Genomic DNA, 57039 nt, shown 5'->3' with positions numbered 1-57039 from the left:
CGAACCGTAACTTTGTGCTGACCACCGTGGATGGCCAGTCCATCAGCGCGCCTCAGGGCATGAAGCCGGGGATCAACTTCAGTGATGAAATGCGCGTCACCGGCGTAATGTGTAATCGCTTCTTTGGTCAGGGCACGCTGAAAGACAACGTGCTGAGCGTGCCGCAAATGGCGTCTACCCGCATGATGTGTAGCGATCCGAAGCTGAACCAGTGGGAAATGGCCATTGGTAAAATGCTGACCGCAGGCGCCACCGTTAAGCTTGAGCAGAACACGCTGACGCTGACCGGCGCGGGCCACTCGCTGGTCTATCGCGCGCAGTAACTCTTCTTCAGTCAGTCAGTCAAATAAAAACGGGGCGAATAATTTCGCCCCGTTTTTTTATGCTTTGCGTTTAGCGTTACAGCATGATGGTCATCAGATAGCCGACAAACAACGCCAGATGCGCCGCGCCGTTCAGCACGTTGGTTCTGCCGGTGGAGAAGGAGATTTGGCATAACAGCAGCGCCGCAATCATCATCACCATCTGTGGCGGCTCCAGGCCGAAGATCAGCTGCTGGCCGGTGAGGGTAGCAATAATCGTCACCGCAGGCACCGTCAGCGAGATGGTCGCCAGTACCGAACCGAAGAACAGGTTCATGGCACGCTGCACCTGATTCGCCAGCACCGCTTTAATCGCGCCCAGACCTTCCGGGGAGAGGATCAGCAAGGCCACCAGGAAGCCGGTGAACTGCTCTGGCGCATTCAGCGTGGTCAGCAAGGACTCCAGCGGCGTGGCGTTCATCTTGGTGACCGCAATCACCGCAATCAGATGCACAATCAGCCAGCCCGAGTGCCAGATGTTGGAGTGCGCGGAGGGCTTGCCGTGGTGCGGGTCATCGCCCTCATCTTCATGTTCGTAAACAAACAGGCTCTGGTGCGTTTTGGTCTGGATCAGCAGGAACACGCCATACATCGCGGCAGAAATTGCCGAAATCAGCAGCGCCTGGCCGACGGAAAAGTTGCCGCCGGGCAGGGCATTGGGAAACACCAGCACCAGAATACCCAGCGGGAAAATGGCGATCAGGTACTGCTTAACCCCGGCGAGGTTAACGTACTGGGTGGCAAACTTGCGTCCGCCCAACAGCAACGCCGCGCCGACCAGACCGCAGGTCACAATCATGATGATTGAATAGAGGGTGTCGCGCATCAATGCCGGTGCGGCATCGCCGGTCGCCATCAGCGCCGAGATCAGGCTGACTTCCAGGATCACCACCGACAGGCTGAGGATCAGCGAGCCGTAGGGTTCTCCCAGACGGTGTGCCAGCACATCCGCATGGCGAACCACGCTAAAGGCGCTGCTAAGGATAGCGAACAGGGCAATAAGGTTGATGGTGATAACGATGGGAAACGAGCTTGAGGCACCCCAAAACCACAAAATACCCAGCGCGGCGAGGGGAAGAATTAAGGATGTTTCTTTATGGCGTGTTTTGACGCCTTCATGGGCACTCATAGGCTGATTTATCCTTGTTTATCTGTCCTGTTAGCCTGAATTCAGGGAACACCTGCAGGCATAAATAATAGCATCGAACGGCAGTGGTTATATTACAAGCAACGGAATTGTAACGGGTTATCAACTTTAAACCTGTACTATTTACCATAATTTACAGGTTTTTAATGTTTTTGGCTCAAATGACCAATAACTATGACTTTAGTAACCTATCATACTGTATTGGCATGGCTTATTTTGCCTTTATTCATCATTAACCCCACCTTTATTTGGCTTTATGCGGATTTTTGCTGAGTAAACAGGGCGTAAAGCAGATTTTTTGCTTAAGAGCGGTGAAAGGCGTGACTTTAGCGGCGGCCAGCAATGCGCTGTTCCAGGCAGCAGCAAAAGAGGCGGATAAAGCCCTCTGTTCGCCACATTGCTGCTGAAGTTTATTCTTATAATGCCGATGATGAAGTTAAGTGAAATTTTTTCTTTTGTGACGCGGTTCAAACTTGATTGCGCGTGATGAATGACATAGGGTCATTGATAGCGTTGAAACCATGAGTTTCATAATAATTCAATTTCAGGGACGGTAAAACGCAGTGGCAGGGAGTGAGCAGTGGCGGGCGGAGGGGTTATGTTAACAAGAGATTTCCTGTTAAAAGCGGATTGTAAGACAGCTTTTGGTGCTATTGAGGAATCGTTGTTATGGACCTGTGAGCAACGGGCAGCCTCATTAGCCGCTACGCTGGCCTGTCGTCCCAATCATAGCCCGGTGTGGATTTTTGGATACGGCTCGCTGATGTGGAACCCGATCTTCGAATCGGATGAAATTGCCGAAGGCACGCTGGAAGGCTGGCATCGGGCATTCTGCCTGCGCTTAACCGCCGGGCGCGGCACGGCGACCCAGCCGGGACGCATGCTGGCGTTGAAAGAGGGCGGTGAAACCACCGGGCTGGCCTATCGTTTGCCCGAAGAGAAGCTGCATGAAGAGCTGGAGCTGCTGTGGAAGCGCGAAATGGTCACCGGCTGCTATCTGCCGACCTGGTGCGATTTGAAGCTGGCAGACGGCCGCACGGTGACCGCAATGGCGTTCGTGATGGACCCACGCCATGCGCTGTATGAAGCCGATTCCTGCCCGAAAACCATTGCGCCGCTGATTGCACAAGCCAGCGGTCCATTGGGCACCAACGCGCAGTATCTTTACTCCCTTGAACAGGAGTTAAAGAAGCGGGGCTTGTATGACGACTGTCTGACTGACCTGGTTCAGCGCGTGCGCGAGCTGCAGGAGTGCCACAACAATATGGTGGGGTGATCCCCACCGTTTACACGCCCGGGTTAATTAGCCAGGTACCCGCTTTATTGATATCCAACTGCTGGCTGTGTACCGCCGTGCCGGAATGGACTTCGATTTTATAGCTTCCCGCCGCCAGATTTAGCGAGGCATAGCCGTTGTTATTGGGCTTAACGTCCATCGGCGTGCCGTTCAGCAACACGGTTTCGCCGGCGGTCAGCTTCAGATAGACCGTTGCCAGCATCGGGCCGGTGTTCTGCGCTGCTACCGGTGGCGCAGCACTGGCGACCGGTGCCGTGGCATCTGCCGTCGCCGCCGCGGCCGGATGCTCGACGGTTTTATCGCCTCCCCGGTTCAGCATCACCACCAGACCCACCACCGCAACCAGTGCTACCGCGCTTAACACCGCCAGCGGTTTGGACAGCTTACGGCTGCTGCGCGGGCTGACAATCTCTGCGGAGCCCGCCGTCGGGTTAACGGCAATCATCACCGGCTCAGGAAGCGGCTCCGGCTCGACTGACGGCTCGGGAGCCGGTTCGGAGATTTGCGTCACAGCCGTCACCAGCTGCTCAACCGTGCTGACCGGCAGCTCGATCAGCGCCGCCAGCGCGTCGATAGACTGAGGACGATCCTGCGGTTTCATCGCCAGCGACTGGTCGATGGCATTCAACAGGGATAACGAGAAGCCTTCCGGTCGCAGCTGCGTCAACGGCTGATAGCGATCTTCAATACAGCGCACCACGCTGACCGGCGGAGGATTGCCGGTCACCAGCGTATGCAGCACCGCACCCAGCGCGTAAATATCGGTCCACGGGCCCTGTTCGCTGTCGCTCTCTTCGCTGTACTGCTCGATCGGCGCATAGCCAGGCTTGAGCATGATCTCGGTTTCATCGGAGAGATTGCCGATTTCTTTACGCGCCGAGCCGAAGTCGAGCAGCACCGGCAGCTGGTTATCCTGAATCTGGATATTGTCGAGGGAGATATCCCGGTGCAGATAGCCACCGCGATGAATGGTATCAATGGCGCCGAATAATGGCGGCAGCAGCTGGCGGATCCAGCCATCGGTCACGCTTTCCGGGCTGCCTTGCTGCCACTCTTTCAGCGTCATTCCGCTGTAGTAGAGCGTGCCCATATAGGCGGTGCCGTTCTCTTCCCAGAAGCGCAGCACGTGCAGCAAGCCAGGATGATTAAAGCGGGCGAGCAGGCGGGCTTCCTGAATAAAGCTGTTCAGGCCGGCGTTAAATAACTTCTGATAGCGTTCACCGCGCAGCACGATGGTCAGATCGTCCCCGCGCGAGGCCAGCGAAATCGGCAGATACTCTTTGATCGCAATGGTGCGTTCAAGCAGATGATCCCAGGCACGATAAACGATCCCGAAGCCGCCACCGCCAATCACTTCCTTGATCTCAAACTCATTAAAACGGTGCCCGGCCGGAAGCGCATTGGGGACTGTTTTGGTTTTCTCGTTCGCCGACATAGTATCCATCCGGAGTTAGTTAACGGTGCGCCAGGCGCCAATAGCCGGATCGGCCAGGTCTGCATGCAGGTCATCAACCAGCAGCACGGTAATCTTCGCTTGCGGATCCATCACTTTCGCCCAGGCCTTGCGCAGTGCATCAACCTGGGTTTTCAGCTGTTCGGGATCGGTCGCCTGGGTTTTGTCCATTTTAACCAGCATCACGCCATCAAACGACCATACGTGCTGCGTGGCGTTAAACGGCAGCAGCAACCAACTGTCAGGCGCGTCGGCTTTGGCGGCCACCAGGCGCTGATTGTTGGCTGCGACAATATCCAGCGCCCCGGAGGCAGGGTGAATATTTTTCAGCGGGTAGCCTTCGTAGAACTGCACCGGCACCGGCTCGGATTTCCCGTTGCTGGAAAGGGTCAGTTCGCTTGGGCCTTCCAGCCAGCCTTCGGTTGAACAGGTCAGCCGCTTGCTGTCGGGGATAAACAGCGACTGGCCTTTGTCGTCCCACCAGGTGCGGAAATGACAGCCGGCAGGCAGATCGAAATGCTGCAACGGTGCGCTGTTGGCCGGCTGTGACAGATCCAGCGGTGAGGCATTGCTGGCGGTTGCGGCGGCGGTGGCATCGGCGATGACGATCGGGCGCCAGCTCTGCTCTTTCGAGGCGGTTCCGGTGGCCAGAACCGATCCGGCATCGTTGGTCATCTGCCACGGCAGCTCGACCAGCTTGCCACACTGATTTTGCAACAGGTTGCCCACGCGCGGCAGGAAGGTGGTCAGCACGCTGGACTCTTTGCTTTTGCCGGAGACGATACGCAAATGAATGTTATCCTGGCACCAGTCCTGCGGCGCGTTACTTTCCACGTTATCAATAAACACCTCCAGCGCCAGGCTGGGAGAGTAAACCACGCGGTAATCATCAGCCTGTGCGGCAGTTGCTATCAACAGTGTGGCAGTAGCTGGCAACCAGAATTTCATAGCGATCCTTGGTGTTAATCACGCGGCGGTAAAAAACGAGCCGAATCCGCCATCGATTGTAATAGGGTGGTTTCCTGTGGCGAGCCTACCCAAACGGCCACAGCACTCAAATTGTCTTTTTTTTCACTGCGATTAATGGCTTTTTGCATCAGTGCCAGCCACTCTTCCGGCGAGTTGACCATCCGCAGCGCCTGCTCCATTTCCTGCGGCGACAGGCTGCACCAGAAGCCGTCGGTACAGACCAGAAAGGCATCGCCATCTTCCAGCTGGATCACATCGCTGTAGCTGACCGGAAGCGTGCCATCCGCGCCGAGCGCATTATAAAGTAAATTACTGTTAATACCGGAATTATCAACACCGGCCTCTTTCATTTGCTGGGCCAGACTGTGGTCACGGGTCACCGTATTGATGAAGCCACGACGGAAGTGATAAACACGGCTGTCACCAGCGTGGGCCCACCATGCGCGTTGTTGCACGCGGTCAATAAACAGCGCGGCAAGGGTGGTGCTCATGCGCTTAAAATTCAGATTATTCCTCTGCGCCTGGCGGATCGCCTGGTCGGCTTTGGTGACCCATTTTTCGGTATCAGCCGGATTTATCGGCCGGTCATCGGCAAATTCGGTCAGTAACGAATCACGGGCCAGCCGGGCGGCGATCTCACCACCCTCGGTGCCCGCCACACCATCGCAGACTAAAAAACAGGCAGAATGCGCGCCGGTGTACTCACCCGTTTCATCCTGATTGCTCTCTCTTGCGCCAATTTCTGAGGTCGAGGCAGTGTTAATCTTCATTCATCTTCCGGTCTGATTTGTGAGTCTTTGTACTGATTCACTTCCATGTCATAGGCCTGCAGGAATGCATCGCCAAACAGGGTATGGAAATCGTCCTCAATTTCGCCTGAGGTGTTCTGATAATGACGTTGATAGGCTTGCCACATCGCGGCTTTTTTGCTGCCCGGCAGACCAAATTTTGGCAAGACGCCATCACGTTTCGCATTATCCTCCAGCCGCTGAGGATTAAACGACTGCAGCATGGCGGCGATAATCGCGCGGATACCGGCAATCATCCCCAGCTGATGCGCCTGCAAATCGACCAGCGCATCGCGCACCGCCTGCTCTGGCGGCATAAAGCCCGGCATCTGGCTCTGATAAATCTGCATCAGCACGGTTTTACCCGACGGCAGGATCTTGAACGGATTATTGGCTTCATTGAGGATCATGGTCATTTCGGCCTTCACGCCGCGCTTGAGGATCGAGCGCGAAGAGAGTAGGGCAACCGTTCCCTGCGAAAACAGGCTCAGCATTCTGCCGGTCATCCGCAGCTGATCTTCGGTCAGCGCCGGTTTACCCGCCCCGTGCTCCAGACCCATGCCTTCCATCAGCGCCGCCAGCAGCCGTTCGGCGTTGCTGTCGCTGGCCGGGCGTTCGCTGTAAGGCGCGTCATGACCAATCGGTTCGATTCCCAGCCTGGCATCATTCTGGCGGGCGGTGCGCGCCGCGAGCTGTTCCGGCGTCTGCGCATCGCTGGAGTGGATAATAATCGGCTCTTCTTCATGCAGGATCCCCAACGGATCGGCCGGCAGCGAGTGATCCTCGCCAAACAGCGCCAGCGGGTCGACATCGCTGAACGGCGTTTCACTGGCCCGTGCCGGATCGCTGACCTGAATCTGATAGTCGCCAATGCTCAGCAAATCGCCATGTTGCAGCGCAATCTGGCTGCCGCGTGCCAGCGGCGCCTGGTTATGCAACACCGCAATCACACTGCCGTGACTGGTCAGCCGGCAGTCGCCGCTGCTGGCCACGTGCACCACCGCCTGCAGGCGAGAAATAGCACGTTCGTCATCGGGAAGGACCAGATCGTTATCCACGCTGCGGCCAATGGTGCCGCCGGGGGCGACAAAGTCACAGGCGGTGACGGGCGCCTCGGTTCTGCTCTCAACAATGGTAAATCGCATGCGCTTTTCCTGAAGCCAGGGCCAGAGGCCTAATAACTCTATTCAAACATCGGAGGATAGAGTCCATGTCGACCCGGTTGCGCCACGGCGGCCGGATCGAATAATTGTGAAAAAAGCTGTGCGGTGAGGTTGCCGCTGTGTTTATGGCTGACCAGAGGATAGCCGTCGCTCTGATTGGTCCACCAGTAGCTGGTGTACTGGCCGGGATTGAAGCGTTGTGACACTTCATGCCAGGCCAGCGTGCAGGGAAGATCCTGGTAGCCAATCACGTCCATAATGTCCGATCTGCCGGTGTCAGGAAGCGACAGGGGCGGCAGGGAAAGTAACGCCTGGCTCAGTGCGTCAGGGGTGACGTTGGTCGACACCGCACGGTGCAAAGTCTGGCCGAGGTGGCTAAACCAGTCGCCCGACACCGCCAGCTGCGCCGGATGCCAGAGGCTGACCGGCACGCTTTGTACCGCCAGCAGCGGCCACGCGCGACCCACTCTGTCGCGTGAGGCCAGCAGGCAGCCAATTTGCACTCGCTGCACGCCCAGCGTGGCGGGCAGGGCGAAATTCCATACCGGCGCCCGGCTGAACAGCTCGGCGTTGCGCTCACTGTGGTGATGCCAGTGCGATAAACCCAACTGGAACCAGTTTGACCAGCTGTTGACCATCGCCTCAGGCAACCTGCGCTGAAGAAAATCACCGGTGGAAGGCAGCTTGCCGTACCATCCCAACTCTGTATTTTCTGCCATAGTGCTGACCTTATTCAGTGAACGTTCGCTGCCACACGTTCAGCCGCAGGAATAATTACCGTGCCTGTTTCGGGCTGTCGTCCTGCATTTTCCAAATCCAGCGCTAACTTTCTCATCATCAGCGTATTGTCCCGGATAAAGGGAGAACTCTGGATCTGCCGGTCCAGCAGCTGGCTCAGGTGCCAGTCCAGCTGCTGAAGCTGGCGGGTCGTGACGTTCGCCGGCAGGGTGCGCTGAAGATTCTGCATCACCCAGCCGCGTAAGAATTCGCCGTCATAGCTGCGTGGCTGATACAGCATCTGATACGCACGCAACGCATTCCGGCTGAATTCACTGTCATCGCCCTTGTCCTGTCGCAGGGTCTGGGTGATGTTTTGCGCCACGCGCGGCAGCAGTAGGGATTTCAACGCGTTCTGATAGAAGCCCCAGGCCGCATCGCTCACCTGGCCACCGCGATATAATCCACCGCGCATGCTGAGCGGTGGCGCTTCAACCGAGAAACTCTCACTTTGCGGCAACGCCACCAGGCTATTTAAGAAGGGTAGCAGATCCAGGATATCCCCGGAGTTATTGGCGGCCAGCCGCTTCGCCTGCTGGTCGACCGCGGTCATCCGGCTTTCCACCTGGTGCAGATACTGCTGATTTTTATAATAGCTGGTGGTCCAGAGCATGGTGGCAATCATCAGCGCCAGTGCCAGCGAGGCATAACCGGCCCAGTGCAGCAGCCGGTTGCGGTGCTCCCAGGAGCGATCGCTGCCTGCCAGCCCGCTTTCGGCAAAAATCATGTCATCCATCAGCGAGCGGATAAAATAGCTCTGGCCTTTGTTCGCGGGGATTGGCGCATGGCGGTTAACCGAATCCCAGCTGGCAATGGAGTGGCCTGACGCCTGCGGCAGCTGCAGCTTTCTGTTCAACTCACCCATAATGCGGTCAAACGGCAGCCCTTCCTGGGTGCCGCTGGTAAAGAACACCCCGCGCACGGACCACGGCATCTCGCCATTTTCCGGTGAGAAGACAATATCGAGGTATTCCGCCAGCAGTGGCCGTAAAGAAGCAAACTCCTGCGGGAACAGGAAGCACTCGGCCCGCAGCGTCAGGTCACTTTCCCGCGCCATATTGCCGGCCAAATCGTCCTGCAGCTGTTGGGTCAGCAGGCGGAACTGGCGGTCGAACAGCTGGTTGATAGCCGATTCGCTCTGGCGGTTATTTTCCCACGGGAAGCTGAAGCCCCAGATGCGATCGCGCTGCGCTTTATCCAGCGACGCGAAATAGCTCATAAAGCCTTTCAGCAGGTCCGTTTTAGTCACCATCACATACACCGGGAAGTGGATACCGGTTTGCTGGTGCAGTTCAGACATACGCTGACGCAGCGCCGTCGCCTGATTAAAGCGCGCTTCCGCCGAGTCGCTAAGCAGATCGGCGACGCTGACGGTCATGATCACCCCGTTGATCGGCTGGCGCGTGCGGTAGCGCTTCAGCAGGGTGATAAAGGTCTGCCACTCGCTGGCATCCTTCGCGCGCTGGCTTTCCTGCAGGGTATAACGCCCGGCGGTATCCAGCAGCACCGCGTCTTCGGTAAACCACCAGTCGCAATGACGGGTGCCACCAACGCCGCGCAGCGCGGTTTTGCCAAAGCTGTCGCTGAGCGGGAATTCAAGACCCGAATTCACCAGCGCCGTGGTTTTACCCGCACCAGGCGCGCCGACAATCATGTACCAGGGCAGCTGGTACAAATACTGGGAATTAACGCGTTGCAGCCAGCCGCGCGGCTTTTTCTTGCGATCCCGCCCGCTAAACTGGGTTTTCTTCAGCCGCATGGCCGCTTCACTGAAGCGGGTGCTGAGCAACTCTTCGGTCATCGCCCGGTCGGCATAATCGACGTTGTCATTGTGCTGCAGGTTATTCAGCAAGCGCGAGTTAAACCAGGCGCGATACAGCTGGGGGATCAGCTGGAAGATAATCCACAGGAAGAAGCACAGGCAAATGGCCAGCTGGCGGTTAATGACCGGCTCCAGCCAGTGGCTGCCGCCGATTAACAGCTGAGGGCCAAGCATCCAGATCACCGCCGACAGCGCGCTGATGCCGAAAAAGCCCCACAGCAGGCGGCTAAAAATCAGGGAATAAAGGCGAGAAGACATCAGGATTTCCCCGCGGGTTTGCTGCTGCTCTGAACTTCAGGCGCCGGGAAAAGCAGGATTTCCACCCGGCGGTTTTGCGCCCGGTTTTCCTGGCTGTCGTTCGGCAGCAGTGGGTTGCTGTCACCGCGGCCTTCACCGCGGATCATATGGCCAGGTTGGATCATCAGCTGCTGCAATAGCGAGGTCAGCGTATGGGCCTGGGCCAGCGAATATTCATAATTAGACGGGAAGCGGGCGGTACGCTGCGGTTGGTTATCGGTATAGACGCTGACCTGCAGCGTGCCTTTGATGTTGTCCATGGCGGCGGCGACGCGCACCATGATCGCCCGGCCCGCAGGGGTTAAATCACTGCCGCCGCGGTTAAACAGCTTGTCGGCCGCAATAATCACCTTGCTGCCATTGGCGCCGTCGGCAACATCCAGCGTGCGGTCAACAATCAGATCGTCCAGCCGCGTGCGCAAATCCAGCATCGCCTGCGTCGAGTTTGAGCGTCTGACCGGTTCGGCCTTGGGCAGCGGCGTTTGCCAGATGGCACGCAGCAGCGGCTCCGCCGAATTCCCAAGACGCCAGTTAAGGCCGGAATAAATCAGGCAGGCCACAAAGGCTGTCAGCATCACGCATGCCCACAACGGCACCGGCGGTCGCCAAAAGGTGTTCTGGCTGGCGGGCGATAACGGCTGGGGTTCGACCAGCGGTTGCTGCTGCACGCGGGTATCGCTTATCAACTGGGCCAGGCGGGTGCGCAACGCATCACGCTGCAGCTTACCCTGATCGATGCCACGGTAACGGCCTTCATAGCCCAACAGCAGACAGTAGTGGATCACCTCAAGCAGCGGCAGATGCAATTTGGGATTTTGCGAGACGCGGGAAAGCAGCTGGAAGACTTTTTCGCCACCCCAACTTTCATTATGGAAGGTGACCAGCAGACCGTTGCCCGACCAGACGCCGCGCGTGCCCCACGGGGTTTGCGCCGCAGCTTCGTCCAGCACGCTGCACAGGCAGTAGCGGGCACCAATGATCATGTCAAAAGGCAGGCCGGCTTGTTTACATCGGGTTTCAAACAGGCGGATCTCATCGACCAGTTGCTGACGCAGGCCGGCAGGGTCGTCATGCGTGGCTGCCAGGCGGATCTGCACAATTGCATTCAGCAACGGTGCCGCTGCGGCCAGCAACGGGTTTTCTGGGCTGACGTAAGGAAGCGCGTCAGCGGGGTATTCCGGGGTCATCAGGCTTTTACTGTCTCGGCTGTGTGGCGCCAGCAAGGCGGGCGCTTTGGGTCGTCGGATCGAAGAGTGATTTCTGGCCGTCCGTGGCGCAGAACGCGATTATTCCAGGATCCAGGTGGCCGTCGCGTTGTTGCGGCAGGCTTTACTTTGGCCACCCACATCGACGCACACTTTTTTGGCGTTTTTACGTGGGCGGGGACGATCGCTTTTGATCGTGGCGTCATACAGGTCGGTTTTCACGCCGGCTTTGAACGGCACGTAACCAATCAGCTGTTCCTGATCGGGATCGGCGATAGCCAGCCAGTGATTTTCCACTTCACCCAGTACGGTGAAGGGTTTGCCATTCTCAAGATAGCGGACGTTCTTACCGCTGAAATCCGGGCTGGTCATCACCGACGCATTATACAACGCGCGGTAGGTCTCATTGACGGGGGTAAACGACGTCGGTGCCTGCACCGCGTGACGATGGGTGAACTTCACGCCATCCACTTCGCTGGTTACGATGGTGTCATCCGTTATCGGCGGAGGAGGAGCCTTGCATCCGGACAGGGACAGCACTGCCAACAGGGTAAACGCGATGCTTATTTTCACATTGGTCCTCATGCATTTCATCAGTGAGTCTTATAGTCCACAGGCAAAACCCCACAATCATTGTCATCGTCCGCTCAGGTAAACTGTCGGTAACAAGAAAAAAAGAGTCAGGTTTACAGAAAGATAAATTCGTTGTCAGTTTACCTGACGCTTTTGAGAATGGGAACAATTGCAGGCCGCCACTTTACATGTTATCAGCGGTCTGAGAGGTGACAATCTTTGCCTGAAAGGTGACAAGAAGTCAATTTGATTAGGATCGATAAACTGTCGCCAGACCGCATGAATAGCGGCGCTCCGAGCGGGCATCATCTGTTAACGGCTTCAGGGCTTAACGTATCAATGTGGCTAATGTTTTGCCCAGGCTGATTTTTTTATGCCAACGCGCTTTTTTCAGTTAAAAGCCAGTGAGTTTCAGCAGGCGGCTCTGGAGGTGCTTAATCCAATCAGAAGCCGGTTGGCGGCAAGCGGACGGCGGTAAAAAAGCCGCGCAATCGGGCTGGTCAGGAAATGCACACCGGGAGTGCGATTTGTGCATCATGGCAGGGCAAAATTGCCGCCGGGAATCGGCAACTGGCGCCAGTTGACCTGACGCTTTCTGGCCTTTATCAAAGGAATCAGAGGGTTGACGATCTGGCACAGGCTTTGCAAAAACAGGTATACACAACAATGCATTTGTTTGGCCGTTGACGGTTGCGCGAGTGCTTTGGATAAAGGCGTCCAACTTCGTGCTCACGGCACAGGCAGGACGCCTTTTTTTATCCTGCCGGTTTTACGCCAGCGAGGCTATCCCCTGGCAATCAATACCCTGACGCCCAGCGCTTCAAACGCCTCTGTCGACTCGGCGCTGATGCCGCTGTCGGTGATCAGGTACTGAATATTGCTCCAGTCACAGGGCAGGGCAAACATCGACACCTTGTCGATCTTGCTGGAGTCGGCCACCACATACACCGTGCTGGCCGAGCGGATCATCGCGCTTTTGACTTTGATATCGGTTTCGCTCGGGAAGCTCAGCCCCAGCTTGGGTGAAATGCAGGCGGTCGCCAGAAACAGCTTCTCGGCCAGTACGTTCTCAAAGAAGCTGGCCGCTTTCTCGCCGGAGGTGGAAAGAGTCGGGAACTTAAAGGTGCCGCCGGTCAGCAGAATATTGACGCCCGGCTCACCGCCCAGCATTAGCGCGATATTGACTGCGGTGGTGACCACCGACAGCTTGTTGATGTGCCCCAGATGATGGGCGATAGCGGTGGTGGTGGTACCGGAGTCGAAAATCACCGTATCGCCATTTTCGATATACTCCGCCGCCAGCCGGCCGATAGCATCCTTCTCATCAAGATGGGTTTGCCTCTCCAGCATCAGCGCGCCGGTATTCTGCTTACCGGTCATCAGCGTGGCACCGCCATGATAACGCTGGACATGTCCCTCTTTCTGCAACACGCGGAGATCGGTACGGATGGTGGCTTCCGTCAGGCCAAAGGCCTCCGTCAGCATCTTCACCGTCACCGTGCCGTCTTCCCGGATCATCTCAAGGATTTTTTCCCGCCGTTGCTGCATGTCGGCTAATTGTTCGCTTTTGCTTTTCAACCGAAACTCTCCCTTCACCTGCTGAACGGGCGAAAACCCGCGCCAAACGGCCATTAGCGCAAATATTACCTCTGCATTCGATTGAATGCGAGTCTGGTATTTTTTCCTTTTCGTTTTCGTTCGAAAGTCTATGCACGGCAACAGCCTTGATTTTAAACATATTTTTAGCATTTTTGTCCTTACTCTTATTCTGAATAATGGGGATTAAACTGGTAGATCAAGGGCTTAATCTTTCGAGCGGCTTTTGTTTGAAATTTGATCCACCCCACAATATGCTTAGAAACGATAGCGTATATTTTTATTCGAAAACGAATGAGCCGCAGGACTGCCACTTCGCTATCCGGTCAGCGGCGTTACAGACGAAGAGGTAATGATGGACTTTCAGGCAATCAAACAGACAGCGCGTCAGGCCCGACGTTATGTCCTGCAAATGAATCATCGGGCGGGAAAAGGGCATACCGGCGCCGACCTCTCAGAGGTAGACATCATCTGTACGCTGTTTATGGGGGTGATGGATCGCGGTGCTGAGCGTCCCGATCAGGATCGTTTTATTTTATCGAAAGGCCACGGCGCAGGCGGGCTGTATTGCAGCGCGGCGGCGATGGGGCTGATCGACCCGGCGATCCTCGACCAGTTTATGGGCGACGACACGCTGCTGGCAGGCCATCCGGTCAGGCAAAAGCTGCCGGATCTGGTTGAGATTAACTCCGGCGGCCTCGGGCACGGCTTGCCGATCGGCGTCGGCCTGGCGCTGGGCAACAAGCTGTCCGGCATGGGCCATCGTCGGGCGTTTGTGCTGCTTGGCGACGGTGAACTGGCGGAAGGCTCGAACTGGGAAGCGGCGATGTCCGCCAGCAAATTCAAGCTCGATAACCTGGTGGCCATTGTGGACCGTAACCGCCTGCAGCTGGCGGGCAAAACCGAAGACATCATGCCGCTGGAACCGCTGGCAGATAAATGGCTGGCGTTCGGTTTCGAGGTGCTGGAGTGCGACGGTCACGATCCTGAAGCCATTGCCAATGCGGTGAATCAGCCGTCGACCGGCAAACCCCGGGTGATCCTCGCCAATACCGAGAAAGGCCACGGCATCTCCTTTATGGCGAACGTCCCGGCCTGGCACCACTCGGTCCCTAATGATGAGCAGCTGGCCCTTGGGCTGGCAGAGCTGGAGGAAGACTAATGCAAGACTTACGCGACGCGATCATCGCCACGCTGGTCGATGAACAACAGAACGGGGCGAACCTCAGCGTGATGGTTGCTGACTCCACCTCAACCTCCAAAATTGCGCCATTTGAAAAGGCCTTTCCCGATCGGGTGATTAACGTCGGCATCGCCGAGCAGAACATGGTCGGCATGGCGGCGGGAATGGCACTGAGCGGCCGCACGGTGTTTACCGCCAACGCCGCACCGTTCCTGTTTGCCCGCTCTAATGAGCAGGTCAAAAACGATATTTGCTACACCGAAACCAACGTCAAAATGCTTGGCCTGAACGCCGGCTTCGCCTACGGGCCGCTGGGTGCCACTCACCACTGTACCAATGACATCGCCATTGCCCGCACCTTCGGCAACCTGCAGGTGTTTGCCCCGGCCGATGCCGTGCAGGCCAGCGCCATTGCACGTTACGCCATTCAGCATACCGGTCCGGTCTATATCCGTATGGACAGTGACAAAGTGCCGGTGCTGCATGGCGACGATTACCAGTTCGTTCCCGGCAAGCCGGAAGTGCTGCAGGAAGGCAAAGAGACGGTGGTGTTCTGTATGGGCACGCTGGCCCATGAAGCGCTGGCGGCAAAACACGACAGCATCACCATCGTTTCCCTGCCTTCGCTGTGGCCGCTGGATGAAGCCGCGGTAGTGAAACTGATCAGCGCGCACCAGCAGGTGATCACCATGGAAGAGCATTCGCTGAGCGGCGGTCTGGGCAGCATTATCGGTGAAATTCTGCATAAGCACGGGCTGCGCCAGCGGTTTACCCCGTTGGGGATCCCGGCTTACGAATTTACCCACAGCAGCAGTCGCGCTGCACTGCGCAGCCAGTTCCGCATTGATGCGGAAGGTCTGCGCACCACCTTACAACACGTTGTCGCCGCCTGAGGACCCACTGATGAGCAATGAATATGATGTCAATCTGCGCTATGGCGTGGATACCAACATGGATCTGACCGGCAAGGTCGCGGTGGTCACCGGCGGGCTGGGCGGCATCGCCATGGCCAGCAATAAAATGCTGCTGGAAAAAGGCGCAAGCCTGGCGCTGCTTTACCCGGCATTTGAACAGAGCAAAGTGAGCGACGTGGCCAGCCAGTTTGACGCCAGCCGCGTGCAGTTTGTGCAGTGCGATGTGACTGATCCGGCCTCAGTGGAACAGGCCATTTCAGACGTGGATGCGCATTACGGCCATATCGACATTCTGGTCAACTGTGCCGGTTATGTGATGTTGCAGCCGGTGCTGGAAACCGCGTTTGACGAGTGGCAAAAGCAGGTCGCCGTTAACCTGACCGGGCCGTTCCTCTGCTCGCAGGCGGTGGCAAAACGCATGGTGAAAGCCGGCAGGGGCGGAAAAATTATTAATATCGCCTCGCAGGCCGCCTCCATCGCCATCGATAACCATGTGGCTTACACCTCGGCCAAGGCCGGATTACTGGGCATGACCAAGGTGATGGCCAAGGAGTTTGCGCCACACAAAATTAACGTGAATACCCTCTCTCCGACCGTGGTGCTGACACCGATGGGCGAAAAAGCCTGGCGGGGAGAAAAAGGTGAGGCAATGAAGCAATTAATCCCAATGGGACGCTTCGCCTACACCGACGAGATTGCCGCCGCCGTGCTGTTCTTTGCCAGCAACGGTAGCGACATGATTACCGGCGCCGATCTGATGATCGATGGCGGCTTTACCATTTGGTAGTACTTCGCCCAGACCAGAGAAGCGAGTCCGAACGCAATACCCTACACGCTGACCCTACAATAATGAGAGAACATCACTATGAACATGCGTTTAACTGTATTAGCCGTTGCCACCGCCTGCACTTTTTCCCATGCGGCGCTGGCAGCCGATAAAGGCACCATTATGATAATGGTGAACTCGCTGGATAACCCTTATTACGCCTCAGAAGCGAAAGGGGCCAATATGAAGGCGCAGGAATTAGGCTATAAAACGTCGGTCCTGTCTCACGGCGAAGATGTGAAGAAACAAAGCGAGCTGATCGATGCCGCGATCGGTAAAAAAGTGCAGGGCATTATCCTCGATAACGCCGACTCCACCGCCAGCGTCGCCGCCATTCAGAAAGCCAAGGATGCCGGCATTCCGGTGGTGCTGATTAACCGCGAAATCCCGGTCGATAACGTCGCGCTGGAGCAGATTACCCACAACAACTTCCAGGCCGGCTCTGACGTCGCCAACGTTTTCGTCGAGAAGATGGGTGAAAAGGGCAGCTATGCCGAACTGACCTGTAACCTCGCCGACAATAACTGCGTGACCCGCTCCAAATCCTTCCACCAGGTACTCGACCAGTACACCGACATGAAAAGCGTCGCCCGCCAGGATGCGAAAGGCACCCTGATCGACGGCAAGCGCATCATGGACAGTATTCTGCAGGCGCATCCGGACGTGAAAGGGGTGATCTGTGGTAATGGCCCGGTGGCGTTGGGGGCGATTGCCGCGCTGAAAGCCGCAGGCCGTAACGATGTGATCGTGGTCGGTATTGATGGCAGCAATGATGAACGTGACGCGGTGAAAGCCGGCACGCTGAAAGCCACCGTGATGCTGCAGGCTCAGGCCATCGCCGCGCAGGGTGTGACCGATCTCGATAACTTTATCCAGAAAGGCACCAAGCCTGAGAAACAGCGTGTGATGTTCCGCGGCATTCTGATCAACCCGGACAATGCCTCGAAGGTTCAGGACTTCAATTACAAATCCTGAGTCGTGGTTGTGGTGATACTGCTGCGCCCCTTACGGGGCGCAAAGGAGAGAATTTATGTCCAGGCGAGTCTGGCTGGCAGTCGCGGCGTTAACCCTTGGCGGTTGCCGCATTGTGTCGCAACAGGAATTAGCCGACCTGAAAAACCCACCCAATCCGGCCATGGCGAACGTCACCAATACCTATCAGCAGAAGATCGTGCCGCAGGTGCTAAACGATGCCAAACCGCTGGGCGAGGTAATGAAAGATCTGGCCGCGGCGAAGGACATCGACAGCGCCTGTAAGCAGTTTGGCTACCGTAGCCAGGAAGAGAATCCGTGCGTCTTCACCGTGAAGATTAACGGCACGGTGTCGGCGGTGAATACCACCTCACGCAGCGGCAAGATGACGGTAAAAGACGTCAGCGGCCAGGACGTGGTGGTGCAGATTGGCCCGATAATTCGGGGCACCGCCCTGCGCGATGTCTACAAAGGTTCCAGCTATCAGGACTTCAACGATCAGGTGCTGTTTGGGGATTACGGCCGGGCGATCAACACCCTGGCCTCGAATGAAGTGAAAAAACTTCAGCCGAAAGTGGGCGATCGGGTGGAAGTCGATGGCGTGTTCAGCAGCTGGGACGTGCCGCAATCCGCACCGGATATCACTCCGGCCCGCGTTGTCCGTCAACAGGAGTAAATCATGGCGCACACTGAAGCGGATGTCCTGACGCCGGCCAGCCAGCAGTCGGACGTGATTATCGAAACCCGCAATGTTTCCCGCATTTATCCGGGCGTCACCGCGCTGGATTCGGTGGACTATCGCGTGTATCGCAACAAGGTCAACGTGCTGATTGGCGAAAACGGCGCGGGCAAATCCACCATGATGAAAATGCTGGCGGGCGTGGAAGTGCCGTCCTCCGGGCAGATCCTGCTGGATGGCGAGCCGGTGACCTTACACACCACGCAGCAGGCCGAGAAACACGGTATCAGCATCATTTTTCAGGAGCTGAACCTGTTCCCGAATATGAACGTGATGGACAACATTTTTATCGGCAACGAATTCTTCCAGCGTGGGGTGATCAACGAGAAATACCAGTACCAGCTGGCGAAGGCGCTGCTGGAAAGGCTGGAGCTGGATGTCGATCCCTATGCGCCGTTGAACGAACTGGGCATTGGTCATCAGCAGCTGGTCGAGATCGCCCGGGCGCTGTCGAAAGACACCCGCGTGCTGATCATGGACGAGCCGACCTCCGCCCTCAGCCAGTCGGAAGTGAAGGTGCTGTTTAACGTCATTGAGGCGCTGAAGCGCCGTGGCGTCACCATCATCTATATCTCGCACCGGCTGGAAGAGCTGATGGAAATTGGCGATCACATCACCATTTTCCGCGACGGCCGTTTTATCAGCGAGCGTGAAGTCCGCGATGCCAGCGTGCCGTGGATCATCGAACAGATGGTCGGCGACAAGAAAAAGCACTTTGATTATCAGGCCGCCGAGCAGGGCGATGCGGTACTCAACGTCAATGGCTTAACCGCGCTGGCGCAGAACGGCGGCTACAAGCTTAACGACGTCAGCTTCTCGCTGCGCAAAGGCGAAGTGGTCGGCATTTATGGCCTGTTGGGTGCCGGGCGTACCGAGCTGTTTAAAGGTCTGATTGGCCTGATGTCCTGCCAGAGCGGCAGCGTCACGCTGAACGGCGAATGCCTCGACAAGCGCAATTTCCAGTACCGCCTGAAGAAGGGCATTGCGCTGGTGCCGGAAGATCGTAAAGGCGAAGGGGTGATCGAGCTGATGTCGATCAAAACCAATATGACGCTGAGCGATCTGAGCCTGAAAGGCTTTCGTCGCGCGCTGAACCTGCTGCATCCGCAGAAAGAAGCGCTGCGGGTCAACGAGATGATCGAACGGCTGGCGATCAAGGTCAGCGATGTTGAACTGCCGATCACCTCGCTTAGCGGCGGCAATCAGCAAAAGGTGGTGCTCGGCAAAGCGTTGATGACCGGCCCGGAAGTGGTGCTGCTGGATGAGCCGACGCGTGGCATTGATGTCGGCGCCAAAACTGACGTTTATCACCTGATTGGGTCAATGGCCCGGCAGGGACTGGCAGTGATGTTTTCCTCCTCAGAGCTGGATGAGGTCATGGCGTTGGCCGACCGGATCCTGGTGATGGCCGATGGAAAAATCACCGCCGATTTACCCCGGGCTGAAGCCACCCGCGAGCGGCTTATCACGGCGTCCACTCCACATGATTAGCGTGCCCCCCGGGCGTTGAGGAACAAGACCATGAACCAGAAATATTTGCTCTATATGTATCTGCTGAAGGCCCGTACGTTTATCGCGTTGCTGATCGTCATTGGCTTTTTCAGCGTGATGGTGCCGAACTTTTTGACCCCGTCTAACCTGCTGATCATGACCCAGCACGTGGCGATCACCGGCCTGCTGGCGATCGGCATGACGCTGGTGATCCTCACCGGCGGTATCGACCTGTCCGTCGGCGCGGTGGCCGGGATTTGCGGCATGGTGGCCGGTGCGCTGCTGACCAACGGCCTGCCGCTGTGGGGCGGACAAACGCTGTTCCTCAACGTGCCGGAAGTGATCCTGGTAGTCACCCTGTTCGGCATCGTGGTTGGGCTGATCAATGGCGCGGTGATCACCCGGCTCGGTGTGGCACCGTTTATCTGTACGCTGGGCATGATGTATGTCGCGCGCGGTGCCGCGCTGTTATGGAACGATGGCAGCACCTACGCCAACCTGGTGGGCTTGCCGCAGCTGGGCAATACCGGCTTCGCCATTCTCGGCTCGGGCAGCATTTTGGGCGTCTATATCCCGATCTGGATGATGGTTGGCCTGCTGCTGGTCGGCCTGTATATCACCCGTAAAACGCCGTTGGGTCGCTATATCTACGCCAGCGGCGGTAACGAGTCGGCGGCCCGGCTGGCCGGTGTGCCGATCATCAAAGTGAAAGTGTTTGTTTACGCCTTCTCGGGGATGTGTGCGGCGCTGGTGGGGCTGATTGTCGCCTCGCAGCTGCAAACGGCGCACCCGATGACCGGTAACATGTTTGAGATGGACGCTATCGGGGCCACGGTACTGGGTGGAACCGCACTGGCGGGCGGTCGCGGTCGCGTGTCGGGCTCAATTATCGGCGCGTTCGTGATCGTCTTCCTCGCCGATGGCATGGTGATGATGGGCGTCAGCGACTTCTGGCAGATGGTGATCAAAGGCCTGGTGATTGTCACCGCGGTGGTTATCGACCAGTTCCAGCAACGCCTGCAAAGCAAAGTGGTGCTGATGCGTCGTCACGAAAAAAAGCAGGCGGCCGCGCCGCTCTCTGAGGTCAGTCATGGCTAGAGAGCTGATCATTGCGCTGGATGAAGGCACCAGCAATGTTAAAGCGGTCGCCATTGATGCCCGTGGACAGGTAGTGACCAAAGCCTCGCGCCCGCTGACGGTGGACACGCCACGGTCAGGCTGGGTGGAGCAGGACGGCATGATGTTGCTGAACGCCTCGCTGACCGTGGTCAGCGAGGTTATCCACAGCGTTGGCGAAAACCGCGTCGCGGCGCTGGCAATCAGTAACCAACGTGAAACGGCGATGGGCTGGGAGCGGGCGACCGGGAAACCGATCGCGCCGGCAATAACCTGGCAGTGTTCCCGCTCTTCGCCATTTTGCGAGCAGCTCAGAGGCGATCATCAGGACGCGTTGATCCGCTCGGTGACCGGCCTGCCGATTGCGCCGCTGTTTTCCGCCTCAAAAATGCGCTGGCTGCTGGATAACACCGCAGATGGCGCGGAAAGGGCGGCTAACGGTGAGCTCTGCCTCGGCACTATCGATGCCTGGCTGCTGTGGCATTTTACCGGTGGCAAGCAGTTCCGCTGCGATACCTCCAACGCGGCACGCACCCAGCTACTGAATCTGCAAACCGGCGAGTGGGATGAGGCGATGCTGGCGCTGTTTGGCCTGCCGCGCGTGGCCTTACCCGAAATTCATCCGTCCAGCGGACTGTTTGGCACCACCCGTGGCCTGCGCGGAATTCCCGATGGTCTGCCGATTATGGCGATGGTCGGCGATTCCCATGCCGCGCTCTATGGGCACGGGCTGGGGCAGGCGGGCGGCGTAAAAGCGACCTACGGCACCGGTTCTTCGGTGATGGCGCCGTTGCTGACGCCGGACACCAGTATTACTCAGCTGGCGACCACCGTCGCCTGGCACGATGGCGAACGTCTGGTGTACGGGCTGGAAGGCAATATTCCGCACACCGGCGACGGCGTGGCCTGGATGGCACAGGCCACCGGGCTGACCGACGGCAAAGGACAGGTCCTCAGCCGGGCGCTGCATGAACTGCCTGCCAGCATCGACTCAACGCTGGGCGTTTATTTCGTGCCGGCGCTGACCGGCACCGGCGCGCCCTGGTGGGACGATCAGGCGCGCGGGGTGATTTGCGGCCTCAGTCGTGGCGTGACGCCTGCCCATCTGATCCGCGCTTCGCTGGAAGCCATTGCGTACCAGATTGCCGACGTGATCACCGCTATGCGTCAGCATCCCGGCTTCCATCTTGAGACGCTGATGGTTGACGGCGGCCCGACGCAAAACCCGTGGCTGATGCAGTTTCAGGCCGATCTGCTGGGTTGCCCGGTGGCGCGCAGCAGTACGCCAGAACTGTCGGCGCTGGGCGCGGGACTGCTGGCAAGGCGCGCGCTGGAACAGCTTAACGACAGCCAGCTGATCGCGCTGTTACCTGAACACGATTGCTGGCTGCCTGACGCCGCCCGCCATCAGCAACTTAACACCAGTTGGCAAGGCTGGCGTGAGGCGGTACAGCGCACGCTCTGGCAGCCTGCTGGCCAAACCCATCAAGGAGAACAGCATGAAGCGTAATTTTGCGGGCAAAACCGTGGTGATCACCGGCGCCTGTCGGGGTATTGGGGCGGGCATCGCCGAGCGTTTCGCCAGCGACGGCGCCCGTCTGGTGATGGTTTCAAACGCGGAGCGGGTGTTCGAAACCGCCGAAAAGATTAAGGCGGCGCACGGCAGTGAGATCCTCGCGTTGCAGGTGGACGTCACCGATGAACAGCAGGTGCAGCATCTGTATCAGGAAGCGGCATCCCGCTTTGGCTCCATCGACGTCTCGATTCAGAACGCGGGGGTGATCACCATCGATACCTTCGACAAAATGCCGAAGTCTGACTTTGATAAGATTCTGGCGGTGAACACCACCGGCGTCTGGCTGTGCTGCCGTGAAGCGGCAAAATATATGGTCAAACAGCAGTCGGGCAGCCTGATCAACACCTCGTCAGGCCAGGGACGTCAGGGGTTTATCTACACGCCGCATTATGCCGCCAGTAAAATGGGCGTGATTGGCATTACCCAGAGCCTGTCGCAGGAGCTGGCACCGTGGAACATCACCGTTAACGCCTTCTGTCCGGGCATTATCGAAAGCGAGATGTGGGATTATAACGATCGGGTGTGGGGCGAAATTCTCAGCACCGAACAGAAAACCTACGGCAAGGGCGAACTGATGGCGGAGTGGGTGCAAAATATTCCGTTGAAGCGGGCAGGGCAGCCGCAGGATGTCGCCGGGCTGGTGGCCTTTTTAGCGTCCGATGATGCGCGATACATCACCGGACAAACCATCAACGTCGACGGCGGATTAATCATGTCCTGAGGACATCGGTTACTCGTTGCCAAACCGCCCAATCAATCCGGCCGCACCTAAGGTGTGGCCTTTTAGTTTGCTGAGTAATTCCTCGCGGGTTAAGCCCTGTCCCAGCGCGTTGGCCGGTAAATCCGTGGCGATCAGCGTGAAGTTATAGTGGTGCTGTCCGCTGCCTGCCGGCGGGCAGGGGCCGTAATAGCGCAGGGTGCCTGGGCTGTTTTTGCCGCCGGTATAGCCTTTGCCGTCAGTCAACTCTCCTCTGGCAAAGCTGGTGCGCTGGAAGGGAATGTTGTAGGCCACCATATGATTGACGCCCAGTCCTTTTGCGCCGACCGGATCCACCAGCGTCAGGGCAAAGCTTTTGGTGCCCGGCGGCGGATTGTTCCAGCTCAGGGCCGGCGAGATGCCTTCGCCGGTGCAGCTGGCATTCCCTTTGGCATTGCCGGCAAAGGTTTTGGCCATCACATCATTGTCATTAAAGTCGGGCGAATGGAGGGTGAAAACGGGCGCGGCGCTGGCCGCAGTCGCACAAGCCAGCAAAGAGAAACAGAGCAAAATTCTTTTCATCAGTCACATCCTGTTGGTAAATGCCTGGTCAAAGCCTGGACGATCCTCCTTATGTTCGCCAGTTAACTGGATGATTTGGATAGAATCCGATCAACCAGGAGCCATCTGACTCGCGCTCCTCCGCGTATTACGTTACCCTTTGATTAGATTTGTGATCTGTCTTACGTTTTTCACGTTTAAAAACTGCATTGCCGCAGGCAATCATTGAGGTTATGACAAAATTTCACCCGATCCGCTCACTTTGCGCTGTGCTGGTGCTGGTTCTGGCCGGCGGTGCTGACCATGATGCGCAGGCGCTGACCACGGATACCCGTATCGCCGATGCGCCGTTTGACGATCCCGCCCGTTTTAGCCAGTCGCTGCCGGACTTAGGCAGCACCGCATCTGATGACAGCGCGTTAGAGAAACGCGTCGCCCAGGCGATGAAAACCATTGGCGAAGCCAGTATGAGCAGTGATGACGATCAGTCACTGGGCAGCGAGGCGGGCCAGTGGGCATTCAATCACTTCCGGGACGAGGCCGCCAAACGGGCCGAGACCGAAGGGCAGCAGCTGCTCTCACCTTACGGTCGCGCCAGTATGTCGCTGATGGTGGATATGAAGGGCGACTTTTCCGGCACTTCTGCGCAATTAGTGACGCCCTGGGCGGACAACTATCGCTATCTCACCTTCAGCCAGCTCGGCGTCGAACAGACCGATTACGGTCTGGTGGGCAATGCCGGCGTGGGGCAGCGTTGGGTGGCCGGTCACTGGCGGGTCGGATACAACGCCTTTGTCGATCAGATGTTTGAATCCAATCAGCAGCGCGGATCGCTGGGCGCGGAAGCCTGGGGCGACTATCTGCGCTTCTCCGCCAACTATTATCAGCCGCTGTCCGGCTGGCGCGATCAAAACAGCCTGACCGAGATGCGTATGGCGCGCGGTTATGACATCACGTCGCAGGGCTATCTGCCGTTTTACCGCCAGCTGGGCGTATCGTTAAGCTATGAGCAATATCTTGGTGACAACGTGGATTTGTTTAACAGCGGCACCCAGGGCAGCAATCCGTCGGCGATTGAGCTGGGCGTCAGCTATACGCCGGTGCCGCTGTTTACCGTCACCGCCAGCCATAAAACCGCGGATACCGGCGAAACCCAGGATCAGTTCGGTCTGAAGATGAATTATCAGATTGGCGTCGCGCTCAGCAAGCAGCTGTCGGCGGATAACGTGGCGGCAGCCCGTTCGCTGAGCGGCAGCCGCTATGACACGGTGAACCGGAATAACTCACCGGTGATGGAGTTCCGTCAGAGCAAAACGCTGTCGGTGTTCCTCGCCACGCCGCCGTGGCAGGTTCAGCCAGGCGAAACGCTGCCGCTGAAGCTGCAAATTCGTCATGCCAATGCGATAAAGGCCATCAGCTGGCAGGGTGATACCCAGGCGCTGAGCCTGACGCCGCCCGCCAGCAATACCGATCCGCAGGGCTGGAGCATCATTATTCCGGCATGGGACAGTTCAGAAGGGGCGAGCAATGAGTATCGTCTTTCGGTCACGCTGGAGGACAGCAAGCAGCAGCGCGTCACCTCTAACTGGATCACCCTGAAGCTGGTGGCACCGGTCACTCTGCAGGGGGATCAGCAAAACCCGTATGATTTGATGGCACCCTGAGCCGCAGGCGTAAAAAAGGGCCTTTCCTTGTCAGACACAGGTTAAAGGCCCGGGGGTAATACAGCGAGGGTTAGAACTGGTAAATCAGGCCGATGCCGGTGATATCATCCGTTGGCAGACCCAGCGGGTTGTCCTCTTTCAACAGGTTGATGCGGTGCTCGATGTACGCCACCATATTCACATTCATAAAGTACTTCGCGCCGATATTGGCGTACTTATAAATATCCGCATCGCCCACCCCTTCAATATCCTTCGCGCGCGAGGCGACATACGCCAGCGACGGCTGTAAGCCATTGAGGAACAGATACTGAGCGACGGCTTCAAAGTTTTGCGCCTTGTTGGCAAAGCCGCCGTCGATAGGCGTCGCATTGCGCGTCTGGCCATACATGGCCGCCAGATAGAACTGGTTCATGTCATATTTAATGGCGGTTGACCAGAGTTCGGCACGCTTGCCTTCGCCGCGTAGTGCCAGGTTCTGCGCATCGGTTCGATCGATGCTGGCCCAGGCGGCAACCATGCTGATACCGGCATCACTGTTATAGCCCACCGACGTGGCGTAACCGTCACCGTTAGAGCGGACAACGCTGCGGCTGCCCTCACGTTCATTTTTGCCCTGATACTGGGCAGCCCACTGCAGACCCTCAACCATACCGAACAGGTTTGACGTGCGCCAGGTTGCGACACCGCCCGAGCGGCTGGTAAGGAACACGTCACTGTAGGCGGCGTCACCGCCAAACTTAGGCAGCACATCGGTGTATGACAGCGCGTCATAAATCAGGCCGTAGTTGCGGCCATAGTCGAGGCTACCGTAGTCACCGAACTTCAGACCCGCAAAGCCCAGGCGGGCGCGGTTGCCGTTTTGCACGCCTTCGCCTTCGGGGTTATCAAGCCGGAACTGGTATTCAAACATGCCGTAGCCGGTCAGGCTGTCGCTGATTTGCGTTTCGCCCTTGAAGCCTAAGCGGGCGTAGCTGTCATCACCGTGTTTGCTGTCGTTAGAGGAAAAAATGCGCGAGACATCGACCTTTCCGTTGAGGTCAATTTTATTGCCGTCTTTGTTGAAGATCTCAGCTGCATGAATACAGCCGATTCCCATGAAGGTAGAAATAACCAATGCTAATAATTTGACTTTCATTATGCGAACACCCTGTTCATTTTAAGACGCCCACTTGCGTCGCGTTAGAAAATGCCATGAAGGGGCTGAATAAATGAACATAATATACGTAACAAAATGTAAATATTTAATTTAGATCACTTAATTCGCGGGTGGGTAATTGAGGTGTTATGCGCTTTTTATTTAACGATAACGTTATTATTATGTTTACTAATTTATCAATTAGTTGATTTTATTGAGTTTTATTTGACTCCGCTCGCGAGCGATCTTTAATGGCATCCACAGGGAATAAGTTCAATTTGTTGATGGGATGTTTACCGCTTAATATTTTTATTATTAATGTTAACCGTTACGTGAATCGCTTATCGGTTCCATTTAATTAGCGCTGTAATGCAGGGTGTTTATTTAATCAGGTCTGATAAGCGTGTGTTTTTGTCGAAAGTATCCTGAAAAATATTCCGACCGTGGGTCGGGGCAATTCCGCCCGCCAATCGACTACAACGCCCTCTATTACGTCAATTTATGGTGTCAGCGGGTAAGTTTTGCTGTGGTAAGCAGGGAAGGGAAGGTGCTCAGGGGGTCGTCAGTACGCGCTCCTGTCACGATTAAATGAGATCAATATCACAAAAAACCGCTGTGCAGCGCCGTCGGAATTTGCCAGAATCCAGAAAAATCCTGCAGATCCTCAATTATGATAATTCGTCCACATCGCCACTGGTTTGTTCGTTTATTCTCCTGGCACGGTTCTGTGCTGTCCGGCATCATGTTTCGGCTTGGGTTGAATTTGCTGATGTCTATCGTGGCGATTTATTGCCTCGACTGGTACGAGACGCTGGGCGTCAAGCTGACGCTTGCGCCGTTCAGTTTGCTCGGCGTGTCGATCGCCATCTTCCTCGGCTTTCGTAACAGCGTTTGCTATGCACGCTTCACCGAAGCCCGCCAGCTGTGGGGCAATCTGCTGATCGCCAGTCGAACCATTATGCGTCAGGTACTGGCGATTTCGCCGACCGATGCGCCGCGCATCAGTGCCCTGTTGATGGCCTTCTGTTACAGCCTGAAGCATCAGTTACGTCAGACCGATCCCAAAGAGGATCTTCATCGTTATTTAGGTGACGAAGCCGAGGAAATTTTGCGCCGCCGGGCGCAGACCAATGCCATCGAAATGAAGATCTCTCAGTGGCTGGCGGAGCAGCGCCGTAATGGCGAGGTATCCGATATCGTGTATGCGCAGCTGGACAGCAGCATTCATCAGCTGTCGCAGGTATTGGGAGGATGTGAGCGTTTAGCCAGCATGCCGCTGCCTTTTGCCTATGGTCTGCTGTTGCACCGCACGGTGTATCTGTTCTGTACCTTACTGCCGTTTGCGCTGGTGCCGGATCTGCATTACATGACGCCGCTGGTTTCGGTGTTTATCGCCTACAGTTTCCTGTCGCTGGATACGCTGGCCGAAGAGCTGGAGATGCCGTTTGGCTATGCCAACAACCACCTGCCGATGAATGCCATGTGCACCAATATTGAGATCAATCTTCTCGAGATGAATAACCAGCGCGATCTGCCTGACACACCAAAACCGGACAGGTACTACCGCCTGACCTGATGCACACGCGGGATCGCAGAGTATAAAAAAAGGGCCGTAAAGGCCCTATAACACGTCACCTTCTTCAGACACAGGCAGAGGGTGATGAGGTCAGGATCGGTCAGAACTGGTAAGTCAGACCGACGGCGGTAATGTCATCATCCGCCAGGCCCAGCCCATTATCGCTGTCCAGCAGGTTGATACGGTATTCGGCATACGCCAGCATGTTTTTGTTGAAGTAGTAGTTGGCACCCACGCTGACATATTTATAGATGTCTGCGCTGCCAATGGTTTCGATGTCCTTACCGCGTGAAGAGACATACGCCAGGGAAGGGCGGAAACCGTTGAGGAATTGATACTGTGCAACCGCTTCAAAGTTCTGCGCTTTGTTGGCAAAGCCGCCGCTGATTGGCGTGGCGTTATGCGTTTCGCCATACATTGCAGCAAGGTAAATCTGGTTGGCATCATACTTGACGGCCGTTGACCAGATTTCAGCGCGGTCGCCTTCACCGCGGGTAGCCAGATTCTGGGCGTTAGTGCGGTCAATGCTGCCGTAGGCGCCAACCATGCTTAAGCCAAAGTCAAAATCATAGGCAATGGACGCCGCATAGCCATCCCCATTTGCCCGGCGGACCGCATTAGCGCCGCTACGCTCATTCTTGCCCTGATACTGGGCGGCCACGCTCAGGCCATCAACCAGACCAAAGAAGTTGCTGTTACGCCAGGTGGCGACGCCGGTGGAACGGCCGGCCAGGAAGGCATCGGTATAGGCGGAATCACCGCCAAATTTTGGCAGCATATCGGTGTAAGCCAGCGCATCGTAAATCACACCGTAGTTGCGGCCGTAATCGAACGAGCCGGCGTCACCGAACTTCAAGCCGGCATAACCCAGTCGGGTTTTATTGCCGGTCTGCGCGTCATCACCTTCTGAGTTATTCAACTGGTACTGATATTCCCAACGGCCGTAGCCACTGAGCTGGTCGGTGATCTGCGTCAGGCCCTTAAAGCCCATACGGGCATAGCTGTTATCGCTGTTGTTAGCATCATCAGAAGAGAACAGGTGGCTGACGTTAATTTTGCCGGTCAGATCAACTTTGTTACCGTCTTTATTGTAGATTTCGGCGGCGTTAACGCTGCCAATCCCGAGGATGGCAGGAATGACCCATGCCAGAAAGTTGCGCTTCATCATTAAGTAACCCTGTGAATTAATTATTGTAATGACGTCGAATGCGTCGGAAAAGAAAATGACACAGGACGGCGTGACATAAAAACTAAATATATGTAACATTGTGTAAATAAAGGTGGGTTATCAGAATTTCCAATGGTAATTAGCTTTTTTTCTACTTTTTAATGCCACTTTCTTATCATGGATAGAGGTTGCTTTTGTCGTTGTATTGCGGTGTATGTTGTTGTTTTAGCGTATAAAGCGCCATAATTTTACCTTTCTATAACATTATTTATCTAATTTAATAACCTCCTGCCGTGTGTTTTCTGTGTTTATTTTGTTCAATAACAAAAATAAAAATGGGCTTGGAATAAAAGCGTATTTGCGATTTTAGTTAATTTGGTGTTGCGGGATGTTTCTGTTGTTTTTTTAATCCTTTCAAGCTGGGCTTTGATAATTACCAGGGTTATTATTGTCGCGGAGAGTAGTTAACTTTTCGCTTTTTTAATTAGCGTGATAATTAATTGCCCAGCAGGCTCAACTGGCTGTTAACGCATTTAATGGCAGAACTGCGAGCCGTAGGGTTAAGCAGACGAATTTTATCGCGTTAAACCGACAAGCGCGCGCGGAGGGCTGCCGCCGTAAGAAGAGGGGGCAGACAGGAGTTTTACCGTTGTTGCCTCACATTAATATGAAATCTGTTGCAACAGTTGCGCCCGGCATTGCCTCAAAGGGGTGCGTAAGGCGCGATTATGGTGCGCTAAATGCCTCTTTTTAAACCCTAATCCCGGCTTCGATCACAAAAGCGATATTTTATTTTCTCGTTGCATAATTCTTCTCTTTTTTATTCGGCAAACCCACCCCAATCAGAATGTTATTCACTTTATATGCATTAACTGTGCATAAGTGATTTTCGTAACTCCTTGATATTTGGTGGATACGATCGGTTTATGCATTTTTATCGCTGGCTGGCACGCTGCGTGCAATCTACAGTAGAGCCGCAATGAATCATTTCATTAACATTATTTAAACTTTTAAGTTACCTGCCAGTGCGCAGTAAACAGAGGCCGTTATGAACCCGTCAGTATCTCGCGAGAATTTTGATCAGTGGATTGTGCCAACCTATGCACCCGCCAGCTTTGTCCCGGTGCGTGCCGAGGGATCCACACTTTGGGATCAGCAGGGCAAGTCGTATATCGACTTTGCCGGCGGTATCGCGGTGAATGCGCTGGGCCATGCCCATCCGGATCTGCAGAAGGCGCTGCAACAGCAGGCGGCAAAACTCTGGCATACCGGCAATGGCTACACTAACGAGCCGATTTTGCGCCTGGCGAAACAGTTGATTGATGCCACCTTTGCCGACCGGGTGTTTTTCTGTAACTCCGGGGCCGAAGCGAATGAAGCCGCCCTGAAGCTGGCGCGTAAAGTGGCCCACGACAAGGTGGGTGAGCAGAAAAGCGGCATCGTGGCGTTCAAGAATGCCTTCCATGGCCGCACCTTATTCACCGTGACTGCCGGTGGCCAGCCTGCCTACTCCAAAGACTTCGCGCCGCTTCCGGGCGGTATCGACCATGCCGTTTATAACGATCTGGCCTCGGCCGCCGCGCTGATTACCGACCAGACCTGTGCGGTGATCGTCGAGCCCATCCAGGGCGAAGGCGGCGTTGTGCCTGCTGAACCCGCTTTCCTGCGTGGCCTGCGTGAGCTGTGCGACCAACATCAGGCAGTGCTGATTTTTGATGAGGTGCAAAGTGGCGTGGGGCGTACCGGTTCCCTTTACGCCTACATGCACTACGGCGTCACGCCTGACGTGCTGACCACCGCCAAAGCGTTAGGGGGCGGTTTCCCTATGGGCGCGATGCTGACCACCGAAACGCTGGCGTCGGCAATGGGCGTCGGCACCCACGGCACCACCTACGGCGGTAACCCGCTGGCGGGCGCGGTGGGCGGCAAAGTGATGGAGTTGATCAATACGCCGGAAGTGATGTCTGGCGTCGCACTGCGTCACCAGTGGTTCGTTGACGGCCTGAATGAGATTAACCAACGTCTGCATCTGTTCAGCGAGATCCGCGGTCTGGGTCTGCTGATTGGTTGCGTGCTGAACCAGGATTACAACGGCCAGGCGAAGCAGTTTAACCAGGCTGCGGCGGTTGAAGGCTTAATGGTGCTGATTGCCGGCGCTAACGTCATTCGCTTTGCACCGTCGCTGATAATTTCGCAAGCCGAAGTGAAAGAAGGGCTGGCCCGTTTTGAAATTGCCTGCCGCGCCGTGATCGAAGGAGCCGCAAAATGATGGTCATCCGTCCTGTTGAACGTGACGATCTCGCTCAGCTGATGGCCCTTGCCAGCAAAACGGGCGGGGGATTGACCTCATTGCCTGCTGACAGCGTCACGCTGTCGGCGCGTATCGATCGTTCTATTCAGACCTGGCAGAACGAATTGCCGCAGGCTGAGCAGGGCTATGTGTTTGTGCTGGAGGACAGTGAATCGGGCAAAGCGGTCGGGATTTGTGCGATTGAGGTGGCAGTAGGACTGCAGGATCCCTGGTATAACTTCCGCGTGGGAAGCCAGGTCCATGCCTCGAAAGAACTCAATGTTTACAACATGATGCCGACGCTGTCACTCAGCAATGACCATACCGGCAGCAGCGAGCTGTGCACGCTGTTCCTCGATCCGGATTACCGCAACGGCAAGAATGGCTATCTGCTGTCGAAATCCCGCTTCCTGTTTATGGCCGCCTTCCGCGATCGCTTTATGCAGAAGGTGGTGGCGGAAATGCGTGGGGTGATCGACGAAGCCGGCCACTCGCCGTTCTGGGAAAGTGTCGGCAGCCGTTTCTTCTCGATGTCCTTCAGCGAAGCGGACTACCTGTGCGGCACCGGACAAAAATCGTTTATCGCCGAGCTGATGCCGAAACATCCGCTGTATCTCGATTACCTGTCGGAAGAAGCCAAGGGCGTGATTGGTCAGACCCATCCGCAAACCGCACCGGCCCGTGCGGTGCTGGAAGCGGAGGGATTCCGCTATATGAACTACATCGACATTTTTGACGGCGGTCCAACGCTGGAATGCGATATCGATCGCGTGCGGGCAATCCGTAAAAGCCGACTGCTGAAGGTCAGCCTGGGTGAGCAGGCGGATAGCAGCCTGCCGTTATGCCTGGTGGCTAACGACAGTTACGCCGATTTCCGCGCGATCCTGCTGAACGTCGATCCCCATGGCGACAGCATGGCGCTTAGCGCTGAACAGGCTGAAATTTTACGCTGCGGGCCGGGCGACAGCCTGCGCGTGGTAACACTGAATGCGGAGAGTAAAGCATGACGCACTGTATTGAAGGTCAATGGTTGACGGGCGCGGGCGAGAATTTTAGCAAGTTGGATCCGGTCAGCGGTGAGCTGCTGTGGCAGGGCAAAGCGGCCAGCGTCGGCCAGGTGTCGGCGGCAGTTGGTGCAGCCCGCACGGCGTTCCCGGCGTGGGCGCGTCGTCCCTTTGCTGAGCGTCAGGCGATAGTGGAAAAATTTGCCGCGCTGCTGGAAAAAAATAAAGACGAGCTGACCGTTACCATCGCCCGTGAAACCGGCAAACCGCGCTGGGAGTCCGCCACCGAGATTCAGGCGATGATCAACAAAATCGCGATTTCGGTAAAGGCCTATCACACCCGCACCGGCACGACGGTAGAGGCAGAAAGTTCACTGCGTCACCGCCCGCATGGCGTGATGGCGGTGTTCGGGCCGTATAATTTCCCCGGTCATCTGCCGAATGGGCATATCGTTCCGGCGCTGCTGGCCGGGAACACCGTGGTCTTCAAGCCCAGCGAACTGACGCCGATGATTGCCGAGAAAGTCGTCAAGCTGTGGCAGAGCGCGGGCCTGCCGGATGGCGTGCTGAATATGGTGCAGGGCGGACGCGAAACCGGCCAAAGCCTGTCGAAAGAACCTCAGGTGGATGGCGTGCTGTTTACCGGCAGCGCGGCGACCGGTTATCAGCTGCACAGCCAGTTTGCCGGACGTCCGGACAAAATGCTGGCGCTGGAGATGGGCGGTAACAATGCGCTGATCGTTGAAGACCCGAATGATATCGATGCCGCGGTAAACCTGGCGATCCAGTCGGCCTTTATCACCGCCGGTCAGCGCTGCACCTGCGCGCGTCGGATGCTGGTGAAACGTGGCGCGGCAGGCGATGCTTTCCTGGCCCGCCTGACGGAAGTGGCCGCGCGGATCAAGCCCGGCGGTTGGGACGAGCAGCCGCAACCCTTTATGGGCAGCGTGATTTCGCTGCAGGCGGCGGAACGTATCTTCAGCGAGTGGCAGGCCCGCGTGGAAGCCGGCGGCAAGGTGCTGCTGCCAATGACCTGGCCCGCCCGCGACAGCGCGATCCTGACGCCGGGGATTATTGATATCACCACGCTTAACAACGTGCCGGATGAAGAGGTGTTTGGGCCGCTGCTGACGGTGATCCGCTACGACGATTTCGATCAGGCCATCCGCCTGGCCAATAACACCCGTTATGGCCTTTCCTGCGGGCTGATTTCGCCGAAGCGTGAGCTGTTCGATCGCCTGCTGATTGAGTGCCGCGCCGGTATCGTCAACTGGAATAAACCGCTGACCGGTGCCGCCAGTAGCGCGCCGTTCGGTGGCATCGGCGCGTCCGGTAATCATCGCGCCAGCGCCTTCTATGCTGCCGACTACTGCGCATGGCCAATGGCCTCGCTGGAGTCTGCTGACCTGTCGCTGCCGGTGACGTTGTCACCTGGCCTGGACTTCGGTCCGGCGGGAGGCACGCAATGAGTGCACGTGAAGCAAACTTTGATGGCCTGCCGGGCCTGACGCACCATTACGCCGGTCTGTCGTTTGGTAATGAGGCCTCAACCCGCCATCAGCATCAGGTGTCTAACCCGAAGCTGGCCGCGTTGCAGGGCTTAATGAAGATGAAAGCGCTGGCCGATATGGGCTTCGTGCAGGGGGTGATCCCGCCACATGAACGGCCGAACGTCGCCGCACTGCGTCAGATTGGTTTCAGTGGCACCGATGCGGAAGTGGTGGCCAAAGCGGCCAAGCAGGCGCCGCAGTTGCTGTCTGCCGCCAGCTCGGCCTCCGCCATGTGGGTGGCCAATGCGGCCACCGTGTCGCCTTCGGCGGACAGTGCCGACGGACGGGTGCATCTGACGGTGGCCAACCTGAACAATAAATTCCACCGCGCGATGGAGGCGCCGACAACCGGGGCGTTGTTGCGCGCGATTTTCCGCGATCCGCAGCATTTCAGCGTGCACGATGCGCTGCCGCAGGTCGGCATGTTTGGCGATGAGGGTGCGGCTAACCACAACCGCTTTAGCGCGTCCCATAATGATCCCGGGGTGCAGCTGTTTGTTTATGGCCGGGAAGAGGGCAAAAGCGGCGTCGCGCCCGCGCGCTATCCTGCCCGTCAGACGCTTGAAGCCAGCCAGGCCGTCGCCCGACTGCATCAGCTGGATGACGAACGCACGGTGTTCGCCCAGCAAAACCCGGCGGTGATCGACCAGGGCGTTTTCCATAATGACGTCATCGCGGTCAGCAATCAGCAGGTGCTGTTTTGCCATCAGTTGGCGTTTCAGGACCAGCCGGCGTTACTGGCTTCGCTGGCGGAAAAAATGCCCGGCTTTACGCCAATTGTGGTGCCGGATAATCAGGTCAGCGTGGCAGATGCGGTCGCCACCTACCTGTTCAACAGCCAGTTGCTGAGCAAGCCGAACGGCAAAATGCTGCTGGTGCTGCCAGAAGAGGCGCGTCAGCATCCGGGCGTCTGGCGTTATCTGTGCGATCTGGTGGAGAGCGGCGGCGCCATTGACGAGCTGAAGGTGTTCGACCTGCGTGAAAGTATGTGCAACGGCGGCGGTCCGGCCTGTTTGCGCCTGCGGGTGGTGCTCAACGACAGCCAGCTGGCGGCGGTCAATCCGTCGGTGATGATGAACGATTCGCTGTTTGCCACGCTGAATGGTTGGGTCGAGCGGCATTATCGCGACAGGCTGTCTCAGCATGACCTGGCAGACCCACAATTGCTGATTGAAGGGCGGCAAGCACTGGACGAACTGACGAAGCTGCTAAACTTAGGGAATGTCTATAACTTTCAGCAGTAATCACGGATGACGCGAAGCGCATCATGGTACTCTGTGATGCGCCTTGCCTTATTGAAGGAGCAGAAACTCACAACAAGGAGAACGTATGCAGGACTTCCTGAAACAAACCCTGAGCGGAGAGCTACCCGAACAGATCGCCGGTCGCAATGACCAGTTGAGCTGGCAGTGGCTTGATGAAGGGATCCTTGAGCTGACCCCGATTAATCCAACGTCGCAGGCGTTTGTGGTCTCAGCGGGTATTCATGGTAATGAAACCGCCCCGGTTGAAATTCTCAATGAACTGATTAGCCAGCTGCTGCGCGGCGAGAAGCCTTTGCTGCCTCGTTTGCTGGTGATTTACGGCAACCCGGCGGCGTTACGCAACAATAAACGTTATCAGCGCTGCGACATCAACCGGATGTTTGGTGGCCGCTGGCAACAGTATGAAGACTGCCCCGAAGCGCGCCGTGCATGGCGGCTTGAGCAGGCGATGGAAACCTTCTGGCAGGCTGGCAGCAGTGATGAAGTTCGCTGGCACCTGGATCTGCACACGGCGATCCGTGGTTCTTACCACACGCGATTCGGCGTGATGCCGCTGCGGACCACTCCGTGGCCGGAAGATTTCCTTCACTGGCTGGGTGCGGCAGGCCTGGAAGCGCTGGTGTTTCACCGTTCCGCCGGCGGCACCTTTACCCATTACAGCGGTAAACACTTTAGCGCCGCCAGCTGTACGCTGGAGCTGGGCAAAGCGTTGCCTTTCGGCAGCAATGACTTAACCCAGTTCAGTGCCGCTAAACAGGCGCTGGCCGCGGTGCTGTTCGGTGACGCCTTGCCTGAAGTGACTGCCCAGCCACAGCGTTATCGCGTGTCGCAGCAGATTACCCGTCACACCGAAGCCTTTAAGCTACATATCAGCGATGACACGCTGAACTTCACCGCCTTTCCGCAGGGAAGTTTACTGGCTGAAGATGGCGAAGAACGTTTCTATGTGCAGCAGGCGCGCGAGTACGTGATTTTCCCCAATCCCAATGTGGCGCTGGGGCAGCGGGCCGGGTTGATGCTGGTGGAAGATAACGCCCACAATGAAGCCTTAGGTTCGACCGAGTAGTCGTTGGCCGCTGGCCTGATTCAGGGCGATCGTTAATCTGGTCGCCCAGGGATTTTCGCCCTTACTTTTCCCTTTCCGGATCCTGTCGAACGTATTACACTTCTCCATAATTCCTGCATTAATCCCTTAAAATTCATATCTGTTAGCAATTCCTCACGATAATCTTCGCATTCTCTCCATGATTGCCGTCATTTTGTCTTTTATGCTTTCAGGGCTTTACCCAGGCTCTGAGTACTTGACGTTCAGCGCCCTAAACTGAGTTCCGACATCGCGACATTGTTGTCGTAACAGAACTGAAAAGTAAGGATAAAAACGATGCGTAAATTAACTTCTCTTGTTGTTGCAATGACACTGGCCCTGGGTGCTGCGAATATCGTTCACGCTGCGGCTGATAACATGACGCCTCCTCCAGCCGGAGCCGATAAAACCCTGCATCAGCCACCACGTCATGGCGGCATGCACCACGAAATGTTTAAAGGTCTTAACCTGACCGACGCGCAGAAAACACAAATGCGCAGCATCATGAAAGATGCCCATAAAGACATGAAGCGTCCTTCTCTGGATGAGCGTCGCACCATGCACAGCATTATTGCCTCCGACAGCTTCGACCAGGCGAAAGCCGAAGCGCAAGCTACTAAAATGTCTGAAGAGGGTAAGGATCGTGCCCTGAAGATGATGGAAACGCAGAACAAGCTGTATAACGTGCTGACGCCAGAGCAGAAGAAGCAGTTCAACCAGAACTTTGAGAAACGTCTGACAGAAAAGCCGAAGCATGAAGGTAAAATGCTTCCACCGGACGCAGAAGGCTAAGCCCTGCTAATCCTCAACTGAATTGAGACCGCCGACGTTGTTCATGAGGGCCAGGTGCCGTGAACAGCGTCGGCGGTTTCGTTTGTGCGGCTTAAGGCAGGGGAAGGATCGGGAACTTTCCGCTGAGAATCGGCTTACAGAGGATTTTGTAGCCGTCACTGTCGAAGCCTTGCGGCGTGGTGGTGAGTTCGCTGGCCTGCGCCAGATCTTCTACCGAGCCGAGATAGAACCAGTTATTGATGATGTGGATCTGCTGGTGGTTGATTCCCTGCTCAACAACGCCGACCGCGCCTTGCCACGGCCAGCACTGCACCCGTACTCTCTCCAGCGCCGCAATCAGCCGCTGCTGATGATCGTCCAGACTCTCTTTCCCACAGCATGCACCGGCACAGCGACCCAGGCTTGCGCGGAAACAGGCGCGTCCTTTGCTCAGCTTCTCCAGCCCTAAAACCCCCAGACACAAGCGCTGTTCATCGGCAATTTTCTGCAATTTTTCCAATGCGGCATGGCGGCTGGCATACAGGCCAAACAGATCCGGCGTATGGGAAAAGTCGAGCTCTTTGGCATACACCACGGTCGGTTTTTCTCCGGCCATATGCAGTGAACAAAGCTGACGGTTTTTACGCAGCCGCTTATTAAACAACGGCTGCTGCACCTTGATCATCTGCGCTTCCAGCAGCAGGGCGCCCAGCTCTCCGGCCGTTGGGATAAAGGTGACACGCTTTGCCTGACGCAGCATTTTTGCTTCATCGGCGGTGCGGAAATGGGACATAACCCGACTGCGCAAATTGACGCTCTTGCCAATATACAGCGGCATAGTTTCACTCTCGCCGTGAAAAACATACACGCCGGGCAGAGAAGGTAAGCCTTCAAGATACGGTCGGAGATGGTCGGGATATTGGTAGATCGCCGCGGGTTCAAATTCCAGGCGATGGCTTGCTGCACGTCTTGGCACACTGCGCTCCAGTTACTGTTTACTTGTACAGTGTAGCAGGACGTCTGCGGATAAAAAAGCGCCAGTTATCGCGTGGCGCGCCAGCAAATCAGCGAACCCAAGGTTACCATGGCCACGCCTTGCCAGAAGCTGAAGGCGGGCGTGAGCTGTAACCACAGCGTGGCGAGCAACGCAGAGAACACCGGCGTAAAGTACGATGCGGTGGCCAGCAGCGTCATGTTGCCATGCTGAATGCCGGCATTCCACGCGGAGTAAGCGATGGCGGTGGAGGCGGCCATAAACAGCACTTCAGCCACCACGCCGGGGGAGAAATGCATCGGCTCCGGCTGGCCGCCGATGGCGAATTTCAGCCACAGCGCTATCGCGGTGATCAGGAAGAACAGGGTGACGCCGCTCTGACCTTCGGCATAACGACGGGTTACGTTGTTATACAGCGCCCAGGCAATCGCGGCGAAAAACGCCAGGCCATAGGCCAGCGGGTTGTCCATCACGTTGTGCCACAACAGCTGTGGCGTCCAGACGCTGTGGCCTTTCAGTACCCAGACGATGCCGCCCAGCGCCAGCGCCAGGCCCGGCCACTGCCACCAGCGAAAGCGTTGCTGATTAAACGGGATAGCAAAGACAATGGTCAGGCTGGGCCACAGGTAATTGATCATCCCCAGCTCCAGCGCCTGCGGGCGGTTGTGGGCCAGACCGATCGACACCGCCAGACAGATTTCGTAGCTGACAAACAGCGCGCCGCCCCACCATAAATAGCGCGGAGGCAGATTGCGCCAGCGGGGCAAGCCGCGAGCGAGACACAGGAACAGCGCGCTGGCGCTGTAGATCAATGCTGCGCCGCCGGTGGCGCCAAGCGATTCAGAGATGCTGCGGATCAGCCCTACGGTAGTGCTCCATAAAACTATGGCGCACAGGCCAGTCAGGGTTGCGCGTTGCGGTGTCAGTGCCATCAGAGTCCGTTATGATGAAAAAGGGCGGTGATGACCGCCCGGAGTGACGAGGTGAGGGTTATTTCTTCCAGAAGTCGTCGAACACGGTAATCGGTGGGCGACGCTTGTGCTCGGTCTTCAGATACCAGCCTTCAATGATTTTGGCGGCGGCATCGTCAATGGTTTTGCCTTCCAGATACTGGTCGATCATCTCATAGGTGACACCCAGCGCGACTTCATCCTGCAAGCCTGGACGGTCATCTTCCAGATCGGCGGTCGGCTGTTTCAGGTAGAGATGTTCCGGGCAGCCCAGTTCTTTTAATAGCTGTTTGCCCTGGCCTTTGTTCAGACGGAAGATGGGGTTGATATCGGTGCCGCCATCACCGTATTTGGTGAAGAAGCCGGTCACCGCTTCTGCGGCATGGTCCGTTCCGACCACCACACCGGCGTTCATCCCGGCAATGCTGTACTGCGCCTTCATGCGCTCGCGGGCCTTTTCGTTACCGCGAATAAAGTCCGACAGCGTCACGCCGGCATCGCGCAGGGCTTTCTCGCTGGCCAGAATCGCTTCTTTGATATTGACCGTCAGCACGCGGTCCGGCTTGATAAAGTCGATGGCATCCTGGCAATCCTGCTCGTCCGCCTGCACGCCATAAGGCAAACGCACGGCAATAAACTGGTAAGCGCTGTCGCCGGTTTCTTCACGCAGTTCGGCGATTGCCGTTTGGCTCAGTTTGCCAGTCAGGGTGGAGTCCTGACCGCCGCTGATGCCCAGTACCAGAGACTTGATAAAGGGATAGGTTTTCAGATACGACTTGAGAAAGTCGACGCTGGTGCGAATTTCCTGCTTAACCTCAATGGTGGGCTTAACGCCCAGCGCTTCGATAATTTCCTGTTGCAGAGCCATTTACCTCTCCTCAGATTCGTTCCGCGCGATCCGCGGCAGTTAAAAAACGTCTGCGGTAAAACTAACGCGACCGGGGCGAAACAACAAGAATCAATGCTGTTGTTTCGCCACCTTCTACTGATTAATCAGACGTTTTCGGTTTTTGGGTCAGCAGTAAAAACAGTGTGATTGCCAGCATATAGCAGCCAAAAATGGTCGCCGTCATGGTCAGCACCGAGGTGCCGCCGATGCCGGTGACCGGCACAGCGATGCCGCCAAGCGTAAACATGGTGACGCCCATCACCGCTGAAGCACTGCCGGCGCGATGTCCCTGACTTTGCATCGCCAGTGATGCTGCCGCCACACCCACCGCGCCATTACTGGCCACGCTGAAGAACAGGGCCACCAGCACCATCGGTAACGCCGCGCCGGTCAGCCCGGTAATCAGCAGGGTGCCGGAGGAGACGAAAGCCAGCGTTAAGGCACCTTTAACCACGCGATATTCGCCAAACAGCGGACTCAGGCGGGCACTGATTTGTGATGCAAGGATCAGACCAACGCCGTTGGCCGCAAAGCAGAAACTGAAGGCCTGAGGCGACAGTCCGTACAGCTGCTGCAGGACAAAAGGCGAGGCGCCGATATAGGCAAACATGCCGGACATCATAAAGCCCTGCGTCAGGCAGAAGCCCATAAAGGGACGGTGTTTAATCACCGAGCCCAGCGCGGCCCAGGCAGAAAAAATGCTGCCCTGGCTGCGCCTTTCGGGGATCAAGGTTTCGGTCAGCTTCACTTTTGCCAGTACAAACAGCAGCGCGGCAATGGCGGCAATCACCATAAACAGCCCGCGCCAGTCCAGTACGGCCATCAACGCGCCGCCCATCACCGGCGCGGCAATCGGCGCCAGGCCGTTCACCAGCATCAGCAGGGCAAAGAAGCGCGTCAGCTCATGACCGCTGTACATATCACGGGCAATGGCGCGCGACAGCACTGCGCCACCGGCACCGAACAGCCCTTCACACAGACGCGCCAGCAACAGCTGGTTGATATTCTGTGCCAGCGCGCAGCCTACTGACGCAATCAGCAGCAGCACCAGCGAGATTAGCAGCGGCTTGATGCGGCCAAACTTGTCGCTCATCGGGCCAAAGATCAGCTGACCTAATCCCAGGCCGATCAGGCCGGCGGTCAGGCTTAACTGCGCGGTGGCGGTTGGCGTCTGCAAATCCTTTGCCAGAGACGGCAGGGCAGGAAGATAAAGATCGATACAAAGCGGCCCGAGAGCCGCCAGAAGTCCAAGCGTAATGGCATAGCCAATACGGTTACGGTGTGCAGTTATCATTTTTCCTCTGTCTTAAAAAGGTGGTCCATAAATTGTTGGTATAAGGCGAAGAGTCTTTCCGCTGACGCTTTCTGAGGCGTCAGTCGGCGATACGACGTACCTTCGGCCAGTACGGCAAACACTTCCACGCAGGCGCGGATATGCTCATCGTCGAGGTCGGGATGGCTTTTTTTCACATTCTGGCAGGCATGAGTGAACATCCGCTCATCGGCTTCCACCATCATTCTGGCTACCGCCGGGTTGCGGGTCGCTTCGGCGGCGACTTCCAGCATCAAGGCTTCATCATCCTCATCCAGCGCATGCCGCCATGCCAGCAGCTGCGGCAGGTTGAGCGAGGTGGTGGTCTCTTCGATATGGACCAGCCGACTATCGATGATCCTCTTCACCATCTCAGCAATAATCGCGTCTTTATTGGTGAAGTAACGATAAATCTGCCCAACGCTCAGGCGAGCCTCAGCCGCCAGCTGCGCCATACTGGCAGCATGAAATCCAGAGCGACGAAAACAACGCCGTCCGGCGGCGATAATTTCATCCTGGCGTTGACGATGGCGGGCATCGCGGGCTTCATTTGGGGTACTCATCATGACCTCAAGCCGGTAAGCGGTTCGCGGGTGAGCGAAAACCTGCGGGATAGCGGGGTGAGAGCGAACGTTCATTCTCAACGCCGGCATTATAGGCTTGCGGAGGTTCGGTGGCGAAGTGTTTTGGGCAATTTGCTGCCATAAAGTTGATAAATCAGCGTTTATGTACCAGGCTTATCCTCACATGGAAAATAAACGAGGAATAAAAACATGAATAAAGTAACGGGATTTATTGGTGCTGCGGTGGCTCTGGCCGTGTTGTCTGGTTGTTCGGCCTATGACCGTGCAGAAAGCTACGTGACCAAACCGGTTGTTCAGGACGTGAAGAAAGGAATGACCCGCCAGCAGGTTCGTGATATTGCCGGTCCTCCTTCTACCGAAATCACCATGGTCCATGCCCGTGGTACTTGCCAGAGCTATGTGCTCGGCGAGCGTGATGGCAAAATCCAGACTTACTTCGTCAGCTACAGTGATACTGGCCGTGTGATGAACTATGGCTTCCAGAGCTGTAAAGAGTACGATACCGATCCGCAAGCGGCTCAGTAATCGCACCCGCTTAATGAAAAACGGTCACCTTCGGGTGACCGTTTTTTTTTGCAAGTTACAGGCCCGGCGGGCGAGGCACTTCGAGATAACGACCGTCGATGTCGCGACGGTAGTAGTGGCCATCCTGCACATAAAAACGTTCGCCGTTGTAATCCAGTGAACGCATATCGCCGCTGACGCGCTCAATCGGAGGCTGCACCACCACATAGGTATTGTCGTTCTGCCGCTGATAGTAGTTACCGTTCAACGCGTAATAGGTCAGGCCGCCGATTAACACCGCAGCTGCCGCTTCTGGCAGGAAAGAGAGGTGGTCTGGCCCGTGGCCACCGTGCCATCCATGTCCTGGATCGCCATGCCAGTCAGGACCTGGGCCCGGTCCCCAGCCACCTGGGTGGGCAAAGGCCAGCGCAGGCGACAACAACGTTACAACTAACAGTGCACTCATCACCTTTTTCATAAGGATCCTCCTGGTTCTGACTGACGCTAACATTACGCCGCGCCAGTCAAAACGCAAGAGCAAGTGGGCCGCTATTGTGGCTTGCTAACAGTGCTTAACACTTCCTTAACGCTTCCTCCATCAAGCCTGTCATATCACGACGTTGTGCTGATTAAAACCTCAGCTAATACCGCAACTTCCCGATCGTTAAGCCGGCACGCTCAACGCTTTTTGACTGCGTGACCAGATGCGGTGCGCGCCCATCGCTGCAAGGAACTCGCTCATGAACACGCCTTCGGCTTTACTGTCTTCAATGATGCCTTCTTCCTGCTGATCGTCAGCCAGACCAAACTGGGATTTGAAGCGCCGGGCATCGCCACTCAGGCCGATCACTTTCAGGTGCTTATAGGCTTCCAGCAGGAAGTAACGCGCATCGCCACTCAGCAGCAGCGCATCAATATTGCCATCCGGCACGATCACCGCATCAAAGGTCAGTGACGGCAGTCCGCTGAAGGTGGCATCGATCGGCAAATCTGAGCCATCATCGGCCCGAACCTGGCCCATATGGGGCGCAATCAGCTTGGCGTGAACCCCGTGTTGCTTAAGCTCCATCAGGATTGCCAGCGTATCCGCCGCAATCACACCATCACTCATGAGTAGTGCAACCTGACGACCTTTAATGGTGCCATTGGGAACGGCATACAAACTCAGGCTGGCGTCCTTTTTCAGCCCGTTTACATCCTTCGGCGGCGCGGTGTGCATCTTCTCGTCGGAAAGGGAGATCCCCAGGTGTTCGGCCACACCGTTTGCCAGCGAAATATCGATATGCACCAGATGATCCACTACCCGCTCGCGAATATATTCACGCGCGACCTTGCTGAGCTCAAACGAGAAGGCATCCACAATATGCTGTTGCTCTACCGGCGTCTGGCTGTTCCAGAACAGGCGAGGCTGCGAGTAATACTCACCAAATGAGGGGCTGCGCTCGCGGATTTTGTGGCCTTCAATCCGTTCCTGATAGCTCTCGAAGCCGCCGCGATGCGGTGAAGGGGGCGTTTCACGCGGCCAGTTATCATTGATTGAATTCGGCTCGTAGTTCGCCGGGTTGGTATCAATGTCCATCCGGTGCATGCCCTGACGCTGGAAGTTGTGGTAAGGGCAAACCGGGCGGTTTATCGGGATCTCATGGAAGTTTGGCCCGCCAAGGCGACTGATTTGCGTATCGGTATAGGAGAACAGCCGGCCCTGCAGCAGCGGATCGTTGGAGAAGTCCATGCCGGGAACAATGTGGCCAGGATGGAAGGCCACCTGTTCGGTTTCGGCAAAGAAGTTATCAGGATTGCGGTTGAGCACCATCTTGCCAATCAGCTCCACCGGCACCAGCTCCTCCGGGATCAGCTTGGTGGCATCAAGGATATCGAAGTCGAATTTGAATTCATCCTCCTCGGCGATCAGCTGCACGCCAAGTTCATATTCCGGGTAGTCGCCGGCTTCAATCGCTTCCCACAGGTCGCGGCGGTGGAAGTCCGGATCGCGCCCGGTCAGCTTTTGCGCCTCGTCCCACAGTAGCGATGCCTTCCCGGCAACGGGCTTCCAGTGGAAACGCACGAAGGTGGATTTCCCTTCGGCATTGATAAAGCGGAAGGTGTGGATACCAAACCCTTCCATGGTGCGATAGCTGCGGGGAATGCCGCGATCGGACATCGCCCACATCACGTTATGCAGCGTTTCAGGTTGCAGCGACACATAATCCCAGAAGGTGTCGTGGGCACTTTGTCCCTGCGGAATTTCATTGTGGGGCTCAGGTTTAACCGCATGGACAAAATCAGGGAATTTATGCGCATCCTGAATAAAGAAGACCGGTGTGTTGTTACCGACTAAATCAAACACGCCTTCATCGGTATAGAACTTTGTCGCCCAGCCACGAATATCTCTTACCGTATCAGCCGATCCCGCACCGCCCTGCACGGTAGAAAAACGCACAAAGACCGGCGTGATCCGCTCCGGGTCGCGCAGGAAGTCCGCTTTGGTGATCTCGCTCATATCCCGGTAGGGCTGAAAATAGCCGTGAGCCGCCGAGCCACGGGCGTGGACGATGCGCTCGGGGATCCGTTCGTGGTCAAAATGAGTGATTTTTTCGCGCAGGATGAAATCTTCCAGCAGCGTTGGGCCACGGGTTCCGGCACGCAGGGAGTTTTGATCGTCGGCGATGCGGGTGCCCTGATTAGTGGTCAGCGGGAAGTTTTCACCTCCTTTACGGAAGGTCTCCAGCGAATCAAGCTTGGCGTTATGGGTATCGGGCGCTTTCAGGCTGCCGGGTGCCGTAGGCTGTTTGCCTGGCGCGGTGGGTTCAGCCAGCGGCTTGTGTGAACCATCTTCAGGGGCCAGTGAATCCATACCTGGCCGCGCAGAATCGGGGCCGGTAGAGGGCGCATTATGACTCAGTTCCTTGTTATCGGTTTCTTTCGACATGCTCACTTACTCCTGCAATTGTCGTTTCAGACTCCAGTAACTATAGAACAGGGACGCGGGTACGCCCGGAAAGTGCAGGGATATGCGGCGGGGGAATCATGACAGGATGTTTGGTGGGATAAAACAGAACGGGCCAGCAGTGTGCCAGCCCGTGTGGAGATTAACGGTGCGCCAGTTCCACGTCGTTATCTGCATCGGCATTTAACAACGTTTTATCGGTCTGCTTCAGCCACTGGCTGGTCAGCGTACCGGCGGTCATCGAGCCGTTGACGTTCAGTGCCGTGCGGCCCATATCAATCAGCGGTTCAATGGAGATCAGTAATGCGACCAGCGTCACCGGTAAGCCCATGGTTGGCAGGACAATCAGCGCCGCGAAGGTCGCTCCGCCGCCAACACCGGCCACACCCGCTGAACTCAGCGTAACGATGCCGACCAGCGTGGCAATCCACATTGGATCAAACGGATTGATGCCAACGGTTGGTGCAACCATTACCGCCAGCATGGTTGGGTAGAGTCCCGCACAGCCATTCTGGCCAATGGTGGCACCGAACGAGGCGGAGAAGCTGGCAATGGATTCCGGGATGCCAAGACGACGCGTCTGTGCTTCAACGCTCAGCGGAATGGTGGCGGCGCTGGAACGGCTGGTGAAGGCGAAGGTGATCACCGGCCAGACTTTGCGGAAGAAGCGGCGTGGATTCACGCCATTCACCGACAGCAGCAGCGCGTGTACCGCAAACATGATCGCCAGACCGAGGTAAGACGCCACCACGAAGCCGCCCAGCTTGATAATGTCGTTCACGTTGGAGCTGGCAACCACTTTGGTCATCAGCGCCAGCACACCAAATGGGGTGAGCTTCATGATCAAACGCACCAGCTTCATCACCCATGCCTGCAGCACGTCAATGGCAGCCAGCACGCGTTCACCTTTCGGTTTGTCGTCGCGCAGCAGATGCAGAGCAGCAACACCGAGGAAGGCGGCAAAGATCACCACGCTGATAATTGAGGTCGGGCTTGCGCCGGTCAAATCAGCAAACGGGTTTTTCGGCACAAAGGAGAGCAGCAGTTGAGGCGTGGAGAGGTCAGCCACCTTGCCTACATAGTTATTTTGCAACGCAGCCAGACGCGCGGTTTCCTGCACACCTTGCACCAGGCCGGTGGCATTCAGACCAAACAGCCAGGTCACAAACACCCCTACCAACGCGGAGATGGCGGTGGTAAACAGCAGCACGCCAATGGTCAGTACGCTGATTTTGCCCAACGACGAGGCATTATGCAGACGGGCAACCGCGCTCAGGATCGAGGCGAAGACCAGCGGCATCACAATCATTTGCAGCAGTTGCACATAGCCGTTGCCGACAATGTTAATCCAGCTGATCGACTCTTTCAGCACCGGGCTGTCAGAACCATAAATAGTGTGCAGGCCCAGGCCAAACAGCACGCCGAGCACCAGTCCCACCAGGACTTTTTTCGACAGGCTCCAGTTGGCGCCGCCGGTTTTGGCGAGGATCACTAACAGGGCAACAAACGCAGCCAGGTTAGCGAGTAATGGAAGGTTCATCCCCAATTCTCCAGTCAATATGGCGTAATTCCCTACGCCGGTAAGCTTCAGATAATTTTTATCGCGTACCAAGTACGACACGTGCGTGAATGGTATCAGCTCAAACTGGTGCTGCCATATATCCAAAAAATATGGCTTATAACGATTTGCGTTTAATTGGGTGTTTAATGGGCGTTTTGCGAGTTTATCAGCCGGTTCATGCCGCTTTGCACCGAATTAACCATTTGCGCGGGCCAGCCGGACGCACCAAAGGGGGGCATTCCCTGCGGAAACCACATGGCGTAACCCACCAGTGCGAGGCATAACGCGCGCTCTAACTGATTGCCTTTCTGGCTCCTTAACAGCGGCAGGCGAAACCGCCAGCGGCAGGGCCACAATAAAGGGACGCCGGCAGGGGTCAGCATATCGGCGGCGATATGGCTTAGATATCCCAGTACTAATCCCTGAAAGACATCGGCGGGGATCACCCAGTCTGTTGGGACCTTCAAATGGAATAGCGCCACGCCACCCAGAACCGCAAGCAGGCTATGGGTAAAACCGCGGTGTCCAAACACGCGCGCGACAGGTTGCGAAATCCATCTGAAGCGTTGCCCCAGGGTAGATTTGGGGTGATCGATATCCGGCAGCAGGCAGGTCAGCAGTGTCGCAGGCACGATATGCCACCAGTCGCCGTTAGCCAGTTCCGGCGTCAGGTCGGCGCGTTTGGCAAAGATGGCACTGGCAATAGCAAAAATGAGATGGCCTTCGGCCGTCATGGGAACACCTGGCTGCTGAACTGTCGATGTATACAGTATAGGGGATATATACAGTAGAAACTATACGTTACCCTGTAACTAAAGATGACTATTTTTACGTTATTGAAGGGGTTAACAGCAGGAAGGATGTCGCGCGGGCGATTTCGGGCGAAAAATCAGACCGGAGCGGGCAGAAACCCGGCTCCGGGTGTGGATTACCTGCCGTGCAGGTGCGCGGAGGTGAGTTCGCTAAGCGAAGCCAGCTTAACGTTCGCCAGCGACCAGCGGGCATCATCAGCATGTTCTTGCGCCGGGATAACGATTGAACGCATGCGGGCGGCTTTGGTTGCCACCATACCGTTAATCGAATCTTCTAAGGTGACGCAATTCAGCGGGTCTACTCCTAATCCGGCGGCGGCATCGAGGTAAACCTGTGGGTGCGGCTTGCTGTAAGGCAGGGCTTCAGCAGAGGCAATCACGTCAAAGTAGTCGCGCAGATTGAACATCTCCAGCACGCGATTCAGCATATGCAGCGGTGAAGCGGACGCCAGGCCGATCTTCAAGCCCTCGGCTTTGCACAGCTTTAATGCCTGCTCCACGCCCGGCAGCAGAGGCCGGCTGTCTTCGACTAACTGCAGCGCGCGGGCAATAATCCGCTGGGTAACTTCTTCCTGTGAAGGGCCGCTCCACTGCAGCGCTTCATGCCACATTCTGACGGTCTGATCGATGCGCAAACCCAGCGTATCGGGCAACTCATTCCGACGGGTCAAATCGATATTCAGCGTGGAAAACACGTCCAGCTCAGCCTGATCCCATAGCGGTTCAGAATCAATAAGCAGGCCATCCATATCAAAGATGGCGGCAAGGACGGGGCGGGAATAGGACATTTTGCGGCTCCTTTTGAAAATTTACCTCACCATAGCATGAAGCTTTCACCGACAACATTGTCCCGCTTGCGGCGGTTCTTCCCCTTTTAACGCGACATGGCGACTTTTTTCAGGCACATTTCGCTACCTGAAGGTAAACTTATCACCTCAAACCTTAGTCAGGAGAAAGCATGACTTATCAACAAGCTGGCCGGGTCGCGATCCTCAAGCGAGTCGCTGGCTGGATTATTTTTATTCCGGCGCTCATTTCAACGCTGATTTCACTGATGACCTTCCTCGAGAAGAGCCGGGAAAAGCGCGAAGGGATTAATGCGGTGATGCAGGATTTCTCCCATGTGATGATCGATATGATCCGCTTCAACACCGGGTTTCTTAATGCGTTCTGGAATAATTCACCGCAGCCCGATTTTAATCACGGCAGCAACGTCACCTTCTGGATTGTCTACTGGCTGATCTTCGTCGGGCTGGCCTTACAGGCTTCCGGCGCCAGAATGTGGCGACAGTCGCGCCATCTGCGGGAAGGGATTGAGGATCAGGTGATCCTGGAGAATGCGAAAGGGCCAGAAGGGCGCAGCCGCCAGCAGTTGGAAGAGAAAATTATCGTGCCACGTCACACGATTTTCCTGCAGTTTTTCCCCCTGTATATCTTACCCATCGTGATTGCGGTGGCGGGTTACTTCGTCCTTAAGCTGCTCGGCTTTATCTTCTGACAGACCGGCCTGAAGCACACTTCAGGCCGGGCGGGCATTTTTCTTGCCCAGTTCATCGGCATCCAGCAGCGCACCTACCGCCTGCTGGGCCTCGCCAAACCAGTGCCCACCAAAGACATTCGCCCGGTTAAGCACATAATAGAGCTGATACACCGGCTGACGCTGAAGGTAATCTGCCGGCAGCGGCCAGACGGATTCATAGCCTTGATAGATTTCCGAAGGCAAATCCGCATACCACGACAGCATCGCTAAATCACACTCGCGGTCGCCCCAATAGCAGGCAGGATCGAAGATCCACGGTCCAGTGCTGCTGCCACCACAGTTGGCAGGCCAGAGATCGCCATGAAGCAGAGAAGGTTGAGGATGATGGCTCCCTAATGCGGTTTGCGCGCAACGGATAATCAGCTCGATATCGCCGTACTGAATGCCTTTTTCGGCGGCTAACTGAAGTTGCCAGCCAATACGCTGTTCAGCAAAGAAGATGGACCAGCGTTTAAGCCAGCTGTTGGGCTGAGGGGAAGTGGTGAGGTTGTTGTCATAGTCGAGACCGAACTGCGCCTGCTCGCTCCACTGATGCAGATGGGCCAGCTGCTGACCCAGCTGGTGGGCGCTGTGCCGATCGAGCGGTTGTAGCGGAATGTATTCCAGCAGCAAAAAACTCACTTCGCGATCGCTGCCGACGCCATAGACGGCCGGTACGCGAACGGTTTTGGTGCGCGCCAGCAGTTGCAGCTGATCGGCCTCCCAGGCAAAAAGATTCAGCATGTCGCGGCTGTTGCACTTCACAAAGACATCATACTCGCCATAACGAATATGCCATGCCGGGTGAACGTCGCCACCCGGTAACTCCGTACGCTGGCTGATTTCAGCATCGCCTAACTGCTCACTCAACAGACGACTAATGGCTGACCACATGGCGGTTTCCTCTTTTCGCTGTGTCTTGCAGGACTAACGGATAATAGCGCTTAAAGAATAATCAAAACCAGCGCCTGCGCAAAGCATGGCGCATTTTTTACACAACCTTAGCTTTTATTGTTCTGCAAAAAGGCTTCAAAGGTCTGAACCTCGACCTCAGGTTTCTGACCTAACGCCACTTCAGCCAGTTTTTCTGCCTGTTCGCGGATCTTCTCTTTATCCTGCGGGCTGGTAATGCCGAAGCTGTTGGTACCCAGCTGATGGGAAGTGCCATCCGCATCGGTCAGCGAAGTACTGAAACCGCCGTTGGTCAGCACGCTATTAAGTTCCAGAACGTCAGAAAGGCCTTCTTCCTGATAACGTAAGGTCACGACGTATTGCGCAATATCAGAAGCACTCATAATTCACCTCATTGTTAATCCGTGATTTTCAGCATAGCCCATCGGCAGGAAAGGGGATCCCGGCCGGGGGAATGTTGCCAATGCAAGTAATAATCATTACTATTGTGGCCCTTTCTTTTGACGTTCATTCCGGAGCCCGACGTGCTACTGAAGCCTCAATTCTCCCTGCTTGCCTCATTGCTGGCGCTTTCCACCGCCACTTTCTCTGCCGTTGCCACCACCTATCCGGTGACCCTTACCGACAGCGATGGCCAACAGGTTACGCTGAAGCAGGAGCCGAAACGGGTCGTGCTACAGGATGGCCGCGATATTCTGACGCTGGCGCTGCTGGACCGTGACGATCCTTTCCAGCGTCTGGTTGCCTGGAACAACCTGCTGAAGAAAAGTGATGCACCGACGTGGGAGTTGATGGAGAAGAATTGGCCGGAAGCCAAAAAGATCATCGATATGGGCTTCAGCGACAAAGGTGAGGTGAATCTGGAAAGTGTGGTCGCCGAACATCCTGACCTGATGATTGCCCAGCTGCGCTCTAAACCTTCGCTGAGCCAGGGCGGCGTGCTGGATAAAATGAAACAGCTCGGCATCCCGGTGCTGTTTATTGACACCTTTGAGCAGCCGGTTGTCGACACCCCGAAAAGCATCACGTCACTGGGCGTGGCGCTGAACCGTGAGTCCGAAGCGAAGGCCTATACCGATTTTTATCAGCAGCATTATCAGGCCATCATTAATAAGACCCGCGACGTTAAGCCGCAACCGCAGGTGTTTATCGAAGCCAAAGCCGGTTTGGGTGGCCTTGAGTCCTGCTGCTTTACTCATGCCCATGTGGGCTGGGGTGCGATGGTGGAGGCGGTTGGTGCCAAAAATATCGGTTCCGGGCTGCTGCCGGGCGCCACTGGCGATATTTCGCTGGAAAAAGTAATCGCCATGAAACCCGATGTCTATATCGTCTCTGGATCGCAGTGGGCCAGTAAAAACAATGCGGCCGTGCCATTCGGCTACAACGTGACGCAGGCGCAGGTCGATCAGGCTTTCGATAAGATGAAGCAGCGTCCCGGCTTCTCTGAGGTATCCGCCATCAGCAACCATCGCTTCTACGGGCTGTATCACAACTTCTACAACCATCCGTACAATATTGTCGGACTTGAGTACCTGGCGAAGTTCATCTATCCGCAGCAGTTTACGGAACTTGACCCGGCTAACACCTGGAAAGAAATTGTCACTCGCTTCACCAAAGTGCCGTTAGGGAAGGGCGTGTTGGGTGCTCAGGCACCGGCAACCTGATTTTCAGGAATACCTGAGGTAGGTCTGATGAGAAAAGGGCGATCCGTAACGGTCGTCCTTTTTTATTGATTTACTTTTAGCGCGGACAAACCCCTACGCCATTATTAACATTGAGAGATGTTTTGACACCAAATGACATCTTTCAAGCCCCCTTCAAAGAAAAATCTCATTTACTCAATGCTGGATAATGCCTAGATAACCATTATACTTCGCCGCGTTAATGAGAATCCTCTCATTCAGAGTCTGAATTTGCCAATGCGCCAGGTAAAAAGAGCGATTTCATAAAATGTTACGTTTCTTACAGTAAAAGGCATTGATCGTCCTGCAAAACCCTTCAGACTCACTCTTTTTTAAACTGTCGTATGGGTCACACTTAATGAAAGCGCTTAACAAGCTGTCTGTAGTTCTTTTGCTCTCCGGGGGAGCTATTTGCCATCAAGCTCTGGCAGACAACAACGTCTTTACGGTCATGGATGACCCTTCCACGGCAAAGAAGGATTTTGATGGGAGTGCGTCGGCGGGTTACCTGGCACAAACCGGTAACACCACCAGCTCCTCGCTGACCGCCAATACCAACATGACCTGGTATCAGCCTAATACCGCTTACAGCCTGTGGGGCAACGCCAGCAATACATCGTCTAACGACGAGCGTTCTTCAGAAACGTACCAGGTTGGTGGCCGTACACGTTACAACATGAACAGCTATGACTACCTGTTCGGTCAGGCTAGCTGGCTCAGCGACCGTTTCAACGGTTACGACGGTCGTTCATTCCTGGCGGCAGGTTATGGTCGTCAGCTGTTGAACGGCCCGGTGCACTCGCTGCGTGTGGAAGCCGGTCCGGGCGTGCGTTATGACGATTATCATGACGGTGGCCACGATACCACCGCGCTGGCATACGGTGCGTTGAGCTACCAGTGGCAGCTGACCGATACCACCAAGTTCATTCAGGGTGTTTCCGTGTTGGGTAGTGACGATACGACAGTCAACTCCGAAACCGGTCTGCAGGTTGCTATCAACCAGTCCTTCTCGTTGAAGCTGGCCTACAACGTGACCTGGAACCAGAACCCACCTGATTCTGCTCCAGACAAAACCGACACCAAGACCACCATCATGTTGTCCTACGCGATGTAATGCGTTCCGGGCCGAGTTCATCGGCCCGAATCTTTAAACCTTCAAGCTCTTCCTCCGCTTACCTGTTGTCATTCTTCTTTTCGTCCCCATCTTTTACTTATCCGACAAGAACTCACGGTGTTCATACTTTGACGTAGGATGCATAGCGTGTAAGATGTTCGTCCCTCAGAAGTTTTTGTTAAACAGACACTTTTGAATATGTGTACCAGACTCTGTACCAAACCGACAAATGTGAGTGGGTTTCAAGTGCAAAGTCCTTGATGTACAAATTAAATACTACTTTTGTATGTAGCCTTGCGTATGGGTTACCACTGCAATTAAGGATGTAAAATGCCCGTTATTACTCTTCCTGATGGAAGTCAGCGTTCTTTTGATCACGCCGTCAGCGTGATGGACATTGCTCAGGACATCGGTCCTGGCCTCGCGAAAGCCTGTATTGCTGGCCGCGTGAATGGTGAACTGGTGGATGCGGTTGATCCGATCACCGAGGATGCCAATGTCGCTATCATTACCGCAAAAGATGAAGCCGGTCTTGAGATCATTCGTCACTCTTGTGCTCACCTGCTGGGACACGCTATCAAACAGCTGTGGCCTGACACCAAGATGGCTATTGGTCCAGTGATCGACAACGGCTTCTATTACGATGTTGATATCGACCGTACCCTGACCCAGGAAGACATTGAGCAGCTGGAAAAGCGTATGCACCAGCTGGCTGAAACCAATTACGATGTCATCAAGAAGAAAGTGAGCTGGCAGGAAGCGCGTGATGCGTTTGCTGCACGTGGCGAAACGTACAAAATCACCATTCTTGATGAAAACATCAGCCATGATGACCAGCCTGGTCTGTATCATCATGAAGAATATGTCGATATGTGCCGTGGTCCGCACGTGCCGAATATGCGTTTCTGCCACCACTTTAAGCTGCAGAAAATTTCTGGTGCTTACTGGCGTGGCGACAGCAACAATAAAATGTTGCAGCGCATTTACGGCACTGCCTGGGCAGATAAAAAGCAGCTGGCTGCCTATTTACTGCGTCTGGAAGAAGCGGCCAAGCGCGATCACCGTAAAATCGGTAAGCAGCTTGACCTGTATCACATGCAGGAAGAAGCGCCGGGCATGGTGTTCTGGCACAATGACGGCTGGACCATCTTCCGCGAGCTGGAAGTCTTTGTGCGCAGCAAGCTGACTGAGTATGACTATCAGGAAGTGAAAGGCCCATTGATGATGGACCGCGTGCTGTGGGAAAAAACAGGGCATTGGGAAAACTACAAAGAAGCGATGTTCACCACCTCTTCAGAGAACCGTGAATATTGCATCAAGCCAATGAACTGCCCAGGCCACGTGCAGATTTTCAATCAGGGTCTAAAATCATACCGCGACCTGCCGTTACGTATGGCGGAGTTCGGTAGCTGTCACCGTAACGAGCCATCAGGCGCGTTGCACGGTCTGATGCGTGTGCGTGGCTTTACTCAGGATGATGCCCATATCTTCTGTACAGAAGAGCAGGTGCGTACTGAAGTAAATAGCTGCATCCGCATGGTGTATGACATGTACAGCACCTTCGGATTTGAAAAAATCGTGGTGAAGCTGTCTACCCGTCCGGTAAAACGCATCGGTACTGAAGAACAGTGGGATCGCGCCGAGGCCGATCTGGCTGCCGCGCTGAAAGAGAACGACATTCCGTTCGAATATCAGCCGGGAGAGGGCGCTTTCTACGGTCCTAAGATTGAATTTACCCTGCATGACTGCCTGGATCGCGCATGGCAGTGTGGTACCGTTCAGCTCGACTTCTCATTGCCGAGCCGTCTGAGTGCCTCATATATTGGGGAAAATAATGAGCGTCAGGTGCCGGTGATGATCCACCGTGCAATTCTGGGTTCAGTGGAGCGCTTTATCGGTATTTTGACCGAAGAGTATGCCGGGTTCTTCCCGACCTGGTTGGCTCCAGTACAAGTTGTGGTGATGAATATCACCGATGGCCAGTCCGAATATGTTGCAGAATTGACCCGAAAACTGCAGAATGCGGGCATTCGTGCAAAAGCGGACTTGAGAAACGAGAAGATTGGCTTTAAAATCCGTGAGCATACTTTACGACGTGTCCCGTATATGTTGGTCTGTGGTGATAAAGAGGTGGAATCTGGCAAAGTTGCCGTTCGCACCCGCCGTGGTAAAGACCTGGGTAGCATGGACGTAAACGAAGTGATCGCGAAGCTGCAAGACGAAATTCGCAGTCGCAATCTTCATCAATTGGAGGAATAAAGTATTAAAGGCGGAAAACGAGTTCAACCGGCGCGTCCTAATCGCATTAACAGAGAAATCCGCGCCACAGAAGTACGACTGACTGGCGTCGATGGCGAGCAGATTGGTATTGTCAGTCTGAATGAGGCTTTGGAAAAAGCTGAGGAAGCAGGTGTTGATTTAGTTGAAATCAGCCCTAACGCCGAGCCGCCCGTTTGCCGTATCATGGATTACGGCAAATTCCTTTACGAAAAAAGCAAATCTTCTAAAGAACAGAAGAAGAAGCAAAAAGTTATCCAGGTTAAGGAAATCAAATTCCGTCCTGGTACCGATGATGGCGACTATCAGGTAAAACTACGCAACCTGATTCGCTTTCTCGAAGAGGGCGACAAAGCCAAAATCACGCTGCGATTCCGTGGACGTGAGATGGCGCACCAGCAGATCGGCATGGAAGTGCTTAACCGCGTCCGTAAAGATCTGTGTGAAGACATCGATTTGGCTATCGTCGAATCCTTCCCTTCGAAGATCGAGGGTCGTCAGATGATCATGGTGCTGGCTCCGAAGAAGAAGCAGTAGGCCATAAAGTAATCGAAGTCCGGGCTTCGGCCCGGACTTTTATTCGCCTGTCTGATTCATTTTATTAACAATGCGAAGTGGATGTTTTTAAATGCCAAAGATTAAAACTGTACGTGGCGCGGCCAAGCGCTTCAAGAAGACCGCCTCTGGTGGCTTCAAGCGTAAACACGCTAACCTGCGTCATATTCTGACTAAAAAATCTACTAAGCGTAAACGTCACCTGCGCCCGAAAGGCATGGTTTCTAAAGGCGATCTGGGTCTGGTTATTGCCTGCCTGCCGTACGCATAAGTCTATTTTTTTTTAACAGAATATTAAACAGGAGAGCTAAATGGCTCGTGTAAAACGTGGTGTAGTTGCTCGCGCACGTCACAAAAAAATCTTAAAACAAGCTAAAGGCTATTACGGTGCACGTTCACGTGTTTACCGCGTTGCCTTCCAGGCTGTTATCAAAGCTGGTCAGTATGCTTACCGTGACCGTCGTCAGCGGAAGCGTCAGTTCCGTCAGCTGTGGATCGCGCGTATCAACGCAGCGGCACGCACTAACGGAATGTCTTACAGCCGTTTCATTAATGGTCTGAAAAAGGCTTCTATTGAAATCGACCGTAAGATTCTGGCTGACATCGCAGTCTTCGACAAAGTGACCTTCACGGCACTGGTTGAGAAAGCGAAAACAGCTCTGGCGTAAGTCAGGTGGAAGAGGGAGCTTGTCTCCCTCTTTTATTTTTTGTTCACTGAAGCACCACCCGTTCTTTCTGTACAAGGTATCGCAAGCATGAATGCTGCTATTTTCCGTTTCTTTTTTTACTTTAGCACCTGAAGATCGGGGCTTGTGCGCAAAGAAAAGAAACGAAAAATCGCGCTTAAAGCCTCCCCCGTGGAGGCTTTTTTGTTTCTGGCGTAGCTGATAACGGACGAATGCTCGTCCACATAAAAAAACAGACCGGCCACGGCGGCTGGAAGAAGAGGAAAGCATGTCACATCTCGCAGAACTGGTGGTTAACGCGAAAGCGGCCATCGCTGATGCTCACGATGTTGCCGCGTTAGATACGGTACGCGTTGAATATCTGGGGAAAAAAGGACATCTGACGCTGCAGATGACAACATTGCGTGAACTGCCTGCGGAAGATCGCCCGGCAGCCGGCGCGGTTATCAACGAAGCCAAGCAGCAGGTTCAGGAAGCGCTGAACATGCGTAAAGACTCGCTGGAGTCGGCTGCGCTAAATGCGCGTCTGGCAGAAGAGACCATTGATGTCTCACTGCCTGGCCGTCGTATCGAGAACGGTGGCCTGCACCCGGTAACCCGTACCATCGATCGTATCGAAACCTTCTTTGGTGAACTGGGCTTTGCCGTGGAAACGGGCCCGGAAATCGAAGATGACTACCATAACTTTGATGCGCTGAATATTCCTGGCC

55 protein-coding genes and 1 other annotated feature (2 of these 56 running past the window's edge) are annotated in these 57039 nt (G+C 55.7%); of the genes, 29 read left to right on the top strand and 26 right to left on the bottom strand.

Going from position 1 to position 57039, the window contains the following annotated elements; all coding sequences use genetic code 11:
- On the top strand, positions 1-323 hold the 3' portion of the coding sequence (locus ACXKZG_RS13230) for an META domain-containing protein (RefSeq protein ID WP_346598591.1). 91 nt of this gene lie to the left of the window's left edge; the window shows 323 of its 414 coding nt (coding positions 92-414); its start codon lies off the left edge, out of view; the stop codon is at positions 321-323.
- Between the two features lie 76 nt (positions 324-399).
- Here ACXKZG_RS13230 and chaA read toward each other — a convergent pair whose 3' ends face one another.
- Both chaA and ACXKZG_RS13220 read right to left on the bottom strand, forming a co-directional pair.
- Positions 400-1491, bottom strand: a complete 1092-nt coding sequence (chaA, locus tag ACXKZG_RS13225) for a sodium-potassium/proton antiporter ChaA (RefSeq protein ID WP_013201856.1) — start codon at positions 1489-1491, stop codon at positions 400-402.
- Between the two features lie 240 nt (positions 1492-1731).
- Positions 1732-1980 carry a hypothetical protein gene (locus tag ACXKZG_RS13220; protein ID WP_157868015.1) on the bottom strand — a complete coding sequence of 83 codons (249 nt, stop codon included), beginning with the start codon at positions 1978-1980 and terminating at the stop codon, positions 1732-1734.
- A 127-nt stretch (positions 1981-2107) separates the two neighbouring features.
- Between ACXKZG_RS13220 and ACXKZG_RS13215 the strand changes: the two genes are divergently transcribed.
- Positions 2108-2785: a gamma-glutamylcyclotransferase gene (locus ACXKZG_RS13215; RefSeq protein ID WP_013201857.1), complete on the top strand. Its 678-nt coding sequence runs from the start codon at positions 2108-2110 to the stop codon at positions 2783-2785.
- A 10-nt stretch (positions 2786-2795) separates the two neighbouring features.
- On the opposite strand, the gene ACXKZG_RS13210 is transcribed toward ACXKZG_RS13215, so the two are convergent.
- The 9 genes from ACXKZG_RS13210 to ACXKZG_RS13170 all read right to left on the bottom strand — a co-directional run bounded on the left by ACXKZG_RS13210 (position 2796) and on the right by ACXKZG_RS13170 (position 13431).
- On the bottom strand, positions 2796-4241 hold the full coding sequence (locus ACXKZG_RS13210; protein WP_013201858.1) for a serine/threonine protein kinase: 1446 nt from the start codon (positions 4239-4241) through the stop codon (positions 2796-2798).
- A 15-nt stretch (positions 4242-4256) separates the two neighbouring features.
- A complete protein-coding gene (locus ACXKZG_RS13205; protein ID WP_134823982.1) occupies positions 4257-5207 on the bottom strand; it encodes a hypothetical protein in 951 nt (316 codons plus the stop codon).
- Positions 5208-5221: 14 nt separating this feature from the next.
- On the bottom strand, positions 5222-5998 hold the full coding sequence (locus ACXKZG_RS13200) for a PP2C family protein-serine/threonine phosphatase (RefSeq protein WP_134823983.1): 777 nt from the start codon (positions 5996-5998) through the stop codon (positions 5222-5224).
- On the bottom strand, positions 5995-7161 hold the full coding sequence (gene tagH / locus ACXKZG_RS13195) for a type VI secretion system-associated FHA domain protein TagH (RefSeq protein ID WP_013201861.1): 1167 nt from the start codon (positions 7159-7161) through the stop codon (positions 5995-5997). The genes ACXKZG_RS13200 and tagH overlap by 4 nt, the downstream gene beginning before the upstream one ends.
- A 38-nt stretch (positions 7162-7199) precedes the next feature.
- Positions 7200-7898, bottom strand: coding sequence for a type VI secretion system-associated protein TagF (gene tagF, locus ACXKZG_RS13190; RefSeq protein ID WP_013201862.1), 699 nt, complete (start codon positions 7896-7898; stop codon positions 7200-7202).
- Between the two features lie 14 nt (positions 7899-7912).
- Positions 7913-10036: a type VI secretion system membrane subunit TssM gene (gene tssM, locus ACXKZG_RS13185; RefSeq protein ID WP_346594768.1), complete on the bottom strand. Its 2124-nt coding sequence runs from the start codon at positions 10034-10036 to the stop codon at positions 7913-7915.
- The gene (gene icmH, locus ACXKZG_RS13180; RefSeq protein ID WP_013201864.1) at positions 10036-11262 is read right to left on the bottom strand and encodes a type IVB secretion system protein IcmH/DotU; all 1227 of its coding nucleotides are present in this window, start codon (positions 11260-11262) and stop codon (positions 10036-10038) included. The genes tssM and icmH overlap by 1 nt, the downstream gene beginning before the upstream one ends.
- Positions 11263-11361: 99 nt before the next feature.
- Positions 11362-11874, bottom strand: a complete 513-nt coding sequence (locus tag ACXKZG_RS13175; RefSeq protein WP_013201865.1) for an SH3 domain-containing protein — start codon at positions 11872-11874, stop codon at positions 11362-11364.
- Between the two features lie 762 nt (positions 11875-12636).
- Positions 12637-13431 (bottom strand): DeoR/GlpR family DNA-binding transcription regulator, encoded by a 795-nt coding sequence (locus ACXKZG_RS13170; protein ID WP_346594766.1) that lies wholly within the window; start codon positions 13429-13431, stop codon positions 12637-12639.
- Between the two features lie 373 nt (positions 13432-13804).
- On the opposite strand from ACXKZG_RS13170, the gene ACXKZG_RS13165 reads away from it, so the two are divergent.
- From ACXKZG_RS13165 to ACXKZG_RS13125, 9 genes are all read left to right on the top strand, one after another.
- Positions 13805-14611, top strand: a complete 807-nt coding sequence (locus tag ACXKZG_RS13165) for a transketolase (RefSeq protein ID WP_041692280.1) — start codon at positions 13805-13807, stop codon at positions 14609-14611.
- Positions 14611-15525 carry a transketolase family protein gene (locus tag ACXKZG_RS13160; protein WP_488874979.1) on the top strand — a complete coding sequence of 305 codons (915 nt, stop codon included), beginning with the start codon at positions 14611-14613 and terminating at the stop codon, positions 15523-15525. Before ACXKZG_RS13165 ends, ACXKZG_RS13160 begins: the two co-directional genes overlap by 1 nt.
- 10 nt (positions 15526-15535) lie before the next feature.
- Positions 15536-16333 carry a GolD/DthD family dehydrogenase gene (locus tag ACXKZG_RS13155; protein ID WP_013201869.1) on the top strand — a complete coding sequence of 266 codons (798 nt, stop codon included), beginning with the start codon at positions 15536-15538 and terminating at the stop codon, positions 16331-16333.
- 78 nt (positions 16334-16411) lie between these two features.
- Positions 16412-17347, top strand: a complete 936-nt coding sequence (locus ACXKZG_RS13150; protein WP_041691990.1) for a D-ribose ABC transporter substrate-binding protein — start codon at positions 16412-16414, stop codon at positions 17345-17347.
- 55 nt (positions 17348-17402) lie between these two features.
- Positions 17403-18020, top strand: a complete 618-nt coding sequence (locus ACXKZG_RS13145; RefSeq protein WP_013201871.1) for a DUF2291 family protein — start codon at positions 17403-17405, stop codon at positions 18018-18020.
- A gap of 3 nt (positions 18021-18023) precedes the next feature.
- Positions 18024-19574, top strand: a complete 1551-nt coding sequence (locus ACXKZG_RS13140) for a sugar ABC transporter ATP-binding protein (protein WP_346567980.1) — start codon at positions 18024-18026, stop codon at positions 19572-19574.
- A gap of 30 nt (positions 19575-19604) precedes the next feature.
- On the top strand, positions 19605-20672 hold the full coding sequence (locus ACXKZG_RS13135) for an ABC transporter permease (RefSeq protein ID WP_013201873.1): 1068 nt from the start codon (positions 19605-19607) through the stop codon (positions 20670-20672).
- Positions 20665-22200, top strand: coding sequence for an FGGY family carbohydrate kinase (locus ACXKZG_RS13130; protein ID WP_488874978.1), 1536 nt, complete (start codon positions 20665-20667; stop codon positions 22198-22200). Before ACXKZG_RS13135 ends, ACXKZG_RS13130 begins: the two co-directional genes overlap by 8 nt.
- Positions 22190-22987, top strand: coding sequence for a glucose 1-dehydrogenase (locus ACXKZG_RS13125; protein ID WP_013201875.1), 798 nt, complete (start codon positions 22190-22192; stop codon positions 22985-22987). Before ACXKZG_RS13130 ends, ACXKZG_RS13125 begins: the two co-directional genes overlap by 11 nt.
- A gap of 9 nt (positions 22988-22996) precedes the next feature.
- Here ACXKZG_RS13125 and ACXKZG_RS13120 read toward each other — a convergent pair whose 3' ends face one another.
- Positions 22997-23545, bottom strand: coding sequence for a YbhB/YbcL family Raf kinase inhibitor-like protein (locus ACXKZG_RS13120; protein WP_013201876.1), 549 nt, complete (start codon positions 23543-23545; stop codon positions 22997-22999).
- 212 nt (positions 23546-23757) lie between these two features.
- Here ACXKZG_RS13120 and ACXKZG_RS13115 point away from each other — a divergent pair, with 212 nt between their 5' ends.
- Positions 23758-25188: a YchO/YchP family invasin gene (locus ACXKZG_RS13115; protein ID WP_488874977.1), complete on the top strand. Its 1431-nt coding sequence runs from the start codon at positions 23758-23760 to the stop codon at positions 25186-25188.
- A 70-nt stretch (positions 25189-25258) separates the two neighbouring features.
- On the opposite strand, the gene ACXKZG_RS13110 is transcribed toward ACXKZG_RS13115, so the two are convergent.
- Positions 25259-26326 carry a porin gene (locus tag ACXKZG_RS13110; RefSeq protein WP_041691991.1) on the bottom strand — a complete coding sequence of 356 codons (1068 nt, stop codon included), beginning with the start codon at positions 26324-26326 and terminating at the stop codon, positions 25259-25261.
- A gap of 667 nt (positions 26327-26993) precedes the next feature.
- Here ACXKZG_RS13110 and ACXKZG_RS13105 point away from each other — a divergent pair.
- Entirely contained in the window at positions 26994-27899 is a 906-nt protein-coding gene (locus tag ACXKZG_RS13105) for a bestrophin family protein (RefSeq protein ID WP_488874976.1), read from the top strand.
- 100 nt (positions 27900-27999) lie between these two features.
- Here the strand turns inward: ACXKZG_RS13105 and ACXKZG_RS13100 are convergent, their stop codons facing one another.
- Positions 28000-29067: a porin OmpC gene (locus ACXKZG_RS13100; RefSeq protein WP_013201880.1), complete on the bottom strand. Its 1068-nt coding sequence runs from the start codon at positions 29065-29067 to the stop codon at positions 28000-28002.
- Positions 29068-30115: 1048 nt separating this feature from the next.
- Here ACXKZG_RS13100 and ACXKZG_RS13095 point away from each other — a divergent pair.
- The 6 genes from ACXKZG_RS13095 to spy all read left to right on the top strand — a co-directional run bounded on the left by ACXKZG_RS13095 (position 30116) and on the right by spy (position 37052).
- The gene (locus tag ACXKZG_RS13095) at positions 30116-31336 is read left to right on the top strand and encodes an aspartate aminotransferase family protein (RefSeq protein WP_013201881.1); all 1221 of its coding nucleotides are present in this window, start codon (positions 30116-30118) and stop codon (positions 31334-31336) included.
- Positions 31333-32364: an arginine N-succinyltransferase gene (gene astA / locus ACXKZG_RS13090; RefSeq protein WP_206401500.1), complete on the top strand. Its 1032-nt coding sequence runs from the start codon at positions 31333-31335 to the stop codon at positions 32362-32364. Before ACXKZG_RS13095 ends, astA begins: the two co-directional genes overlap by 4 nt.
- Positions 32361-33830, top strand: coding sequence for a succinylglutamate-semialdehyde dehydrogenase (astD, locus tag ACXKZG_RS13085; protein WP_488874975.1), 1470 nt, complete (start codon positions 32361-32363; stop codon positions 33828-33830). Before astA ends, astD begins: the two co-directional genes overlap by 4 nt.
- The gene (astB, locus tag ACXKZG_RS13080) at positions 33827-35155 is read left to right on the top strand and encodes an N-succinylarginine dihydrolase (RefSeq protein WP_488874974.1); all 1329 of its coding nucleotides are present in this window, start codon (positions 33827-33829) and stop codon (positions 35153-35155) included. The genes astD and astB overlap by 4 nt, the downstream gene beginning before the upstream one ends.
- Before the next feature lie 85 nt (positions 35156-35240).
- Positions 35241-36242, top strand: a complete 1002-nt coding sequence (astE, locus tag ACXKZG_RS13075) for a succinylglutamate desuccinylase (RefSeq protein ID WP_488874973.1) — start codon at positions 35241-35243, stop codon at positions 36240-36242.
- A gap of 315 nt (positions 36243-36557) precedes the next feature.
- A complete protein-coding gene (spy, locus tag ACXKZG_RS13070) occupies positions 36558-37052 on the top strand; it encodes an ATP-independent periplasmic protein-refolding chaperone Spy (protein ID WP_013201886.1) in 495 nt (164 codons plus the stop codon).
- A 91-nt stretch (positions 37053-37143) separates the two neighbouring features.
- On the opposite strand, the gene cho is transcribed toward spy, so the two are convergent.
- The 5 genes from cho to ACXKZG_RS13045 all read right to left on the bottom strand — a co-directional run bounded on the left by cho (position 37144) and on the right by ACXKZG_RS13045 (position 41739).
- A complete protein-coding gene (gene cho / locus ACXKZG_RS13065; RefSeq protein WP_053143504.1) occupies positions 37144-38007 on the bottom strand; it encodes an excinuclease Cho in 864 nt (287 codons plus the stop codon).
- 65 nt (positions 38008-38072) lie between these two features.
- Complete coding sequence (yddG, locus tag ACXKZG_RS13060) at positions 38073-38957, bottom strand: aromatic amino acid DMT transporter YddG (protein ID WP_488874972.1); 885 nt, start codon at positions 38955-38957, stop codon at positions 38073-38075.
- Positions 38958-39015: 58 nt separating this feature from the next.
- Positions 39016-39843, bottom strand: coding sequence for an NAD(+) synthase (gene nadE, locus ACXKZG_RS13055; RefSeq protein ID WP_013201889.1), 828 nt, complete (start codon positions 39841-39843; stop codon positions 39016-39018).
- A gap of 121 nt (positions 39844-39964) precedes the next feature.
- Positions 39965-41158 (bottom strand): multidrug effflux MFS transporter, encoded by a 1194-nt coding sequence (locus ACXKZG_RS13050; RefSeq protein WP_488874971.1) that lies wholly within the window; start codon positions 41156-41158, stop codon positions 39965-39967.
- Positions 41155-41739, bottom strand: a complete 585-nt coding sequence (locus ACXKZG_RS13045; protein WP_134824894.1) for a TetR/AcrR family transcriptional regulator — start codon at positions 41737-41739, stop codon at positions 41155-41157. The genes ACXKZG_RS13050 and ACXKZG_RS13045 overlap by 4 nt, the downstream gene beginning before the upstream one ends.
- 210 nt (positions 41740-41949) lie before the next feature.
- On the opposite strand from ACXKZG_RS13045, the gene osmE reads away from it, so the two are divergent.
- Positions 41950-42285, top strand: a complete 336-nt coding sequence (osmE, locus tag ACXKZG_RS13040) for an osmotically-inducible lipoprotein OsmE (RefSeq protein WP_013201892.1) — start codon at positions 41950-41952, stop codon at positions 42283-42285.
- 55 nt (positions 42286-42340) lie between these two features.
- Here osmE and ACXKZG_RS13035 read toward each other — a convergent pair whose 3' ends face one another.
- From ACXKZG_RS13035 to hxpB, 5 genes are all read right to left on the bottom strand, one after another.
- Positions 42341-42742 carry a DUF6515 family protein gene (locus ACXKZG_RS13035; RefSeq protein WP_013201893.1) on the bottom strand — a complete coding sequence of 134 codons (402 nt, stop codon included), beginning with the start codon at positions 42740-42742 and terminating at the stop codon, positions 42341-42343.
- A gap of 186 nt (positions 42743-42928) precedes the next feature.
- Complete coding sequence (gene katE / locus ACXKZG_RS13030) at positions 42929-45193, bottom strand: catalase HPII (protein ID WP_013201894.1); 2265 nt, start codon at positions 45191-45193, stop codon at positions 42929-42931.
- 160 nt (positions 45194-45353) lie between these two features.
- On the bottom strand, positions 45354-46751 hold the full coding sequence (locus tag ACXKZG_RS13025) for an L-cystine transporter (RefSeq protein ID WP_053143498.1): 1398 nt from the start codon (positions 46749-46751) through the stop codon (positions 45354-45356).
- Positions 46752-46915: 164 nt separating this feature from the next.
- Positions 46916-47506 carry a metal-dependent hydrolase gene (locus tag ACXKZG_RS13020; RefSeq protein WP_134823994.1) on the bottom strand — a complete coding sequence of 197 codons (591 nt, stop codon included), beginning with the start codon at positions 47504-47506 and terminating at the stop codon, positions 46916-46918.
- 194 nt (positions 47507-47700) lie between these two features.
- Positions 47701-48372 (bottom strand): hexitol phosphatase HxpB, encoded by a 672-nt coding sequence (gene hxpB, locus ACXKZG_RS13015; RefSeq protein ID WP_488874970.1) that lies wholly within the window; start codon positions 48370-48372, stop codon positions 47701-47703.
- Between the two features lie 170 nt (positions 48373-48542).
- Between hxpB and ACXKZG_RS13010 the strand changes: the two genes are divergently transcribed.
- Positions 48543-49082, top strand: a complete 540-nt coding sequence (locus ACXKZG_RS13010; protein WP_053143495.1) for a YniB family protein — start codon at positions 48543-48545, stop codon at positions 49080-49082.
- Positions 49083-49103: 21 nt separating this feature from the next.
- Here ACXKZG_RS13010 and ACXKZG_RS13005 read toward each other — a convergent pair whose 3' ends face one another.
- Both ACXKZG_RS13005 and ghoS read right to left on the bottom strand, forming a co-directional pair.
- Complete coding sequence (locus ACXKZG_RS13005) at positions 49104-49997, bottom strand: fructosamine kinase family protein (RefSeq protein ID WP_488874969.1); 894 nt, start codon at positions 49995-49997, stop codon at positions 49104-49106.
- 107 nt (positions 49998-50104) lie between these two features.
- Complete coding sequence (ghoS, locus tag ACXKZG_RS13000) at positions 50105-50398, bottom strand: type V toxin-antitoxin system endoribonuclease antitoxin GhoS (protein WP_134823997.1); 294 nt, start codon at positions 50396-50398, stop codon at positions 50105-50107.
- 147 nt (positions 50399-50545) lie between these two features.
- Between ghoS and ACXKZG_RS12995 the strand changes: the two genes are divergently transcribed.
- The 8 genes from ACXKZG_RS12995 to pheS all read left to right on the top strand — a co-directional run.
- On the top strand, positions 50546-51679 hold the full coding sequence (locus ACXKZG_RS12995; RefSeq protein ID WP_371732190.1) for an ABC transporter substrate-binding protein: 1134 nt from the start codon (positions 50546-50548) through the stop codon (positions 51677-51679).
- Between the two features lie 376 nt (positions 51680-52055).
- Positions 52056-52811: a DUF481 domain-containing protein gene (locus ACXKZG_RS12990; protein ID WP_013201902.1), complete on the top strand. Its 756-nt coding sequence runs from the start codon at positions 52056-52058 to the stop codon at positions 52809-52811.
- A gap of 330 nt (positions 52812-53141) precedes the next feature.
- The gene (gene thrS / locus ACXKZG_RS12985) at positions 53142-55070 is read left to right on the top strand and encodes a threonine--tRNA ligase (protein ID WP_013201903.1); all 1929 of its coding nucleotides are present in this window, start codon (positions 53142-53144) and stop codon (positions 55068-55070) included.
- A 3-nt stretch (positions 55071-55073) separates the two neighbouring features.
- The gene (infC, locus tag ACXKZG_RS12980) at positions 55074-55625 is read left to right on the top strand and encodes a translation initiation factor IF-3 (protein WP_071822113.1); all 552 of its coding nucleotides are present in this window, start codon (positions 55074-55076) and stop codon (positions 55623-55625) included.
- A gap of 91 nt (positions 55626-55716) precedes the next feature.
- Positions 55717-55914 carry a 50S ribosomal protein L35 gene (gene rpmI / locus ACXKZG_RS12975; RefSeq protein WP_004157374.1) on the top strand — a complete coding sequence of 66 codons (198 nt, stop codon included), beginning with the start codon at positions 55717-55719 and terminating at the stop codon, positions 55912-55914.
- 40 nt (positions 55915-55954) lie between these two features.
- Positions 55955-56311 (top strand): 50S ribosomal protein L20, encoded by a 357-nt coding sequence (rplT, locus tag ACXKZG_RS12970; protein ID WP_013201905.1) that lies wholly within the window; start codon positions 55955-55957, stop codon positions 56309-56311.
- Between the two features lie 82 nt (positions 56312-56393).
- Positions 56394-56517, top strand: a sequence feature (Phe leader region).
- On the top strand, positions 56399-56443 hold the full coding sequence (pheM, locus tag ACXKZG_RS12965; protein ID WP_001386830.1) for a pheST operon leader peptide PheM: 45 nt from the start codon (positions 56399-56401) through the stop codon (positions 56441-56443). (Overlaps the previous feature by 45 nt.)
- Before the next feature lie 80 nt (positions 56518-56597).
- Positions 56598-57039 carry the beginning of a phenylalanine--tRNA ligase subunit alpha gene (pheS, locus tag ACXKZG_RS12960; protein WP_053143492.1) on the top strand. Its footprint extends 542 nt past the window's final position, so the window shows 442 of its 984 coding nt (coding positions 1-442); it begins with the start codon at positions 56598-56600; the stop codon falls past the right edge of the window.

The sequence above is a fragment of the Erwinia sp. 2186 genome, assembly GCF_057812255.1.
Note: the sequence above shows the minus strand (reverse complement) of the source record. Positions and strands in the feature narration are given on the sequence as shown.

Bases quoted from the DNA above. Each gene is read 5' to 3' on its own strand.
- ACXKZG_RS13035 (WP_013201893.1), bottom strand. From the start codon at position 42,742: ATGAAAAAGGTGATGAGTGCACTGTTAGTTGTAACGTTGTTGTCGCCT.
- tssM (WP_346594768.1), bottom strand. From the start codon at position 10,036: ATGTCTTCTCGCCTTTATTCCCTGATTTTTAGCCGCCTGCTGTGGGGC.
- ACXKZG_RS13200 (WP_134823983.1), bottom strand. From the start codon at position 5,998: ATGAAGATTAACACTGCCTCGACCTCAGAAATTGGCGCAAGAGAGAGC.
- ACXKZG_RS13155 (WP_013201869.1), top strand. From the start codon at position 15,536: ATGAGCAATGAATATGATGTCAATCTGCGCTATGGCGTGGATACCAAC.
- astA (WP_206401500.1), top strand. From the start codon at position 31,333: ATGATGGTCATCCGTCCTGTTGAACGTGACGATCTCGCTCAGCTGATG.
- ACXKZG_RS13005 (WP_488874969.1), bottom strand. From the start codon at position 49,997: ATGTGGTCAGCCATTAGTCGTCTGTTGAGTGAGCAGTTAGGCGATGCT.
- ACXKZG_RS13050 (WP_488874971.1), bottom strand. From the start codon at position 41,158: ATGATAACTGCACACCGTAACCGTATTGGCTATGCCATTACGCTTGGA.
- ghoS (WP_134823997.1), bottom strand. From the start codon at position 50,398: ATGAGTGCTTCTGATATTGCGCAATACGTCGTGACCTTACGTTATCAG.
- astD (WP_488874975.1), top strand. From the start codon at position 32,361: ATGACGCACTGTATTGAAGGTCAATGGTTGACGGGCGCGGGCGAGAAT.
- icmH (WP_013201864.1), bottom strand. From the start codon at position 11,262: ATGACCCCGGAATACCCCGCTGACGCGCTTCCTTACGTCAGCCCAGAA.
- ACXKZG_RS13105 (WP_488874976.1), top strand. From the start codon at position 26,994: ATGATAATTCGTCCACATCGCCACTGGTTTGTTCGTTTATTCTCCTGG.
- ACXKZG_RS13210 (WP_013201858.1), bottom strand. From the start codon at position 4,241: ATGTCGGCGAACGAGAAAACCAAAACAGTCCCCAATGCGCTTCCGGCC.
- chaA (WP_013201856.1), bottom strand. From the start codon at position 1,491: ATGAGTGCCCATGAAGGCGTCAAAACACGCCATAAAGAAACATCCTTA.
- ACXKZG_RS13135 (WP_013201873.1), top strand. From the start codon at position 19,605: ATGAACCAGAAATATTTGCTCTATATGTATCTGCTGAAGGCCCGTACG.
- astE (WP_488874973.1), top strand. From the start codon at position 35,241: ATGCAGGACTTCCTGAAACAAACCCTGAGCGGAGAGCTACCCGAACAG.
- ACXKZG_RS13125 (WP_013201875.1), top strand. From the start codon at position 22,190: ATGAAGCGTAATTTTGCGGGCAAAACCGTGGTGATCACCGGCGCCTGT.
- hxpB (WP_488874970.1), bottom strand. From the start codon at position 48,372: ATGTCCTATTCCCGCCCCGTCCTTGCCGCCATCTTTGATATGGATGGC.
- ACXKZG_RS13145 (WP_013201871.1), top strand. From the start codon at position 17,403: ATGTCCAGGCGAGTCTGGCTGGCAGTCGCGGCGTTAACCCTTGGCGGT.
- ACXKZG_RS13140 (WP_346567980.1), top strand. From the start codon at position 18,024: ATGGCGCACACTGAAGCGGATGTCCTGACGCCGGCCAGCCAGCAGTCG.
- ACXKZG_RS13020 (WP_134823994.1), bottom strand. From the start codon at position 47,506: ATGACGGCCGAAGGCCATCTCATTTTTGCTATTGCCAGTGCCATCTTT.
- osmE (WP_013201892.1), top strand. From the start codon at position 41,950: ATGAATAAAGTAACGGGATTTATTGGTGCTGCGGTGGCTCTGGCCGTG.
- ACXKZG_RS13160 (WP_488874979.1), top strand. From the start codon at position 14,611: ATGCAAGACTTACGCGACGCGATCATCGCCACGCTGGTCGATGAACAA.
- ACXKZG_RS13115 (WP_488874977.1), top strand. From the start codon at position 23,758: ATGACAAAATTTCACCCGATCCGCTCACTTTGCGCTGTGCTGGTGCTG.
- ACXKZG_RS12990 (WP_013201902.1), top strand. From the start codon at position 52,056: ATGAAAGCGCTTAACAAGCTGTCTGTAGTTCTTTTGCTCTCCGGGGGA.
- ACXKZG_RS13120 (WP_013201876.1), bottom strand. From the start codon at position 23,545: ATGAAAAGAATTTTGCTCTGTTTCTCTTTGCTGGCTTGTGCGACTGCG.
- ACXKZG_RS13095 (WP_013201881.1), top strand. From the start codon at position 30,116: ATGAACCCGTCAGTATCTCGCGAGAATTTTGATCAGTGGATTGTGCCA.
- ACXKZG_RS13175 (WP_013201865.1), bottom strand. From the start codon at position 11,874: ATGAAATGCATGAGGACCAATGTGAAAATAAGCATCGCGTTTACCCTG.
- ACXKZG_RS13215 (WP_013201857.1), top strand. From the start codon at position 2,108: ATGTTAACAAGAGATTTCCTGTTAAAAGCGGATTGTAAGACAGCTTTT.
- ACXKZG_RS13100 (WP_013201880.1), bottom strand. From the start codon at position 29,067: ATGATGAAGCGCAACTTTCTGGCATGGGTCATTCCTGCCATCCTCGGG.
- tagH (WP_013201861.1), bottom strand. From the start codon at position 7,161: ATGCGATTTACCATTGTTGAGAGCAGAACCGAGGCGCCCGTCACCGCC.
- thrS (WP_013201903.1), top strand. From the start codon at position 53,142: ATGCCCGTTATTACTCTTCCTGATGGAAGTCAGCGTTCTTTTGATCAC.
- rpmI (WP_004157374.1), top strand. From the start codon at position 55,717: ATGCCAAAGATTAAAACTGTACGTGGCGCGGCCAAGCGCTTCAAGAAG.
- ACXKZG_RS13025 (WP_053143498.1), bottom strand. From the start codon at position 46,751: ATGAACCTTCCATTACTCGCTAACCTGGCTGCGTTTGTTGCCCTGTTA.
- nadE (WP_013201889.1), bottom strand. From the start codon at position 39,843: ATGGCTCTGCAACAGGAAATTATCGAAGCGCTGGGCGTTAAGCCCACC.
- spy (WP_013201886.1), top strand. From the start codon at position 36,558: ATGCGTAAATTAACTTCTCTTGTTGTTGCAATGACACTGGCCCTGGGT.
- ACXKZG_RS13130 (WP_488874978.1), top strand. From the start codon at position 20,665: ATGGCTAGAGAGCTGATCATTGCGCTGGATGAAGGCACCAGCAATGTT.
- ACXKZG_RS13165 (WP_041692280.1), top strand. From the start codon at position 13,805: ATGGACTTTCAGGCAATCAAACAGACAGCGCGTCAGGCCCGACGTTAT.
- astB (WP_488874974.1), top strand. From the start codon at position 33,827: ATGAGTGCACGTGAAGCAAACTTTGATGGCCTGCCGGGCCTGACGCAC.
- rplT (WP_013201905.1), top strand. From the start codon at position 55,955: ATGGCTCGTGTAAAACGTGGTGTAGTTGCTCGCGCACGTCACAAAAAA.
- tagF (WP_013201862.1), bottom strand. From the start codon at position 7,898: ATGGCAGAAAATACAGAGTTGGGATGGTACGGCAAGCTGCCTTCCACC.
- katE (WP_013201894.1), bottom strand. From the start codon at position 45,193: ATGTCGAAAGAAACCGATAACAAGGAACTGAGTCATAATGCGCCCTCT.
- ACXKZG_RS13010 (WP_053143495.1), top strand. From the start codon at position 48,543: ATGACTTATCAACAAGCTGGCCGGGTCGCGATCCTCAAGCGAGTCGCT.
- ACXKZG_RS13045 (WP_134824894.1), bottom strand. From the start codon at position 41,739: ATGAGTACCCCAAATGAAGCCCGCGATGCCCGCCATCGTCAACGCCAG.
- ACXKZG_RS13150 (WP_041691990.1), top strand. From the start codon at position 16,412: ATGAACATGCGTTTAACTGTATTAGCCGTTGCCACCGCCTGCACTTTT.
- ACXKZG_RS13205 (WP_134823982.1), bottom strand. From the start codon at position 5,207: ATGAAATTCTGGTTGCCAGCTACTGCCACACTGTTGATAGCAACTGCC.
- yddG (WP_488874972.1), bottom strand. From the start codon at position 38,957: ATGGCACTGACACCGCAACGCGCAACCCTGACTGGCCTGTGCGCCATA.